This is a genomic window from Mesorhizobium sp. M0306, assembly GCF_040321655.1.
Lineage (GTDB): Bacteria > Pseudomonadota > Alphaproteobacteria > Rhizobiales > Rhizobiaceae > Mesorhizobium.
Map to the genome: position 1 here is coordinate 1 of NZ_JAMYRY010000038.1, position 54,968 is coordinate 54,968.

The 54,968-nt window shown below is 62.7% G+C and carries 42 protein-coding genes, 1 tRNA gene and 3 pseudogenes; 15 read left to right on the forward strand and 31 right to left on the reverse strand.

Annotated features, from left to right (window positions below; translation table 11 throughout):
* Positions 1-81 precede the first annotated feature (81 nt).
* Positions 82-1,353 (reverse strand): O-antigen ligase family protein, encoded by a 1,272-nt coding sequence (locus NKI95_RS30420; RefSeq protein WP_352721495.1) that lies wholly within the window; start codon positions 1,351-1,353, stop codon positions 82-84.
* A gap of 317 nt (positions 1,354-1,670) precedes the next feature.
* On the opposite strand from NKI95_RS30420, the gene NKI95_RS30425 reads away from it, so the two are divergent.
* Positions 1,671-2,423: an SDR family NAD(P)-dependent oxidoreductase gene (locus tag NKI95_RS30425; RefSeq protein ID WP_352721497.1), complete on the forward strand. Its 753-nt coding sequence runs from the start codon at positions 1,671-1,673 to the stop codon at positions 2,421-2,423.
* 40 nt (positions 2,424-2,463) lie between these two features.
* Here NKI95_RS30425 and NKI95_RS30430 read toward each other — a convergent pair whose 3' ends face one another.
* Complete coding sequence (locus tag NKI95_RS30430; RefSeq protein ID WP_352721499.1) at positions 2,464-3,045, reverse strand: DUF1349 domain-containing protein; 582 nt, start codon at positions 3,043-3,045, stop codon at positions 2,464-2,466.
* A gap of 38 nt (positions 3,046-3,083) precedes the next feature.
* On the reverse strand, positions 3,084-4,520 hold the full coding sequence (locus tag NKI95_RS30435) for an aldehyde dehydrogenase family protein (protein WP_352721553.1): 1,437 nt from the start codon (positions 4,518-4,520) through the stop codon (positions 3,084-3,086).
* Between the two features lie 176 nt (positions 4,521-4,696).
* Between NKI95_RS30435 and NKI95_RS30440 the strand changes: the two genes are divergently transcribed.
* Entirely contained in the window at positions 4,697-5,728 is a 1,032-nt protein-coding gene (locus tag NKI95_RS30440) for a hydroxyacid dehydrogenase (protein ID WP_352721500.1), read from the forward strand.
* A 25-nt stretch (positions 5,729-5,753) separates the two neighbouring features.
* On the opposite strand, the gene NKI95_RS30445 is transcribed toward NKI95_RS30440, so the two are convergent.
* The 11 genes from NKI95_RS30445 to NKI95_RS30495 all read right to left on the reverse strand — a co-directional run bounded on the left by NKI95_RS30445 (position 5,754) and on the right by NKI95_RS30495 (position 19,186).
* Complete coding sequence (locus NKI95_RS30445; RefSeq protein ID WP_352721501.1) at positions 5,754-6,239, reverse strand: hypothetical protein; 486 nt, start codon at positions 6,237-6,239, stop codon at positions 5,754-5,756.
* Positions 6,240-6,343: 104 nt separating this feature from the next.
* Entirely contained in the window at positions 6,344-9,175 is a 2,832-nt protein-coding gene (locus NKI95_RS30450) for a nitrate reductase (protein WP_352721502.1), read from the reverse strand.
* Positions 9,176-9,178: 3 nt separating this feature from the next.
* Positions 9,179-9,508 (reverse strand): nitrite reductase small subunit NirD, encoded by a 330-nt coding sequence (gene nirD, locus NKI95_RS30455; protein WP_352721503.1) that lies wholly within the window; start codon positions 9,506-9,508, stop codon positions 9,179-9,181.
* A gap of 63 nt (positions 9,509-9,571) precedes the next feature.
* Positions 9,572-12,022 (reverse strand): nitrite reductase large subunit NirB, encoded by a 2,451-nt coding sequence (nirB, locus tag NKI95_RS30460; protein ID WP_352721505.1) that lies wholly within the window; start codon positions 12,020-12,022, stop codon positions 9,572-9,574.
* A 19-nt stretch (positions 12,023-12,041) separates the two neighbouring features.
* Positions 12,042-13,343: an MFS transporter gene (locus NKI95_RS30465; RefSeq protein WP_352721506.1), complete on the reverse strand. Its 1,302-nt coding sequence runs from the start codon at positions 13,341-13,343 to the stop codon at positions 12,042-12,044.
* Between the two features lie 58 nt (positions 13,344-13,401).
* Positions 13,402-13,638 (reverse strand): hypothetical protein, encoded by a 237-nt coding sequence (locus NKI95_RS30470; RefSeq protein WP_352721508.1) that lies wholly within the window; start codon positions 13,636-13,638, stop codon positions 13,402-13,404.
* A 250-nt stretch (positions 13,639-13,888) separates the two neighbouring features.
* Positions 13,889-14,686 (reverse strand): ABC transporter ATP-binding protein, encoded by a 798-nt coding sequence (locus NKI95_RS30475; RefSeq protein WP_352721510.1) that lies wholly within the window; start codon positions 14,684-14,686, stop codon positions 13,889-13,891.
* Between the two features lie 11 nt (positions 14,687-14,697).
* Positions 14,698-15,594, reverse strand: coding sequence for a nitrate ABC transporter permease (ntrB, locus tag NKI95_RS30480; protein WP_352721512.1), 897 nt, complete (start codon positions 15,592-15,594; stop codon positions 14,698-14,700).
* A gap of 75 nt (positions 15,595-15,669) precedes the next feature.
* Positions 15,670-16,986, reverse strand: a complete 1,317-nt coding sequence (locus tag NKI95_RS30485) for a CmpA/NrtA family ABC transporter substrate-binding protein (RefSeq protein WP_352721514.1) — start codon at positions 16,984-16,986, stop codon at positions 15,670-15,672.
* Positions 16,987-17,345: 359 nt separating this feature from the next.
* Positions 17,346-18,584, reverse strand: a complete 1,239-nt coding sequence (locus NKI95_RS30490; RefSeq protein WP_352721516.1) for a CmpA/NrtA family ABC transporter substrate-binding protein — start codon at positions 18,582-18,584, stop codon at positions 17,346-17,348.
* 2 nt (positions 18,585-18,586) lie between these two features.
* Positions 18,587-19,186: an ANTAR domain-containing response regulator gene (locus NKI95_RS30495; protein WP_352464414.1), complete on the reverse strand. Its 600-nt coding sequence runs from the start codon at positions 19,184-19,186 to the stop codon at positions 18,587-18,589.
* A gap of 109 nt (positions 19,187-19,295) precedes the next feature.
* Between NKI95_RS30495 and NKI95_RS30500 the strand changes: the two are divergent.
* A pseudogene (locus tag NKI95_RS30500) lies at positions 19,296-19,645 on the forward strand (ABC transporter permease); the annotation flags it as partial.
* 220 nt (positions 19,646-19,865) lie between these two features.
* Here NKI95_RS30500 and NKI95_RS30505 read toward each other — a convergent pair.
* The 3 genes and pseudogenes from NKI95_RS30505 to NKI95_RS30515 all read right to left on the reverse strand — a co-directional run bounded on the left by NKI95_RS30505 (position 19,866) and on the right by NKI95_RS30515 (position 23,620).
* Entirely contained in the window at positions 19,866-21,584 is a 1,719-nt protein-coding gene (locus NKI95_RS30505; RefSeq protein WP_352721518.1) for an adenylate/guanylate cyclase domain-containing protein, read from the reverse strand.
* 498 nt (positions 21,585-22,082) lie between these two features.
* A pseudogene (locus NKI95_RS30510) lies at positions 22,083-23,224 on the reverse strand (ATP-binding protein); the annotation flags it as partial.
* A 261-nt stretch (positions 23,225-23,485) separates the two neighbouring features.
* The gene (locus tag NKI95_RS30515) at positions 23,486-23,620 is read right to left on the reverse strand and encodes a hypothetical protein (protein WP_352721520.1); all 135 of its coding nucleotides are present in this window, start codon (positions 23,618-23,620) and stop codon (positions 23,486-23,488) included.
* Between the two features lie 279 nt (positions 23,621-23,899).
* On the opposite strand from NKI95_RS30515, the gene NKI95_RS30520 reads away from it, so the two are divergent.
* The gene (locus tag NKI95_RS30520) at positions 23,900-25,486 is read left to right on the forward strand and encodes a serine hydrolase (protein ID WP_352721522.1); all 1,587 of its coding nucleotides are present in this window, start codon (positions 23,900-23,902) and stop codon (positions 25,484-25,486) included.
* A 121-nt stretch (positions 25,487-25,607) separates the two neighbouring features.
* Here NKI95_RS30520 and NKI95_RS30525 read toward each other — a convergent pair whose 3' ends face one another.
* The 4 genes from NKI95_RS30525 to NKI95_RS30540 form a co-directional block, all read right to left on the reverse strand.
* Positions 25,608-27,107: a helicase HerA domain-containing protein gene (locus tag NKI95_RS30525; RefSeq protein WP_352721524.1), complete on the reverse strand. Its 1,500-nt coding sequence runs from the start codon at positions 27,105-27,107 to the stop codon at positions 25,608-25,610.
* Positions 27,108-27,306: 199 nt separating this feature from the next.
* Entirely contained in the window at positions 27,307-28,194 is an 888-nt protein-coding gene (locus tag NKI95_RS30530) for an alpha/beta fold hydrolase (protein WP_352721525.1), read from the reverse strand.
* Positions 28,195-28,250: 56 nt separating this feature from the next.
* Positions 28,251-30,314 carry a PAS domain-containing hybrid sensor histidine kinase/response regulator gene (locus tag NKI95_RS30535; protein WP_352721527.1) on the reverse strand — a complete coding sequence of 688 codons (2,064 nt, stop codon included), beginning with the start codon at positions 30,312-30,314 and terminating at the stop codon, positions 28,251-28,253.
* Between the two features lie 52 nt (positions 30,315-30,366).
* Positions 30,367-36,078 (reverse strand): HAMP domain-containing protein, encoded by a 5,712-nt coding sequence (locus tag NKI95_RS30540; protein WP_352721555.1) that lies wholly within the window; start codon positions 36,076-36,078, stop codon positions 30,367-30,369.
* A gap of 282 nt (positions 36,079-36,360) precedes the next feature.
* On the opposite strand from NKI95_RS30540, the gene NKI95_RS30545 reads away from it, so the two are divergent.
* A complete protein-coding gene (locus tag NKI95_RS30545; RefSeq protein WP_352721529.1) occupies positions 36,361-36,672 on the forward strand; it encodes a hypothetical protein in 312 nt (103 codons plus the stop codon).
* A 388-nt stretch (positions 36,673-37,060) separates the two neighbouring features.
* On the opposite strand, the gene NKI95_RS30550 is transcribed toward NKI95_RS30545, so the two are convergent.
* Together NKI95_RS30550 and NKI95_RS30555 are read right to left on the reverse strand one after the other, a co-directional pair.
* Complete coding sequence (locus tag NKI95_RS30550) at positions 37,061-37,309, reverse strand: DUF6894 family protein (RefSeq protein WP_352464438.1); 249 nt, start codon at positions 37,307-37,309, stop codon at positions 37,061-37,063.
* Positions 37,310-37,366: 57 nt separating this feature from the next.
* Positions 37,367-37,540, reverse strand: coding sequence for a hypothetical protein (locus NKI95_RS30555; protein ID WP_352516943.1), 174 nt, complete (start codon positions 37,538-37,540; stop codon positions 37,367-37,369).
* A 1,333-nt stretch (positions 37,541-38,873) separates the two neighbouring features.
* Here NKI95_RS30555 and NKI95_RS30560 point away from each other — a divergent pair.
* A complete protein-coding gene (locus NKI95_RS30560) occupies positions 38,874-39,098 on the forward strand; it encodes a hypothetical protein (RefSeq protein ID WP_352464442.1) in 225 nt (74 codons plus the stop codon).
* Positions 39,099-39,160: 62 nt separating this feature from the next.
* Here NKI95_RS30560 and NKI95_RS30565 read toward each other — a convergent pair whose 3' ends face one another.
* The gene (locus tag NKI95_RS30565; RefSeq protein ID WP_352721532.1) at positions 39,161-39,358 is read right to left on the reverse strand and encodes a hypothetical protein; all 198 of its coding nucleotides are present in this window, start codon (positions 39,356-39,358) and stop codon (positions 39,161-39,163) included.
* A gap of 101 nt (positions 39,359-39,459) precedes the next feature.
* Positions 39,460-39,705 carry a hypothetical protein gene (locus NKI95_RS30570; protein ID WP_352721534.1) on the reverse strand — a complete coding sequence of 82 codons (246 nt, stop codon included), beginning with the start codon at positions 39,703-39,705 and terminating at the stop codon, positions 39,460-39,462.
* 1,016 nt (positions 39,706-40,721) lie between these two features.
* Here NKI95_RS30570 and NKI95_RS30575 point away from each other — a divergent pair.
* Positions 40,722-41,312: a DUF922 domain-containing protein gene (locus tag NKI95_RS30575; RefSeq protein ID WP_352721536.1), complete on the forward strand. Its 591-nt coding sequence runs from the start codon at positions 40,722-40,724 to the stop codon at positions 41,310-41,312.
* Positions 41,313-41,501: pseudogene (locus tag NKI95_RS30580) on the forward strand (SOS response-associated peptidase); the annotation flags it as partial. It abuts the gene before it with no gap.
* Positions 41,502-42,320: 819 nt separating this feature from the next.
* On the opposite strand, the gene NKI95_RS30585 reads toward NKI95_RS30580, so the two are convergent.
* From NKI95_RS30585 to NKI95_RS30595, 3 genes are all read right to left on the reverse strand, one after another.
* Complete coding sequence (locus NKI95_RS30585) at positions 42,321-43,250, reverse strand: ATP-binding protein (RefSeq protein WP_352721557.1); 930 nt, start codon at positions 43,248-43,250, stop codon at positions 42,321-42,323.
* 237 nt (positions 43,251-43,487) lie between these two features.
* Positions 43,488-43,563 (reverse strand) — tRNA-Ala (locus tag NKI95_RS30590).
* Between the two features lie 162 nt (positions 43,564-43,725).
* Positions 43,726-44,115: a TIGR02300 family protein gene (locus NKI95_RS30595; protein ID WP_352721538.1), complete on the reverse strand. Its 390-nt coding sequence runs from the start codon at positions 44,113-44,115 to the stop codon at positions 43,726-43,728.
* A gap of 195 nt (positions 44,116-44,310) precedes the next feature.
* Here NKI95_RS30595 and aroA point away from each other — a divergent pair, with 195 nt between their 5' ends.
* The 3 genes from aroA (at position 44,311) to rpsA (ending at position 48,495) form a co-directional block, all read left to right on the forward strand.
* Positions 44,311-45,669 (forward strand): 3-phosphoshikimate 1-carboxyvinyltransferase, encoded by a 1,359-nt coding sequence (aroA, locus tag NKI95_RS30600; protein ID WP_352721539.1) that lies wholly within the window; start codon positions 44,311-44,313, stop codon positions 45,667-45,669.
* Between the two features lie 273 nt (positions 45,670-45,942).
* Positions 45,943-46,593 (forward strand): (d)CMP kinase, encoded by a 651-nt coding sequence (gene cmk / locus NKI95_RS30605; protein ID WP_352721541.1) that lies wholly within the window; start codon positions 45,943-45,945, stop codon positions 46,591-46,593.
* A gap of 204 nt (positions 46,594-46,797) precedes the next feature.
* Positions 46,798-48,495, forward strand: coding sequence for a 30S ribosomal protein S1 (gene rpsA / locus NKI95_RS30610; protein ID WP_023676278.1), 1,698 nt, complete (start codon positions 46,798-46,800; stop codon positions 48,493-48,495).
* Between the two features lie 105 nt (positions 48,496-48,600).
* Here rpsA and NKI95_RS30615 read toward each other — a convergent pair whose 3' ends face one another.
* Genes NKI95_RS30615 through NKI95_RS30625 form a run of 3 tightly spaced genes read right to left on the reverse strand, consistent with a single transcriptional unit; the run spans position 48,601 to position 51,791 of the window.
* Positions 48,601-49,308, reverse strand: coding sequence for an SDR family NAD(P)-dependent oxidoreductase (locus NKI95_RS30615; protein ID WP_352721542.1), 708 nt, complete (start codon positions 49,306-49,308; stop codon positions 48,601-48,603).
* A 57-nt stretch (positions 49,309-49,365) separates the two neighbouring features.
* Complete coding sequence (locus tag NKI95_RS30620) at positions 49,366-50,946, reverse strand: 5-guanidino-2-oxopentanoate decarboxylase (protein WP_352721544.1); 1,581 nt, start codon at positions 50,944-50,946, stop codon at positions 49,366-49,368.
* The gene (locus NKI95_RS30625; protein ID WP_352721559.1) at positions 50,943-51,791 is read right to left on the reverse strand and encodes a dimethylarginine dimethylaminohydrolase family protein; all 849 of its coding nucleotides are present in this window, start codon (positions 51,789-51,791) and stop codon (positions 50,943-50,945) included. Before NKI95_RS30625 ends, NKI95_RS30620 begins: the two co-directional genes overlap by 4 nt.
* Before the next feature lie 217 nt (positions 51,792-52,008).
* Here NKI95_RS30625 and NKI95_RS30630 point away from each other — a divergent pair, with 217 nt between their 5' ends.
* The 4 genes from NKI95_RS30630 to NKI95_RS30645 all read left to right on the forward strand — a co-directional run.
* The gene (locus NKI95_RS30630) at positions 52,009-52,818 is read left to right on the forward strand and encodes an ABC transporter ATP-binding protein (RefSeq protein ID WP_352721545.1); all 810 of its coding nucleotides are present in this window, start codon (positions 52,009-52,011) and stop codon (positions 52,816-52,818) included.
* Positions 52,819-52,873: 55 nt separating this feature from the next.
* Positions 52,874-53,668, forward strand: coding sequence for a transporter substrate-binding domain-containing protein (locus tag NKI95_RS30635; RefSeq protein ID WP_352721547.1), 795 nt, complete (start codon positions 52,874-52,876; stop codon positions 53,666-53,668).
* A gap of 125 nt (positions 53,669-53,793) precedes the next feature.
* Complete coding sequence (locus NKI95_RS30640) at positions 53,794-54,525, forward strand: ABC transporter permease (RefSeq protein WP_352721549.1); 732 nt, start codon at positions 53,794-53,796, stop codon at positions 54,523-54,525.
* Positions 54,525-54,968: ABC transporter permease subunit (locus NKI95_RS30645; RefSeq protein WP_352721551.1), on the forward strand; the 444-nt coding region annotated here is incomplete at its 3' end. The genes NKI95_RS30640 and NKI95_RS30645, both read left to right, overlap by 1 nt.

Genomic DNA, 54,968 nt, shown 5'->3' on the forward strand with positions numbered 1-54,968 from the left:
CTCGTTGCGACGATCGAACCCGGCGAATGCAAAAACTACTTCACAAACGCCGGATACGCTTCCGTCAAAACGTGAAAGACTCTAGCCTCGCACGGCGTCCGGTTCCTCGAGATGGTTCACGGCGCTCCACCGGGAAGGAGCAACGGCCGGCACCCTCACCAGCTTGAAGTAGCTGTAATACAGCAGGAACGATCCCATGATGTAGGGGTTGAGGGTCTCGACCTCGACGAAGGAGCGGATGAACAGAAGCACCATGACGCCGGCAAGAATCACCGAGTCGGCTTGCCATGTCCTGAATATCAGCGCCGAGACGTGACCCCAGAGCGTGCGCAGGATGATCAGCGAAAGCAGTGTCGCACCGACGAAGCCGAGTTCCACCAAGGTCTCGATGTAGGTGTTGTGGAAGTGGAAGCCGCTTCGCGCGGCGATGTAGAATTCGTTCCACAGCCGCTCGGCCTCGGAGAAGCCCTGCACCCAATAGGCCGCGTAGCCGACGCCGAGGATGGGCGCTTGCTGCGCGGCATTCCAGCCCTGCTGCCAGAGGTAGGTTCGTCCGGTGAGCGTCGAATCCTTGCCGAAAAGGCCAAGGACAAAATCCATCAGCCCGAGATTCAGCGCAATCACGGTGCAGGCGACCAGCGCGCCCGCACCGATCATGAAAATCACCCGGCGATGTCGGAGCGAAAGCAGCTTGCCGATGGAAAGCAGGGCGACCAGAGCCAGAACCCCTGGGGTCGATGCCATCGAAGTGGCCGAATGCGACACGACCAGCAGATAGCCCGACAGAAGGACAATCGGTACGATCAACAAAAAGCTTATCCTGCCGCGCCTGAGAAAGGCGAGGTAGACAACGCAGAAATAGATGCCAAGCGATGCGACAAAGCCAATCTGGTTCTTGGAGCTGAACGCGCCGACGAAATTATACGTGCCATCGAGAACGTCATAGGAATAACTCGCGACCTTGAGCGAGTAGAGCAGGACGACGAAAATCCCGATCAGGGCGCCTATGGTCAAGGTCCGGACGCTGACGGTGCGCGCGGCAATATAGGCGCAGGCGATGTGGGAGCAATATTGGACGGCTGTCCTTGCCGTGGTGCCGGGAGCTGCCGACCAGAACACCGAGAAGCAGACATAGGTCGCAAAGGCCAGCGGAAGCCAGGCGCTGGAAGCGTGCCTTAATATCTTCCGGTAGTCGACCAGGATGAGCGGCAGCCAGACTGCATAGTAGGCCAGGATCATAGCCTGGCCGAAAATGGTCGAGTAGGAGAACGCCCAGATAGAGACGGCAACGGCAAAGCTGCCATAGACCGTGTTCTTGTCCGGATCGATCAACAGAGATTTTGGAATCTTCATCTCGGTAGCGGTTTTCCGTCCTTGCAGCTCAATGCCGATTTCATGGGCCGATTCATCGGATCGATGGGAGGCTCGCCTGCAGGCGCTCGCATTGTGCAGTGCAATATAACCCATCCGGCGCCGCCTGTCACCCGGATGCCAACCGGGCGCGTCGTTCCTGCAGTTCTCTCAGTACGGGACGAGACGATTTGGGCAGGAGGCAGTCCCGTCCAATTGCCCGGTGCTGGCCCATCACAAGCTGTTCTGAGGTTGCAAGTCCGCGCTTGAACTTGTCGGCCGTTGACTTCACATTCGCCGCCAATTGGGAGGAAGACCACATGCCGATGAGTTTCGCGGGACGATTTGCCGGACGATCTGCTGTTATCACCGGCGGCGCCTCAGGCATCGGCCTGGCGGTCGCGCAAAGGATCACTGACGAAGGCGGGCGTGTTTCGGTCTGGGATCGCGATGCCGCCCAGATCGAGCAGGCCAAGGCCAGTGTTCCAGGCCTGCACAGCGTGACCCTCGACGTCGCCGACCCCCTAGCGGTCGAAGCCGCCGCCGGAGAGACGATCAAAGCGCTTGGCGCAGTCGATGTGCTTGTCACCAGCGCTGCCATCACCGGACCGAACATGACGGCCTGGGAGTATTCGGTGGAGGATTGGCGCCGGGTCATCGACATCAACATCAACGGCGTCTTCTTCTGCAACAAAGCGCTGGTCCCGCATATGCTCGAACGCAATTACGGCAGGATCGTCAACATCGCCTCGATTGCCGGCAAGGAAGGTAACCCGAACGCCTCGGCCTACAGCACCTCCAAGGCGGCGGTGATCGGCATGACCAAGTCGCTCGGCAAGGAGTTGGCCAAGACCAAGGTGACGGTGAACTGCGTCACGCCGGCGGCCGTGCGCACCGCAATCTTCCAGCAGATGAGCCAGCAGCACATCGACTTCATGCTGTCCAAAATACCGATGGCGCGGTTCGGCGAGGTCGAGGAGGTGGCGGCGCTGATTTGCTGGATCGCGTCCGAGGAATGCTCGTTCACGACGGCTGCCGTCTTCGACGTCTCCGGCGGCCGAGCGACCTACTGAGGCAGGCCGGACGCAAACCGCCCGACCGCATCGCGGCGCCTCAGTCGTGAAGCTCCCGCGAGATCGGCGGGCCGATCGAAAAATCGCTGAATGTCACTTCGAAGCCCTCGCGCTGCGGCGAACAGCACATCATGCCGACATCGACCGTTTTCGACGGCGGGAAATAGGCAAGCCGCACCGGTTTCCAGTGCTTGTCGGTCGCGTCCAGATACTGGACACGGATCGTCTCGGCATGGCGGGTCAGGCGGATCCTGACCCCGTCCGGATCGGCCGAAATGCTGGCCAGCGACCAGTCGGAGGCATCGTTGGTGACGACGACGGAAAAATACATCAGCCCGTCGGTGTATTCGATGCCGGCCTTGATCCAATGGGTCTGGCTCAGGCGGACCATAAGCCCGGCCTGATCGTAAAGCACCTCATAGTGCCCCTTGACCGTGACTTCGGCGCTGAAATCGCCCTCGACCTCACGATAGAGGAAATGGCCATTATCACGCCAGAAGCCGTAGAACGTCTCTCGCCAGAAGTCGGTCTCCTTGCCGGTCCGCACATGCACCGTATTGTTGCCGAAGGCATGGTGCGGCGGCGGATTGAGCCAGGTCAGGTCGGTATTCTCAGATGTCATCGACTTGCTCGCCTGCCTGGCTGGTCTGCCGCCTTTTCTTAGCCGGCAAACGTGTAAGCGGTCTTCACCGTGGTGTAGAACTCTGCGGCATAGCGGCCCTGCTCGCGCGGGCCGTAGCTCGATCCCTTGCGCCCGCCGAAAGGCACGTGGAAGTCGACGCCGGCAGTCGGCAGGTTGACCATGACCATGCCGGCTTCCGAATTGCGCTTGAAATGCGTGGCATGCTTGAGGCTCGAGGTGCAGATGCCGGACGTCAGCCCGAACGGCGTGTCGTTGGCCACAGTCAGCGCCTCATCATAATCCTTGACGCGGATGACGTTGGCGACCGGTCCGAAAATCTCCTCGCGCGAGATGCGCATGGCGTTGGTGGTTTCGGTGAACAGCGCCGGTTGCAAATAGAAGCCGCGGGTTTCACGATCGAGCCGCTCGCCGCCGAATGCAAGGTCCGCGCCTTCCTGACGGCCGATGGCGATATAGTCTTCGTCCTGTTTCAACTGGCTCTGGTCGACAACCGGTCCGATCTGGGTCTTGGCATCGAGAGCGTCGCCGACGACCAGCTTGGCCATGCGGTCCTTGAGCGCCTCGACGAAGCGGTCGTGGATGCCGTCCGTCACCACCAGGCGGGACGACGCCGTGCAGCGCTGGCCGGTCGAGAAGTAGGCACCGTTGATGGCGCAGTCGACCGCGACGGCAAGGTCGGCATCGTCGAGCACGACAAGCGGGTTCTTGCCGCCCATTTCGAGCTGGAACTTGCGCATGTGCTCGACGCTGGCGGCGGCGACACGCTTGCCGGTGCCGACAGAGCCGGTGAAGGTAATGGCGTTGAGGTCAGGGCTGTCGAGCATAGCCTGGCCAACCACCGAACCTTTGCCCATCACCAGGTTGAGCACGCCCTTGGGCAGTCCGGCGCGGTGCAGGATGTCGACAATGGTCCAGGCGCTCTCCGGAACGAGTTCCGCCGGCTTGAAGACGATGGTGTTGCCGTAGGCCAGCGCCGGAGCGATTTTCCAAGCCGGGATGGCGATCGGGAAATTCCACGGCGTGATGATGCCGACGACGCCGACCGCTTCGCGGGTGATCTCGACGCCGACGCCGGGCCGCACGCTTGGCGCCAGCTCGCCCGACAGGCGCAGCGTCTCGCCGGCGAAGAAGTCGAATATCTGGGCGGCACGGACAGTCTCGCCGATGCCCTCGACCAGCGTCTTGCCTTCCTCGCGCGCCAAGGCCCGGCCGATTTCATCTTTCCGCGCGGTGATCTCGTCCGACGCCTTCCTCAGCACCGCGTGGCGTGCCAGCAGGCCCGATCGCGACCATGCCGGAAATGCCGCCTTCGCCGCCGCGATGGCCTGCCGGGCGTGCTCGGCGCCTCCCGATGCATATTCGCCGACCACGTCGTCGAGATTGGACGGGTTGATGTTGCGGGAGCCGGCATCGCCCACCCACTCGCCATCGATGAGGTTCTTTCGAAACGGGATCATGTCGCTGTCTTCCTTGTCGTCCTTCGATCGCCGTCTATCTGGACCACCGACCGCCGCACCGCAAGGCCGAAGGCAGGCAAACTTCTCCTCCTCGACAGGCATGTGATAGGTGTCGGGGCGGGAAAGACGATTCTAGTGTGGTGCGACGCGGATCGCACGGGAGGAAAGGTATCATGTCCGACAGCGCCTTGCCGCTGGTGATCAGCGCACCCGAACCGCGCACGCTCGACCTGATCTTCACGCCGGCTGCGCTGGCGAAATTTCGATCGAAATACCGCATCGTCGAAACATCGCCCGAAGGCGTCGCGGCGCTGCCGGCCGATGTGCTTGCCGAGACCCGCTACATCGTCGGCCAGCCACCTATCGCGCCGGAGACGCTGGAAAAAATGAAGGCGCTGCGCTGCATCTTCAATGTCGAGAGCAACCTCATCAACAACATGCCCTACGAGACGCTGTTTTCGCGCGGCATCCATGTCGTCACCACCGGGCTGGTCTTTGCCGAACCGGTGGCCGAGCTCGGCCTTGCCATGGCGCTCAACCTTGCCCGCGGCATCGTCGATGCCGACCTCGCTTTTCGTCAGGGCAAGGAGCTGTGGGGCGGCGACGGCAACCGGACGGCGCGGCTTCTTTCCGGTGCGGATGTCGGCATCATCGGCTTCGGCGATCTTGGCCGTGCGCTCAACCGGCTACTGTCGGGCTTTCGCACGCAGATAAAAGTCTTCGACCCGTGGCTGCCGCCGTCGATCCTGATCGAAAACGGCGTCGAGCCGGCCTCTCTCGACGACGTTCTGTCGAACAGCGATTTCATCTTCGTCGTCGCTTCGGTGACCAGCGAAAACCAGGGTTTCCTTGGTGCCGAGGCGTTTGCCAGGATGCACAAGGGAGCCGCTTTCATCCTGCTCAGCCGAGCCGGAGTGGTCGATTTTCCGGCACTGATGGACGCCGTCCGCAGCGGCCATATCGTCGCCGCCAGCGATGTTTTTCCTGAGGAGCCTCTGGCCCAGGATCACCCGGTCCGCACATTGCCGGGATTCCTGCGCTCCGCCCACCGGGCCGGCGCGCTCGACATCGCCTTCAAGCGGATGGGCGACATGGTGCTGGAAGACATGGACCTGATCGACCGCGGCCTGCCGCCGATGCGTTCGAAGCGGGCCGAGCGTGAGACCGTTTCGCGAATGCGTTCAAAACCGGTCGACAAGAATTAAGCCGTCTGCCGACGGTCGCACATGCTCAGACGGTGAAGGACCAAAACAGGCAGGCCAGTGTCGCTGCGGCAAAGACGACGAAGAACAGGCTTCTCAACAGGATGTTGTGGCGCAGCTCGTTGATGAAGAGATGGCATCCGACGACGGCTGCGACAAACAGGAACCGCCAGTTCAGCAGCGCCGAGAGCACATCGCGCTGACCGAAAGCAAATCTCGCGGCGAGACATCCAACGATGACCGCAAACAACACGATGACCGTCCAGAAGATCGCATCGGCGGCATGTGTCAGGACGATGCCAGCGAGCCTGATCGGCAGAACCATCATCAGCAGTGCGCTGAAAAAATAGATCGCCGCGAGCGGAATGAACGTCCCCGCATCGGCGACGTCGCTCAAGCGCTTGGCGCCGATCGCGCCATAGGGATAGCCATGCCTGGCCACCGTCAGGCTGAGCGCCATCAGCAAGGCCGCCAGCACGGCGGCAAGCGCGAATGAGGTCAGGGCTTTGCTCATGGGGTTCCCGTTCCGAACGAATCGAAGTCAGAACGTTGGTAGCCCATGGTTTGTAAATTGCTAGTAAGCATCATGCAGCGGCGCGGCAGAGTTCCTCGGCACATTCACTCCGCAGCTTGAAGACGCCGACCGTCGATAATGGTCTTGATCTCGGCGCGGCAAGAGCCGCAATTGGTGCCGGCGTGAAGCGCGGCGCCGATTGCCGCGACGCTGGTGCAGCCGCCGCGCACCGCTTCCGCGATCTGGTTGGCACCGACCCCGAAACAGGCGCAGACGATGGCACCGCGGTCGACGCTCTTGCCGCCCGGCCGCCCGGCGACAATCGCCAGCCGCGCCTGCCGATCGGCATGGTCGGCACCCAGTTGTTCGACCGCCCAGCCGCGCGACACCGCTACCGGGGTCGGCGCAAGATAGAGCGCGCCGACCAGCCGACTGCCCGCGAAACGAGCGAAGCGATGGTGCCCGCCGGCGATGTCGTGATAGGCGAGCGTCTCGCCTTCCATGCCTAACAGGGAGGCGGCAAACCCGGTCCAGTCGCGGCCGGACCGCAGCGCAATTTCGAGGCGCCAGCCGGCGGGGCTGCGAGCGAGGCTCCAGTAATCGGCGTCGATGGATGCGGGCCGTTCGGCAAGCACGGCGAATCCGAAGGCCGTGGCGGCGAACCGCTCGATGCGGGCGGCAACGTTCTTCGAGGCCGGCTGGCCTGAAATCGCATCGGTCGTCGGCGCGACCAGTGCATCGATACGCGCGCGGCCGGAGAACTGATCGGTCCAGTGCATCGGCACGAAAACCGAGCCTCGGCGTTGGCGCACCGTCACCAGCGCGCGGACTAGCACCTCGCCATAAGCCGTGGAGACGCGGACGATGTCGGCATCGCCGATGCCATAGTGCTGCGCATCCGCCGGGTGGATTTCGACGAACGGTTCGGCCATGTGCTGCGACAAGCGCGGGCTCTTGCCGGTCCGCGTCATGGTGTGCCAGTGGTCGCGAACTCGCCCGGTGTTGAGCACCAACGGGTAGTCCGGGTTGGTGCGGGTTTGTGCGGCTGGGCGGATGGCAATGAAGCGTGCCTTGCCGTCGGGCGTGTAGAAGCCGCCGTTGGCGAAGAAGCGGGTGCTTTTGCCCTCCGGCTGGCGCCAGGCACCCCCCTCTGGCCTGCCGGCCATCTCCCCCTCAAGGGGGGAGATTGGCAGTTTTGCCGGTACCGCCTTTTCAGCAATGGTAACGATTGGCGAAACCTGTGGCGACATCCAATCTCCCCCCTTGAGGGGGAGATGGCCGGCAGGCCAGAGGGGGGTGCCTTGGCTCGGCGCTGGCCATTGGAACGGCAGAAGATCCTCATAGGTCTCTGCACCGATATCGCCATACGCGCCTATATCAAAATCGCGCGCCCCGTCATTCTCGAATGTCGACAACGCGGCATGCTCGGCGAAGATGTCGGCCGGCGACACATGCGAAAACGCCTCGCCAAAGCCCATCCGCTTGGCGACTTCAGCGATGATCCACCAATCTGGCCTTGCCTCGCCGGGCCTGGCCAAGAAAGCCCGCTGGCGCGAGATGCGGCGCTCCGAATTGGTGACGGTGCCGTCCTTCTCGCCCCATGCCGCCGCCGGCAGCCGGACATGAGCATGGCGGACCGTGTCGGTCTCGCCCAGCACGTCCGACACCACGACAAACGGGCAGGCCTTGATCGCCGCTTCGACCGCATCGGCATCCGGCATCGAATCGACCGGATTGGTCGCCATGATCCACAGCGCCTTGATGCGTCCGTCGGCCACCGCTTGGAACATCTCGACCGCTTTCAGGCCGGGTTTTTCGGCGACGGTTGGGGCATTCCAGAAGCGCTGCACGCGGTTGCGGTGCTCGGGGTTTTCGATCTCCATGTGGGCGGCCAGCATGTTGGCCATGCCGCCGACCTCGCGGCCGCCCATAGCATTGGGCTGGCCGGTCACCGAAAACGGCCCGGCGCCGGGCTTGCCGATGCGGCCGGTGGCTAGATGGCAGTTGATGATGGCGTTGACCTTGTCGGTGCCCGAAGACGACTGGTTCACGCCCTGGCTGTAGACGGTCACCGTCTTCGCCGTCGCGGCAAACAGGCTGTAGAAGCGGGCCAGTTCGTCCTCACTGAGACCCGTGGCAGCCGCGATGCCGGCAAGATCGAGCGCCGAGGCGGCGAAAAGCGCTTGCCCGAAGCCGGTCGTGTGCGCCGTGATATAGGTGCGGTCCAGTGCGTTGTGCTGGCCGAGATAGGCGAGCAGCCCTGTGAACAAAGCGACATCGCCATCGGGCGCGATCGCCAGATGCATGTCCGCGATATCTGAGGTCATGGTGCGGCGTGGGTCGATCAGCACCACCTTCATCTCGGGCCGCTTTTCCCGGGCGGCGGCAATGCGCTGGTAGAGCACTGGATGGCACCAGGCGAGATTGGAGCCGACCAGCACGATCAGGTCGGCAAGTTCCAGATCCTCGTAATTTCCCGGAACGGTGTCCGAGCCAAAGGCGCGGCGGTGGCCGGCGACCGACGAGGCCATGCACAGGCGCGAATTGGTGTCGATATTGGCCGAGCCGATGAAGCCCTTCATCAGCTTGTTGGCGACGTAATAGTCCTCGGTCAGCAACTGGCCGGAGACGTAGAAGGCGACCGCGTCAGGGCCGTGCTCGGCAATGGTTTGCGAGAAGGTCGAAGCGACAAGGTCGAGCGCTTCGTCCCAGTCGGTGCGGCGACCGTGGATCTCCGGGTATAGCAACCTGCCGTCGAGGTCGATGGTCTCGGCCAGCGCCGAGCCTTTGGAGCAGAGCCGGCCGAAATTCGCCGGGTGGTCCGGGTCGCCACGAACGGTTATTTCGCCGTCCGCGGCGACCTTCGCCAGCACGCCGCAACCCACCCCGCAATAGGGGCAGGTGGTCCTCACCTCGCGCGCTTCATCAATCTGCATGGTTCACGCCGCGCAGCTGGCCAGCGCTTCCAGCGCTATGAACAGCCGCTCGCCGTCGATCCGGACCGCAATGGTGCGCACCGCGCCCTCGTCGGCGCCGAGCGCCTTGCCTGTCTCCAGCGAGATCACCCAATTGTGCAAGGGACAGGTCACCGCCGTGCCATGGACGATGCCCTGGCTGAGTGGCCCACCCTTGTGCGGGCAATGGTCGTCGATGGCAAAGACCTGATCGTCGGCCGTGCGAAAGACGGCGATCTTGCCTTCGGGCGTGGCTACGCAGCGCGCACCGCGACGCGGAATGTCCGAGAGCGTGCCAATTGATACCCAATTCATGTGGCCATTCCTCTTTTGCGCGTGTTCTTGTCCGAAAACCGCATTCCACTCGGGAACACGCGCCTACTCCGCCGCCTGCGCAAAGCCGACCGAAGCCATCGGCCGGAATTCATGCTTGTCCTTGCCGGAAGCACGTTCCGACCACGGATCGACCTGGGCGAATTTCTGCGAAAAGACGAAGCGGTCGAAATAGGTCTTGCGCTTCTCGCCATCGTCCATGATCTGGCGCTTGATCTCGGCGATGCCGACGCGCTTGGCCCATTTGTAGATACGCTCGAGATAGCGGCCCTGCTCGCGATACATCTGCGTCAACGCCACGATATGCTCCAGCGCCTCGTCCTCGGTCTTGACCAGGCCGAGCACTTCGGTGCCCTTGATGTCGAGGCCAGCGGCGCCGGCGAAATGGATTTCGTAGCCACTGTCGACGCAGATCACGCCGACATCCTTGCAGGTCGCCTCGGCACAGTTTCGCGGACAGCCCGACACCGCCATCTTTACCTTGGCCGGGGTCCACGAGCCCCACATGAATTTTTCGATACGGATGCCCAAGCCGGTCGAATCCTGCGTGCCGAAGCGGCACCAGTCCGAGCCGACGCAGGTCTTCACCGTGCGCAGTCCCTTGGCATAGGCGTGGCCGGAGACGAAGCCAGCCTGGCCGAGATCGGCCCACACCGCCGGCAGGTCCTCCTTGCGGATGCCGAGCATGTCGATGCGCTGGCCGCCGGTGACCTTGACCATCGGGATCTCGAACTTGTCGACGACGTCGGCGATGGCGCGCAATTCGGCGGCGTTGGTGACCCCGCCCCACATGCGCGGCACCACCGAGTAGGTGCCGTCCTTCTGGATGTTGGCGTGGACGCGCTCGTTGATGAAGCGCGACTGGTAATCGTCGGCGTATTCGTCGGGCCAGTCGCAGACGAGATAATAGTTGAGCGCCGGCCGGCACTTGGCGCAGCCGCAGGAGGTCTTCCACTCCAGCTCCTGCATGACGGCGGGAATGGTCTTCAGGCCCTTGGCCTTGATCAGCCGGCGGACCTCGTCATGGCCGAGCGCGGTGCAGCTGCACATCGGCTGGACCGCCGCGGGGTTGTATTTGTCGCCGATGGTCAGCACCATGAGCTTTTCGACCAACCCGGTGCAGGAGCCGCAGGAGGCCGACGCCTTGGTGTGGGCGCGCACGTCATCGAGCGAGGTCAGGCCCTTGGCCGTGATCGCGCCGGTGATCTTTCCCTTGCATACGCCGTTGCAACCGCAGATTTCCGCATCATCCGGCAAGGCTGCAACGGCCGCCATAGGGTCCAGGGGGGCGCCTCCCTGGTAGGACTGGCCGAAGATGAGCGTATCGCGCATCTCGGATATGTCGGTCTGCTTCTTCTTGAGGTCGTTGAACCAGGCGCCGTCCGCCGTCTCGCCATAGAGCACGGTGCCGATGATGCGGTCGTCCTTGAGCACCAGGCGTTTGTAGACGCCGGCCGCAGCATCGCGCAGCACGATCTCCTGGCGGTCATCGCCCTCGGCGAAGTCACCGAGCGAGAACAGCTCGATGCCGGTGACCTTTAGCTTGGTCGGCGTGTCCATGTGGACGAAAGCCGCCGCCTCATTACCGGCCAGATGGTTGGCGGCGACGCGCGCCATCTCGTAGAGCGGCGCGACCAGTCCGTAGACCTGGCCGTTGACCTCGGCGCATTCGCCGATTGCGTAGATATCGGGATCGTTGCTGCGCATGCCGGCGTCGACGACGATGCCGCGATTGACGGCAATGCCGGCTTCCTTCGCCAGCGCCGCATTCGGCCTGATGCCCACCGCCATGACGACGAGCGTCGCCGGGATGATGGTGCCGTCGGCAAGCTCCACCCGCTCGACCTTGCCGTTGCCGGTGATCGCCTGGGTGTTTGCCTTGGTGATGACCTTGATGCCGCGCTGCTCGACGGCGCGCTGCAGGAGATAGCCGGCGGCCGGATCGAGCTGACGCTCCATCAGCGTCGGCATGACGTGCAGCACGGTGACGTCCATGCCTTGCGCATTCAAGCCCGCGGCTGCCTCGAGCCCGAGCAGGCCGCCGCCAATGACCACGGCCTTGGCCCGCGACTGGGCGGCAAGCATCATCGCCCGGACGTCGTCGAGATCGCGATACGTGAGCACGCCGGGCAGATCATGGCCTGGCACCGGAATGATAAACGGCACTGAGCCGGTGGCGATGACGAGCTTGTCGTAGGGCTCGGTCACGCCATGATCGGAGGTGACGGACTTTGCCTGCCGGTCGATGGCGACGATCTTGTGGCCCTTGTAGAGGGTGATGCCGTGCTTGATGTACCAGCCGTCGCCATGGATGATGATCTCCTCATAGGCCTTTTCGCCCGACAAAACCGGCGACAGCATGATGCGGTCGTAGTTCACGCGCGGCTCGGCGTTGAAGATGGTGACCTGGTAGCGCCCAGGCGCCTTTTCCAGGAGGTGCTCCAGCATGCGCCCAGGGGCCATGCCGTTGCCGATGATAACGAGTTTCTCGGTCATGTCCTGATCCACTCCGGTCTCACTCAGCCGCGTAGGAAAGGCCTGAAGCTTCGTCAGACGCCGTGCGCTCCATCCGCCGGATGGAAAAATGCATCCAGGCAAAGCAGGTGGCGACGATGACGAAGAGCAGCATGAAGCAGCTCGACCAGACGCCGGTGAGGTCGTTGAGCGCGCCGAAGACGATTGGCAGGATAAAGCCGCCGAGCCCGCCAATCATGCCGACAACGCCGCCGACCGCGCCGACACTCTGCGGATAGTAAGCCGGGATGTGCTTGTAGACGGCAGCCTTGCCAAGGCTCATGAAGAAGCCGAGCACACAGGCAACGGCTATGAAGGCGAGCGGGCCGACCTCGAAATGGAAGGCGATCGGCCCGCTGACACCGCGCACGACGTAGTCTGCCGAGGGGAGAGACAGAACGAGAGTCGCGGCGGCACTGACAGCGAAGGTCCAGTAGAGCACGGTGCGGGCGCCGATCCGGTCGGACAGCACGCCGCCATAGGCGCGGAAAATACTTGCCGGAATTGAATAGGCCGCGCCGATCATGCCGGCGGTCGCAAGCCCGAAGCCGTAGACGCCGATCAGGTAGCGGGGCAGCCACAGCGAGAGCGCCACGAATGCACCGAAGGCGAAGAAATAATAGAAGGCGAAACGCCAGACCTGTAGGTTCTTGAGCGGCGCGAATTCCTGCAAGAAGCTTCCCGCGGGTGCAGCCTTGCCGTGGCGGCGCTCGCGAATGACCGGATCGTCGCCGGTCGTGAACCAGAAGACGGCGGCCATGACGACGAGTGCTGCCGCCCAGATCAGCGCGACCGACTGCCAGCCCCAGGAGAGAAGCACAAACGGTGCCAGGAATTTGGTGACCGCGGCGCCGACATTGCCGACACCGAAAATGCCAAGCGCCGTACCCTGCTTGCCGGCCGGGAAGAAGCGCGAGACATACGCGACACCGACGGCGAAGGAACCGCCGGCGAGCCCAACGCCAAGCGCAGCGACCAGCATCTGCCCGTAGGTGTGCGCAAAAGCGAGCAGGAAGGTCGCGACCGCCGCCGCAAGCATGGTCGCGGTGTATACCAGCCGTCCGCCAAAACGGTCGGTCCAGACACCGAGCACCATACGCACGAGCGAGCCGGTGAGGATCGGCGTGCCGACCAGCAGGCCGAACTCCGTCTCGTTCAGCCCCAGCTCCTGCTTTATGCGCACGCCGATGATTGAAAAGATCGTCCACACCGCGAAGCAGACGGTGAAGGCGATGGTGGACATCACAAGCGCCTGCCGGGGAGCACTGTCCTGGCTGGGCGCGGCTGGGAGATTTGCGGTCATTTTCTGGCTCCGATTTGCGGCGTGGGAGGCACCGCCCTTGTCTGTTCGTTCGCGACTGTCAGCGGCGCGGCATCGCCGTCAGCGCGCTGCTGGCCAGAAAATCGCGGCGCGTGACGTCCGCGAGGGACGCCCCAGTTCCGATCCGTTTCATCATCGTCGTCTCCGGTTGGGCGCCGCTTGGGACCAGCGCCGTCGATTGCGTCAAAACAAAAAAGCCGCCGGCCAGGTCTTCGCGTCCGGGGTTCCGGGAGCGCGTGTGGACCTGAGCGGCAGCTTTGCCTGTGGCGCCCGCCATTGGACGCCGTGTCACTTGGCCCTTGCGGACCTACATTTTGAAAAGCAGGAAGCGTGCCAATTCGACAGCGCTCAGAATTATCTAATGAAACCAATGTGAACCGCAGCCGCGCGACTCTTGACCAAGCTCGGCAGCGGATCAAAGATTAGTCAGAATGCCTTGCACAGCAGCATAATGTTTGTGCAATGCGGTAGATTGCCCATTGCCGATGCAGATTGCCAATGATGATGACGAGTTTCCGGTTATTGCCTTACTCCGCGGCTTCGACGAAGCGGTGGCGTTCGTAGAGGAATTTCAGCACCGCCTCGCGGCAGCGCAGGAAGGTGCGGTCGGAGGAAAGCTCGATGCGTCGGCGCGGCCGGGCAAGCGGCACGGGAAGAACCTCGCCGATGGTGGCCGCCGGACCGTTGGTCATCATCACGATGCGGTCGGACAACAGCACCGCCTCGTCAACGTCATGGGTGATCATGATCGTCGTCGAGCCGAGCCTCGAATGGATATCCATCACCGCGTCCTGAAGATGGGCGCGCGTCAGCGCGTCGAGCGCGCCGAAGGGCTCGTCGAGCAGCAGGATCTTCGGCTCCATGGCCAGCGCCCGGGCGATGCCGACGCGCTGCTTCATGCCGCCCGATATCTCGGCCGGACGTTTGTCCTTGGCATGCGCCATCTGCACGAGATCGAGATTGCGCATGATCCAGTCATGCCGCTCGGCCCGGCTCCTGCTCCGGCCAAAGACCTTCGTGACTGCCAAATTGATGTTTTCGTAGACGGTGAGCCATGGCAGCAGGCTGTGGTTCTGGAACACCACGGCGCGTTCCGGGCCAGGGCTGTCGACTTCCTTGTCCTCGAGCAGGACGGCGCCGGCGGAGACCTTGGTCAGGCCGGCGATCAGGTTGAGCAAGGTCGATTTGCCGCAGCCAGAATGGCCGATAATCGAGACGAATTCACCCTTGTCGATGGTCAGCCGGATATCCTTCAGGACGTCGCTGACCTGGCTGCCGCGGGCGAAGGATTTGTCGATATGGTCGAGCTTCAGATAGGCCGTCATCGTCCCTCTGCTCACTTTGCCGTTGTGCCGCGGGTGACGAAGACGCCGACTGCCGCGACCAGGCGGTCGAGGCAGAAGCCGGTGACGCCGATATAGGCGAGCGCGACGATGATGTCGGGCAGGCGGGACGAGTTCCACGCGTCCCAGATGAAGAAGCCGATGCCGACGCCGCCGGTCAGCATTTCGGCGGCGACGATGGCCAGCCACGACAGGCCGATGCCGATCCGCAATCCGGTGAAGATGTAAGGCGCGGCCGCCGGCACCATGATCTTCACGAAGAACTCGAGCTGGTTGAGCCGGAGGATACGGGCGACGTTGCGGTAGTCCTCGGGGATGTTGCGGACACCGACCGCAGTGTTGATGATGATTGGCCAGATCGAGGTGATGAAGATGACGAAGATCGCTGACGGGCTGGAATCGCGGAACGCCGCCAGCGACAGCGGCAGCCAGGCGAGCGGCGGCACCGTGCGCAGGATCTGGAAGACCGGATCGAGGCCCCGCATCGCCCAGATCGACTGGCCGACGAGCGCGCCGAGCGCGACGCCGACGATTGCCGCCAGGCCGAAGCCCATGGCGACGCGCTGCAGCGACATCAGCACCCGCCAGGCGAGTCCGATGTCCTGCGGGCCATTGTCGAAGAACGGGTGGGCGATCAGGTCATAGGCCTCGTTCCACACCTGGCTTGGCGGTGGCAGGCTGGCTGTGGGCGACGAACAGGCGACCTGCCAGACGACGAGCATGATGGTGATAACAATGACCGGCGGCACCAGCGTGCTTGCCAGCTTGCCGGCGATCGCGGCCGGGTCGAAGCGACGCCGCGCCCTGGCGGTGAAAGCGATGACCTCGGCGGGCTTGGCCGGTGCGGGGAACGGCTTCACCTCGCTGTCCTCGATGGCTTGGATAGACATTGTTTCGAAAAACTCTTTGGCGGCACGTGAAAGGCAGGCGGCGCTGCCACCGCCTGCCGCGCGTCTATGTCAGGCTCAGGCCGACACCTTGATCTTCAGGCTGTCGAGATAGGCCGACGGGTTCTCCGGATCGAAGATCTTGCCGTCGAAGAAGGTTTCGGGGCCGCGCGACGTAGACGCCGGAATATCGGCCGCGGCGACACCAAGGTCCTTGGCCGCCTCGCGCCACAGATCCTCACGGTTGACTTGGCCGACCAGTGCCTTGATGTCGGTGGTCGGCGCGAACTTGCCCCAGCGAATGTTCTCGGCGAGGAACCAGCTGTCGTGGCTCTTGAAGGGATAGGACACGCCGCCCTGCCAGAACTTCATATAGAGGTCGGTGCCGTTGGCGACGCGGCCATTGCCGTAATTGATGTCGCCCTTGAGGCGGCCGATGATGTCGGCGGTCGGCACGTTCATCCACTGCCGCTTGCCGATGATAGCGGCCATCTCGTCCTTGTTTTCTTTTGCTTCGCACCATTGCTGGGCTTCCATGACAGCCATCAGGATCGCCTTGGTGGCGTTCGGGTACTTGTCTATGAAGGCGGCGCGCAGGCCGAGCGCCTTTTCCGGATGGCCCTTCCACAGTTCGCCGGTGGTGGCGGCGGTGAAGCCGACGCCCTGATGGACGAGCTGCTCGTTCCACGGCTCGCCGACGCAGAACACGTCCATGTTGCCGACCTTCATGTTGGCGACCATCTGCGGCGGCGGCACGACGATGGTCGAGACGTCCTTGTCGGGATCGATGCCGCCGGCGGCCAGCCAGTAGCGCAGCCAGAGGTCGTGCGTGCCGCCCGGGAAGGTCATGGCGGCCTTCACCTCCTTGCCTGCGGCCTTCTTGGCAGCGAAGGCTTCCTTCAGCTTTGAGGCGTCGAGGCCGACGCCGGTGCCGGCATATTCCTGGGCGACGGAAATGCCCTGGCAGTCGTAGTTGAGCCGTGCCACGATCGCCATCGGCAGCGGCTGCTTGTTCTGCGTCACCTTGCCCGTGTGCATCAAATAGGGCATCGGCGTCAGGATATGGGCGCCGTCAATGCCGTTGGCTTCGCCGCCGAGCACCAGATTGTCGCGCGTTGCCCCCCACGACGCCTGCTTGAGCACTTCGACATCGGGCATGCCGAATTTTTCGAACAGGCCTTTTTCCTTGGCAATCATCAGCGGTGCCGCATCGGTCAGCGCGATGAAGCCGAGCTTGGCGCCGGTGACTTCCGGCGCGGCCGCCGCGGCATAGGCGCCGGAGGGCAGCAGCGCACGCGCCGCCGCCAGCGTTGCCGCGGTGGCCGCGCTGATCCTCAGGAAATCCCGGCGGCTGATCGCCGTTTGGGCGGAATGGCTCTTGATGCGTTTCGTCATCGTCATCTCCGGTTGGGCGCGGCTTGGGATCGGCGCCGTCGATTGCGTGTTCGACCAAACAAAAAAGCCGCCGGCCAGGCCTCGCGCGTCCGTCCATCCGGGATCGCGTGTTGACCTGAGCGGCAGCTTTGCCTGTAGCGCCCGCCATTGGACGCGCATTCCGTGACTCCGAGAAGAGTCTGCCTATTACAAAGCAGGAACCGTGCCAGTTTCGGAATGGACGACAAACATCAATGAGATCAACGGCATGCCAAAATCGTCGGCGCGCCGGCCCGCTGGGCGAGCAAAGCCAAAGATTGTTCATTAGCGCATTTGCACGCACATTTTTTGTGCAGCGCACAAGAATGCCGCGGAAATGATCAGGCTTCGGCGCGCGCCAATTTCTGGCCGGCAATGTAGGCGTCGATCTCGTCGGGATCGAATATCTGGCCATCGAAGAAACCGTCGGGACCGAGCACCAGGCTTGCCCCCGCCGAACCAACTGGAGTCGCGGCCTTCAGCGCGCCCTCGACCTTGGCATTGGCACCGGGAAGCGCCACGCCAAGCGGCTTCAACGCCGAGCGGTAGAGATCGGGGCGGTAGCAGTCGCGGGCAACAGCGAGGTTTTCCGGCGTATGCGCGACATGCCCCCAGCGTACCATCTGCGTGTAGAACCACAGCGCATGGCTCTTCCATGGGAAGTTCGCCGCCTTGTCGAAGGGCAGAAAGAAGTCGCCGACGCTGAGTTCGGCGCCGCCGCCGAGCGCAAGATGGCCGCTGAGGATCGGCATCTGCAGCGCCGGCGCCAGACCAAGGAAGGCCGGTTGCGCCATCAAGGCCGCGAGTTCGTCGCGGTTTGCCGGATCCTGGCACCAGCGCGCCGCATGATGCAGCGCGCGCAGCAGGGCCGAAAGCGCGTCCGGCTGTTTTTCCGCCCAGGCCTTGCGCACGCCGACGACTTTCTCCGGGCTGGTCTTCCAGATGGCCGCCTTGACCGTGGCGATATGGCCGGTGCCGGCGACGACAGAGGCGCTGTTCCAGGGTTCGCCGACGCAGTAGCCGTCGATCCTGCCGGCCGCGAGCGCGTCGGCCATGAAGGGGGGCGGCACGATGACGATTTCGATCTCATGCGACGGGTCGATGCCGCAGGCGGCGAGCCAGTAGCGCAGTTCGTAATTGTGCCCGGAGTGCGGATGGACGACGGCAAAGCGAAGCGGATCGCCGCCGGCATTCGCCCGTTCGCGGATCAGCGCCCCCAACGCCTTGCCGGCCCGCGCCGGATCGAGGTCGGGTCGGGCGTCGTGCGCGGCCATGCCCGCCCAGACGGCGTTCGAAACCGTGACGCAATTGCCGCCAAGGCCGAGCGAAAACGGCACGACCGTGTCGGAGGCGAGCGGCGTCAGCCCCAGGTTGCAGGCGATCGGCATCGGCCCCAGCATATGCGCCAGATCGAAATGGCCGATGGCGATGCGGTCGCGGATGTTGGCCCAGGACGTTTCCCGGTTGAGCGTCAGATCGATGCCTTCACGCAAGGCGAAGCCGATTTCCTTCGCTGCGACAAGGACAGCGCTGTCGAAGAGCGGCATGAAGCCAGCATTGATCCGGTGCTCGGCCGCCATTCTCAACTCTCCTCGGGATCCAGAAGGCCTGCCGCCGTCACCAGGCTCTGGGCGATTTCGGCGATCTTGCGGTTCTGGTTCATGGCGGTCTTGCGCAGCAGCGTATAGGCCGCGTCCTCCGACAGGCCGCGCGACTTCATCAATATGCCCTTGGCGCGATCGATCACCTTGCGGCTTTCCAATTCGCTGCGGGCTTCTTCCAGTTCGCGCGCCATGCGCGAAAACGCGTTGAAGCGGCTGATCGCCATATCGAGGATCGGCTTGACGCGCTCCTGGCGCAGGCCGTCGACGACATAGGCCGACACCCCGGCTTCCACCGCGGCTTCGATCGACGCCTGGTCCGAGCGATCGACGAACATGGCGATCGGCCGCTTCACCACGCGCGAGAGCTGGAACATGTTTTCGAGCATGTCGCGGTTGGGATTTTCGAGGTCGATGACGATCACGTCGGGTTCGATCTCGGCGATCCGCCGCGCTATGCCGGTGACGTCGTGGATGACCGTGACCTGCTGATGGCCGGCCTCCCGCAGTCCTGCTTCGATTATCGAAGCGCGGATGTGGTTTTCATCGATCACCAGGACAGTGAGGGATTTGCGGATCATGCCGCATTTTGCGCAGGCGAGGCGATTGTGCAATGCGGCATGGCGAGATTCACGCAAACAAAGCCGGGCGCCGCCTGAGCATTGGATGCGACGGCCAGCGTCGCGGGCGGCCGTCGGCGACTACGAATGGGCAACGCGCCTGTCCGGCGTCCGCTACTGGCGGGTGATCACGGCACTCTACGTCATCTCGAGCGTACTCGCCGGCACTGCTCTACATCGCCTGATCAAGGCGCTGTCGCTCGTCGAACCGCTGGTGCTGCCTTCGGTGGCCGCGGCGGCTACACCGGCACCATCATTGGGGCGCTGATCCTCACCGTGCTGACGACGCTGCTGACCATCCTGCAGATGCCGGAAGGAGCGCGGCGGATTTTGTTTGGGCTGATCATGCTGTTTGTCACGGCGGCTTATTTGCGGATTATTGAGGATCGGCAGGGGGCTGACGCGAGCAGCTGCTTTTGACCCGAAGCAGACTCTCGCAAACGGAGCCGTGCATGACAGCTTGCGCCGCACGGCAGTCATTCCTACGGTCCCGTCGATTCACCAAGAGCGGACATCGCTAAGGCAGCTTTGCGCTATCAACGGTCATTGATCGATGGAACCCACTGGCATCGCCCTCATAGCCAAAAGACGAGCGTATGTCCTGACGAGAGCAAGTCGGCGATCCAAAGCGATGCGCTCCTTAGTCGGGAAGGCCAGCCTTGCGGTAACCTTCGACGAAGCGCTGGAGCACTTCTTCGTCGTCGAATGGCTGCGATGTTGCCCAGTGCCTGATGCTGAAATAGGGATCGCTCATCAGGAAGAATTCCGCCTCTTGACGGGCTTCGTCAAGGCGCCCGAGCTGCGCGAGGGCTGCCGCTAGGATGCGCCGCGACGTGGTGCGGTAGGTTTCCGGCTTGCGTAAGGCATCGACCGCAGATTGATAGTCGCCGAGCGCATAATAGGCTTGGCCCGCCATCCAATAGTACCACCCTGGAGGGTGCGGATTGAGCCGCAACGCCCGCTTCACGAATTCGACGCCCTTGACCGCGTCGCCCCTTAAGGTGATGAGATCCGAGCGCATCGCCCAGGCATCGGCATGATTGGGATCGAGCTTGAAGGTCGCCTCGAACTCGGCATCCGATTCCCGGAAGCGCCGTTCGTGACCAAGTATGATGCCCAGCAACCAGCGGTTCCCGGCATCGTTAGGGTCGAGCGCCACTGCCCGCTGCGCTTCCGCGAGCGCGCGAGGCTGGTTGGTTTCCTTCGGCTCGTTCCAGAACAGCCAGCCGAGCCAAAGATTGAGGGCCAGCAAGCTATGTGCTTCGGCATAGTCGGGATCGAGTCCGATCGCCTTTTCCAGGAGCATGCGCGCTTCCCGCGCGCCTAACCCGGTCTGAAAACTGACGCCGCGGGCTCGGACGCAGAGGTCATAGGCTTCGAGACTCGTCGGCCGTTTGCGCGCCGGCTGTCCGGCCAATCGGCCGACAAGGGCTTCGACGATCTTGGCCGTGACCTCGTCCTGCACTGCAAAGATATCCTCGAGGCTGCTGTCGTAGCGCTCGGCCCAGATATGATCGCCGCCGACCGCGTCGATCAGCTGCGCATTGATGCGCACGCGCCCCGCGGCGCGCCGGGCGCTGCCTTCAACCACATAGCGCACCCCAAGATCACGTGCGGCCAAACGCACATCGACCGGCCGTCCCTTGTAGGCAAAGGTCGAGTTGCGCGCGATTACGAAGAGGCCAGCGCAGCGAGAGAGATCGGTGATCAGGTCTTCGGTCAAGCCGTCGACAAAGGTTTCCTGCTCCGGATCGTTGCTCATGTTGGTAAAAGGCAAGACCGCGATCGAGGGCCTGTCGGGCAATTCCAGCGATGTCAGTCGGCCGGCCGGAGCGGCTCTCGGAAGCTGCAGGTTCACACGATAGCAGTATATCGGCTCGGCTATATTCTTTACCCGCTGCTCGCCCATGGGCTCGAACGCAAACGCCAACTTCTGCCTGACCTCCTTGGACACCTTCTCTGAAACGCAGATGCCACCGGGCTCGGCGAGTTGTTGGAGGCGCGACGCCACGTTCACGCCCTCGCCATAGCGATCGTCCCCTTCGACGATCACTTCTCCAAGGTTGATTCCGATCCGGACTTCGAAGCGCTGGTCTTCGGCGACGCTCGCGTTACGCTCTGCCATTCCGCGCTGAAGCGTGACCGCGCATTCGACCGCATCCACGACGCTGCCGAACTCCGCCAGCAGGCCGTCCCCCATTAGCTTGAAGATTCGCCCATGTCGCGTCGCGATCTCCGGCTCGAACAGCTCTTTGCGGCCACGTTTTAGCCGGTCGAAGGTGCCGGCCTCATCCGCCTCCATGAGCGCCGAGTATCCGACGACATCGATGGCAAGGATGGCAGCGAGCTTCCGCTCCATGTGAGCCTCAGTGAAGGTTCGCGACACGCAGGCCGCACGCCAGAGGCAAGTAGGGCCGGCGCTTCCGGCGTGCCCTCACCGGCCTCTATACCACAGATCACGCCTCTTGAGACTATGGCTCGCGCGACGCCTTGGCTCACCTGCCGCGGCGCCCCTGACGAGCGAGTCCCACCTATCCCGCCGTTTGTTCGCGGCAGTTGCCTCGCGACCGGACTGTGACCCCTTTGGCTCAAACGTTTCCCTTAGGCCGTGCTCGTTTGAAGGCCTGAAAAGGGGTCGATACATGACAGTCCCAACGGCGTTCGCGGAGGTCGCGATACGGCGCAAAGCGGTCCGCACTAAGACACGAAGGTCGGCTCTTTAGCCCAATCATCCCGAAAGCGGATCTTCCGATGTCGGCCCAAACGCGACATCTGAGTAGTGGTTCGGCGATGACCGCTCTTGGCGCTTTGCTGATCTTGAGCGACGTCAGCTTTCGCCCAAACCGCCCCGCCCCCATCACACAGCCAAACTCCCCTGCTCCGCCTCCGCGGCACCGGGATCGCCCGGCGCCGTCGCCCAGGCCAGTTCCACAAGCGTCACCGTCCGCCGTCCGACCCCGTCGAGCTGGCACACGATCAGCCCCTCTCCTCGATATAGGTCAGCAGGCGCCGGGCGCGGCGTAGCGAGTGCGAGCCATAGGCGCGGGCGATCGCCGCGTCGCTCGGGCAGGGCCAACCTTCCTTGGCCGCGCGGGCGATCATCATGAACACGCCCTGCATATCCTCGGGCAGCAGCGAGGCGCGCGCCGAGACGTCCTGCCATGCGTCACCGCCGGCCATGTCGGAGCCGAGGCCGGCGCGGGCGCGCGTCAGCATGCGGCGGAACTCCGGCAGGTCCGGCACGACCGAGGCGAGGCCCTCGATGCGGCAGCGGACCACGAACTCCTGATAGAGCACGCCGATGACACGGAAGCCGGCATCGGGTTGCGCCAGCACGGCGCGCAGCACCCGGTCGACGCGCTCGCGCCGCTCCGCCAGATCCTCAGCGCTGATCGGCGGCTCCACCGGTTCGGGGCGGATTTCCAGCGCCGCCGATTTCGCCGCCATCAGCTGATCGAGCAGGTCCGGCGACGACCGGCGCTGCGGCCGGACGGTTTCCGGCGGCGGCGCCGCCAGGATGATGGCGCGGGCATCCTCCAGTGCCGATTCCGGCAACGGCATCAGGCGCGGGGTCGCGTTGCGCGGACTTGTATCGGTCGGGCCGATGCGCAGGCCGAGCGGACGGCGCGACAGCGCCGGGCCGAGCGCCATGAATTGCCCGCGCTCGAGGTCGCGGAAAGCCTCAGCCTGGCGCCGCTCCATGCCGAGTAGGTCGGCGGCGCGCGCCATGTCGATATCAAGAAAGGTCCGGCCCATGAGGAAATTGGAAGCCTCGGCGGCGACGTTCTTGGCGAGCTTGGCCAGCCGCTGGGTGGCGATGATACCGGCAAGCCCGCGTTTGCGGCCACGGCACATCAGATTGGTCATGGCGCCGAGCGAGAGCTTGCGCGCCTCGTCTGAAACCTCGCCGGCAACCGCCGGCGCGAACAGCTGCGCCTCGTCGACCACCACCAGCATCGGGTACCAGTGGTCGCGGGCGACCTCAATCATCCCGCCTAGTGCGAGCACGTTCTCAAATCTGTGCACAACTTGTACAATTGGTCGAGCGCTGCGAAGCTTGGTATCGACGGCTTAATCCTGCGGAGGCCGAGGGCGAGGTGAAAGCGGCTAACTTTGCCCGCCTCAGCTACAAGGAGAATCTAGAACTCATCGTGGCAATGGGACAACGCACAAAACCTTATGCGGGCACGGTCAGATCTCTGATTAAGCAAGAAGTAGCAGCAGGGCGGGAGTGGCTTGGTGCAATAGTTTGGATCTGAATCAGGCGTTCGTCCCGAAAGCGGAAGGGCAGCTTTCGGCCCACTTGCCGCAAGCAAGATCGGTCAAGACGAAGCGTCCCGGCCCCTTGACCATCAGGACCCCATGCAGCAGGCCGTAGACCTCGCGATGGGCCATGTAATTGGCTTTCGATGACTTTCTGGTTGGCCGCCAGCCCGTTGGCGAACAACTCCTGATTGGATGCCGCCCGGGCTTGGAATGTTGACGTTCTCCCGCCGTCCAATTGCCGCCCGCGTAGGTAACGCGGATACTTCACCAGGTCCCGAAATCACATGACGCGCAGCCGCCGTCTCTGTCTGATCTTTGGAACTTAAACATATCGGTAGAAAATAGCCGTAACCATCTTTCATCTTGCCGCGTATGGTCCGATCATCGGTGCAAGTTTGAGGACATGCAATGAAGAAAGTCGCTGCTCTCCTGGTACTTTCTCTCGTTACCATGCTGCCCGCCATGGCAGCCGCGCAGTCCAACGTGCCGGAGCTTGGGCCATCGCCGCCGCAGGATGCTATGCAGCTGTATCCCGACGGCGTCGAGAAGGCGGTGGCCGCCCTGCCGGACATCGTCAAGAAAGTCGCGGACGCATCCAACGTTCCCGGCTTCGCCGTGGCGGTGGTGCATGGCGGCAAGATGATCTTTGACGAAGGCTATGGCCTTCGCGACAACCGGGACGACACCTCTAAGGTCAGCAGCACCACCATCTTCCAGGTCGCCTCGGTGTCGAAGTCGATCTCGGCCACGGTGGCCGCCATCGCCATGACGAAGGACCACAGCTTCGACTGGGATACCCCGGTCGGCAAGATCTGGGATGGCTTCCGCCTCAATCTCGACTATGTCTCGGGCAACGCCACCATCGGCGATTTCTTCGCCCATCGCTCGGGCTTGCCGATGGCGGCGGGCGACGAGCTCGAGGATCTCGGCTTCCAACGCAAGCAGATCGTCGGCAGCCTATGGATGGTGCCGCTCGATCTCTTCCGCATCTCCTATCACTACGCCAACTTCGGCACGACGATCGGCGCCGAGGCGGTGGCCCATGCCGAGAAACAGCCTTGGGAGCCGCTGGCCAAGAGCCTGCTGTTCGATCCACTAGGCATGCGTTCGAGCAGCTACCTGCACAAGGACTTCATTGCCGCCGGCAACGACCGCGCCCTGTTGCATGCGCGCGTCGCGGACAATGTCTTCAAGCCGCTCTACGACCGCGATCCCGACCAGCAGGCGCCGGCGGGCGGCGTCTCCTCCAGCGCCCAGGATCTTGCCAAGTGGATGATCCTGCTGCTTGCCGACGGCGCGTATAACGGCCAGCCCATGATCGACCCGAAGATCCTGCAGCCGGCCATCACACCGCAGATCGTGACCTACCGCGGCGAGACGCCCGATACGCGGGCCAGCTCCTATGGCTATGGCTTCAATGTGGGGGTGAACGCCAATGGCCGCACAACCATGGGCCATTCCGGCGCCTTCCTGCTCGGCGCCGGCACCACCTTCCAGGTCTTGCCCTCGGCCGATGTCGGTATCGTCGTGCTCACCAACGGCTCCCCCGTCGGCGCCGCCGAGGCGGTCGCCGCCAGCTTTATGGACATCGTGCAATATGGCCAGGTGACCCGCGACTGGTATCCCTACATCAAGCCGCGGTTCATGGGCTACTACAAGCCAGTGGGCGACCTCGCCGGCAAGGACAAGCCGACGAACCCCGCCAAGGCGCGCAGTCCATCCTTCTACGCCGGCGAATATACGAGCAACTATTTCGACACCGCCAACGTGCTGGCTGATGGCGAAAAGCTGGTGCTCGAACTCGGCCCGAAGCCCATGCGATTCACGCTCGAACACTGGGACGGCGACACCTATGCCCTCACCCCCCGCGGCGAGAACGCGCCGATCGGCTCGCTGTCATCGGTGACGTTCGTCGGTTCCCCCGGCAGCATTCACGCGCGGGTGATGACGGTGGACTATCTGAATGAGAACGGGTTGGGGCATTTTCAGAGGTAGGGGTGGAGGCGTCGGGTGCTCAGCTCAAAACGCGACGTCTGAGTAGTGGTTCGGCAATGAGCGCTCTTGGCGCTTTGGTGATGTTGAGCGACGTCAGCTTTCGCTTAAACCGCAGCAGCCATCACCCCGCCAGCCTCCCCTGCTCCGCCTCCTCGGCATTGGGATCCCCCGGCGCCGTCGCCCAGGCCAGCTCCACCAGCGTCACCGTCCGCCGGCCAACCCCGTCGAGCTGACACACGATCAGCCCCTGCTCCTCGATGTAAGTCAGCAGGCGCCGGGCGCGGCGTAGCGAGTGCGAGCCGTAGGCGCGGGCGATCGCCGCGTCGCTCGGGCAGGGCCAGCCTTCCTTCGCCGCGCGGGCGATCATCATGAACACGCCCTGCATATCCTCGGGCAGCAGCGAGGCGCGCGCCGAGACGTCCTGCCATGCGTCACCGCCGGCCATGTCGGAGCCGAGGCCGGCGCGGGCGCGCGTCAGCATGCGGCGGAACTCCGGCAGGTCCGGCACGACCGAGGCGAGGCCCTCGATGCGGCAGCGGACCACGAACTCCTGATAGAGCACGCCGATGACACGGAAGCCGGCATCGGGTTGCGCCAGCACGGCGCGCAGCACCCGGTCGACGCGCTCGCGCCGCTCCGCCAGATCCTCAGCGCTGATCGGCGGCTCCACCGGTTCGGGGCGGATTTCCAGCGCCGCCGATTTCGCCGCCATCAGCTGATCGAGCAGGTCCGGCGACGACCGGCGCTGCGGCCGGACGGTTTCCGGCGGCGGCGCCGCCAGGATGATGGCGCGGGCATCCTCCAGTGCCGATTCCGGCAACGGCATCAGGCGCGGGGTCGCGTTGCGCGGACTTGTATCGGTCGGGCCGATGCGCAGGCCGAGCGGACGGCGCGACAGCGCCGGGCCGAGCGCCATGAATTGCCCGCGCTCGAGGTCGCGGAAAGCCTCAGCCTGGCGCCGCTCCATGCCGAGTAGGTCGGCGGCGCGCGCCATGTCGATATCAAGAAAGGTCCGGCCCATGAGGAAATTGGAAGCCTCGGCGGCGACGTTCTTGGCGAGCTTGGCCAGCCGCTGGGTGGCGATGATACCGGCAAGCCCGCGTTTGCGGCCACGGCACATCAGATTGGTCATGGCGCCGAGCGAGAGCTTGCGCGCCTCGTCCGAAACCTCACCGGCAACCGCCGGCGCGAACAGTTGCGCCTCGTCGACCACCACCAGCATCGGGTACCAGTGGTCGCGGGCGACCTCGAACAGCCCGCCGAGAAAGGCGGCGGCGCGCCGCATCTGGTTCTCGGCGTCGAGCCCTTCGAGATTGAGCACCGTGGAGACGCGGTGGATGCGCGCCCGCTCGCCGGCGCTCTGCAGGCCGCGCGCGGTATGCTCCTCGGCATCGATCACCAGATGGCCGAAACGGTCGCCGAGCGTCACGAAGTCGCCCTCGGGGTCGATAATGGTCTGCTGCACCCAGGGCGCGCTCTGCTCCAAGAGCCGGCGCAGCAGATGGGATTTGCCGGAGCCCGAATTCCCCTGCACCAGAAGCCGCGTCGCCAGCAGTTCCTCAAGATCCAGCGCCGCCGGGGCGCCTGCGCTCGTCTGGCCCATCTCGATCGCAACGGTCATATCTCGACTCTCCTTGCGGAGAGGGCTTATCAACCGCATCACAGCCCGTCGAGCGCGCCATGGCCGGCGCTCGGTGTTGCGCACAGGCTGGATGCTGCCAGGTAAACGATACGAAACGTACCGTTTCGATTCAAGACTGCCACTAAGGAGTGGATTCTTGTCCATGGCATCGGCTACCGGATAGAGGCGCCCGACGCGGTCATTGACGCGGTGGAGATCGAGCGGCCGAAGCCGATTTTTTGCGGGCATTTGCCCGCTCCTCCAGGTCTCGCCAGAAGCCAAGCACTGTCGCCACGATCGCTTCCGGCGCGTCCTCCTGCATAAGATGCTTCGCGTTCGGCACGACGTGGAAGGAAGCGCTCGAAATGCGGCGCGCGAGCTCGCGACCGTCGGCGATGGGAATCCACTGGTCGTCCTCGCCCCACAGGATGGCAACGGGGCAACGAATCTCACCGTATCGCCACTCGACCTCTTGCGAGTATTTGTCATCCATCTGAGCGACCTGGCGCCAGAAGGCTTTTTGGCCTTCGGCTCCCAGCCACGGCGCGAGGTAAAGCGCCATCTCTTCCTCGCGTAGCGCATTCGCTACGGCGCCGCCGATGTAGGCGCGCAGGATCGCTTCGTGAATGTAGTGCGGGAGGCCGGAAAAGACCGTCTCGTGTTTCTTGGCGGCCTGAACAAGTGGTGAGCCTTGCGGGCTGATTGCGACCGGATCGATCAGCACCAGCGACCGGTAGTCGAGCCCGTTGAGCAAATGACCGCGCAACGCTGTTGAGCCGCCGAGATCATGCGCAACGATATCGGGGTCACGCAGGCCCCAATGATCGTAAAGGGCCGCGAAAAGCTCGTTCTGCATGCCACGGGACACGTCGCTGTCGGGTTTGTCGGATCGACCATAGCCGAGCATGTCAAAGCAATAGATTCGCCTCTGTTGGCCGAGCAAAGGCGCAATTCTACGCCATGCCGACGATGAGAAAGGCGTGCCATGCAGCAATACCGCGGGTGAGCCCTCGCCCATCGCGCCCCAGGCGATCGAGTTCCCTTGAAAGGTGAAGCGTTCAGGAAGAGGCCAGTCCGCTGTCGCCATCAGTCTTTCCTCCGATCCTAACGCAGCCAGCGACCTATCCAACGACAACCTGTACGTCAGGTTCCAATGGTCCGCTTCTTCACCGGCTGGGCCTGCTTGGCCCTCTGCGAGCCGGTGCGCGCAGCCGCCGCAAGAATGCTCTCCATCAGGTCCTTTTCGCGCAGTGGTTTGCCGAGCAGCGGCACGTCGGGGGGCCGGTCGGCGATCGCGTCGGCGTCGGCATATCCGGTTATCATCACCGCCGGCCAATCGGCCCGCAGATTGCGGGCGAACCGAATGACCTCCAGGCCCGAGACGAGCGGCATGGCAAAATCGGTGACGATGACGTCGAAGTCGTACGGCGCCCGCTCGATCATCGCCAACGCTTCCGCGCCACCCCCGGCGCAGGTAACCGCAAAGCCGTGTTGGCGAAGCGATTGCGCCGTCAGTTCCCGCAGTACATTGCTGTCGTCGATCAGCAGGACCGATGGATAGTCCTCGCCGGCATTCACGACGGTGTCGTCGGCATCGGACGTCTCGGCGATTTCGACCGGGCGCTCGATTGAACGCGGCAGCCAGAGCTGGACGGCTGTTCCACTGCCGACGGTGCTTTCAATGCGGAGCGTGCCGCCCGATTGCTTGACGAAGCCATGCACCGTGCTCAGACCGAGGCCAGTGCCTTTGCCGACCGGTTTTGTCGTGAAGAACGGTTCGACGACCTTGGCGAGAATGTCGGCCGGTATGCCCGACCCCGTGTCCTTGACGGTGACCACGACATAGTCGCCCGCCGAAATATCCTCGGCTGCACGGCCTAGCGTTCGATTTTGCGCCTCCACGATTATCGTGCCGCCGGACGGCATGGCATCGCGCGCGTTGAAGACCAGGTTCATCAGCGCCAGCTCCAGCTGGCTGGCATCGACATGCGCCGGCCACACAGTGTCGTCGACAAGCCAATCGAAACGGATCAGGCCTCCCAGGACCGGGGCCACCAACCCGTTCATTGTATCGCCGAGCGCGGCAAGGCGCACGGCCTGCGGCCTCAGTGTCTGGCGGCGCGAGAAGGCAAGCATGCGGTTGACGAGTTCGGCGCCCTGTTTTGCCGACCGGCGTGTCAGTTCCAGAACCTGCCTGGCCTGTCCATCGAACTCGGCGTGGCGCTCGAGCAATCCCAATCCGCTGAGAATTGCGGCAAGCAGATTGTTGAAATCATGCGCCAGTCCGCCGGTAAGCTTGCCGATCGCGTCGATGCGCTGCGATTGCAGCAGCTGGTTCTCAAGCTCGCGCCGCTCGGTAATGTCCAGCAATGTGCCGAGGATCTCTGGCTTTTGGCTGTCGGAGCCGTTCGACAGGACGCCCTGGTCGAGAAAAATCCGGTAATTGCCGTCGGCGCATTGCCAGCGGAATTCGCAGGTGTAGGAGCCGGTGGCCTTGGCTGCGAGCAGGGCTTGCCTCACTCTCGGCAGATCGTCGGGATGAACGCGGCTCAGGCCGAAGCCTGGATCGGAGGTCAGCCGTTCGGCAGGAAAGCCGGTCAAGCGTTCGACCCCTTCGGTGACAAAGCTGGCGCCGAACGGCGGCTCCGCCGCCCGCGCGTGGAAGCAGACCGGAAGAGAGCTCAAAATGGCATGCTGCCGCTCCTGGGCGCTGCGCAGCGCCTGCTCGGCCTCGAGCTTTTCCTTCTGCGCCTGCAGTGCCTGGGCCAGCAGCCCTTGCTCGGCAGCCGCCTTTTGCTGGATTTCCAGCGTCTTCTCATGAAGCTCGACGAACACGGCGACCTTGGAACGCAGCATGGCCGGGTCGAAAGGCTTGAACACGTAATCCACCGCGCCGGCGTCATAGCCGCGCAGCATGTGGGCGTCTTCCTTGTTGATGGCGGTGAGAAAAATTATCGGCGTTCGCCTGGATTGCTCGCGCTGGCGGATCAAGCCCGCCGTCTCGTAGCCGTCCAGCCGCGGCATCAGCACATCCAGCAGGATGACGGCGAAATCCTCCTTCAGCAGAGCGCGCAACGCCTCTTCGCCCGACTGCACGCAGACGACATCACCGATAGGGGCCAGAACCTCGCCGATCGCCAGCAGATTGCGCTCGTCGTCATCCACGGCCAGGATGCGCGCCTTTGCCGGCCCCGCTGCCGGCGCCATGACCCCCAGCTTTCTTGCTCCGTGCCTCGACAGTTTCTGCATCGAGCGGCCGTCAGTTCACTGCCATGAGCGTCTTTTCCGGACCATGGACACGGGATCGCGAGCGGCCGATCCAGACACGCAGCAATGCCAGCAGCAGATCGAGGTCGACAGGCTTGGCGATGTAGTCGGAGGCGCCGGCGTCGAGGCACTTCTGCCGGTCGCCCTTCATTGCCTTGGCGGTAACCGAGATCAACGGGATATGGGCAATCGCCGGCATGCCGCGGATCTGCCGCATCGTCTCGTAGCCATCCATTTCCGGCATCATGATATCGATCAGTGCGGCGTCGATGTCCGGGCTCTGCTCCAGAAGCGCGATACCTTCCCGGCCGCGCTCCGCATGCAGCACCTGGATGTCATAGGTCTCGAGAACGCTGGTAAGCGAATAGATGTTGCGGATGTCGTCGTCGACGATGAGGACCTTTGCGCCGGCGAGAACTACATTGTCCGGCTGTTCGGCTGTGGCATCATCGTTTTCATGTCCACGCCCGGGGAGAGTTGCCGACATCACGAGAGCCAGCTGAGCGAAATTCTCCGCCCGCGGAACATCCGCCAATGCCGGATGCAAGGCGAGCGACTGTTGCAGCGCTTCCGGATGAGGCGCAAAGAACAGCAGTAGCGACACCGACTGCCCGAACAGAACGGCAATCTCATCCAGCATCTGGGCGTTGTCCCTGGCCGAGCGGCCAAAGCCGAGCACAACGGCATCATAGTTGGCGATGCCGATATCGTCCGCATTCGCCGCGACGCGGCCGATCGCGGTGACCGAGGTGACGCCGTCGCGGATCGCGTCGATCAGCGAAAGGCGGCGCTCGGGATCGGTATCGGCAATCAGGACGCGGCGCTGGACGCGGAGCTTTCTGGAGTGAATGTCCTGGAAGACCTTCATCAGTTCGTCCGACGATACGGGCTTGGTTGAAATGCTGGATGCACCCCTGCGGGCAAGCACCTCGATATCCTCGGCGCCCGAAATGACATGGACGGGAATGTCCTTGGTTTTCGGGTCGTGGCGAAGCAGATCGAACAACACCCAGCCGTCGATATCCGACAGTCCGAGATCGAGCGTGATAGCATCGGGAACCAGCTTGCGCGCCAAAGCCAGCGTGCCGGAGCCCGCGGTCGACAGGACGCCTTTCAGCCCGGCCGAACGTGCGAGGCCGAGCAGCAGACCGCCGAAGGTCGGGTCGTCCTCGACGATCAGCACGACCCGATCTTCCGGTGAGATCGTGTCGCGGTCATCGAGCAATTCGGAGGACGGCGGGCTCGGCTGCGCTGTCGTTGCGGCCACCTCCATCGCCGGCAGCAGCGCCGCTTGCGGGGCCAACGCCATCCGGGGTCCATCGAATGGAATGACCAGCGTGAACGTCGAACCCTTGCCCGGCGTGCTCTCGACCCGCAATTCGCCGCCGAGCAGCCGGGCAATCTCCCGGCTGATCGAGAGCCCAAGCCCAGTGCCGCCATATTTGCGGCTTGTGGTGCCGTCGGCCTGCTGGAAGGCTTCGAAGATCAGCTTCTGCTTGTCCTGCGGAATACCGATGCCGGTATCGCTGACCACGATCGCGAGCGCCTCCATCGGTTGCGCCGAACCGTTGTGACGGCCCGTCTTTTCGGCCCGGAAATTCAAGCGGACCTCGCCTTGCGAGGTGAATTTGAACGCGTTCGACAAAAGGTTGAGCACAATTTGCTGCAATCGCTTCTCGTCGGTGCGAACGGTCTCCGGAAGCTCGGGGTCGACATTGATGGTGAAGCCAAGTCCCTTGTCGGTCGCCAGCTGCCGGAAGGTTCGCTCCATATGCTGGCGAAGATGCACCACCGGCATGTCGTTGATGTCGATCGAGACGGTGCCCGATTCGATCTTCGACAGATCGAGGATGTCGTTGATGAGGCTCAAAAGATCGGTGCCGGCCGAATTGATGGTGCGCGCGAACTCGACCTGCTTGTCGTTGAGATTGCCTTGCTGGTTGGTTGCGAGCAGGTTTGAAAGGATGAGCAGCGAGTTCAGCGGCGTGCGCAGTTCGTGGCTCATATTGGCGAGGAATTCCGACTTGTATTTCGAGGTAAGCGCCAGCTGCTCGGCCTTCTCCTCCAGCGCCCGTCGCGCCATCTCGATTTCGAGGTTCTTGTTCTCCACCTGCTTCTTTTCGTTCTCGAGCAGCTGCGCTTTTTCCTGCAGCTCCTCATTGGTGGCGTGCAGCTCCTCCTGCTTCTTGGTCAGCTCGGTCTGACGCGCCTGCAACTCCGACGTCAGCAGCTGCGACTGCTTGAGGAGGCCTTCGGTGCGCATGGTGGCGGCGATGGTGTTGAGAACGATGCCGACGGATTCCATCAGCTGGTTGAGGAACGACTGGTGCGTGTCGCGGAATTCGCTGAACGAGGCGAGTTCGATGACGGCCTTCACCTCGTCTTCGAACAGAGCCGGAAGAATGATCACGTTCGCCGGCGCGGCATTGCCAAGGCCGGAGGTGACGCGCAGGAAATTCGGCGGCACATTGTCCAGCATGATGGCGCGCTTGTCGGCGGCACTTTGCCCGACAAGGCCTTCGCGCAGATCGAGGCGTTGCTTGATCTCCGCCTTGCTTTCGGCGCCATAGGAGGCGGCGAGCTCCAGATAGAATTCATCCTCGTCGCGGTTGGTCACGTAGAACACGCCATATTGCGCATTCACCAGCGGGGCGAGTTCGGACATGATCAGACGCGAGACCGTGGCCAGGTCGCGCTCGCCCTGCAGCATGCGCGAGAACCGGGCGAGATTGGTCTTCAGCCAGTCCTGCTCGGCATTCTTCAGCGTCTGGTCCTTCAGATTGCGGATCATCTCGTTGATGTTGTCTTTCAGGGCCGCCACCTCACCGGAGGCCTGGACGCTGATCGAGCGGGTCAGATCGCCCTTGGTCACCGCAGTCGACACCTCGGCGATGGCGCGCACCTGGGTGGTCAGGTTGGCGGCGAGCTGATTGACGTTGTCGGTCAGGTCGCGCCAAAGGCCGGCAGCGCCGGGCACCCGGGCCTGACCGCCGAGCTTGCCTTCGATGCCCACCTCGCGGGCGACGTTGGTCACCTGGTCGGCGAAGGTCGCCAGCGTCTCGATCATGCCGTTGATGGTGTCGGCGAGCGAGGCGATCTCGCCTTTGGCATCGACCGTCAGCTTGCGCTTGAGATTGCCTTGCGCGACCGCGGTCACGACCTCGGCGATGCCGCGCACCTGGTTGGTCAGGTTCGTCGCCATCAGGTTGACGTTGTCGGTCAGGTCCTTCCAGGTACCGGCGACGCCCTCGACCCGCGCCTGGCCGCCGAGCTTGCCCTCGGTGCCGACCTCGCGGGCGACACGCGTCACTTCGCCGGCAAAGGAGTTCAGCTGGTCGACCATGGTGTTGATCGTCGATTTCAGCTCCAAGATCTCGCCCTTGACGTCGACGGTGATCTTCTTCGACAGGTCGCCGCGCGCCACAGCCGTCGTCACCTCGGCGATGTTGCGGACCTGGCCGGTCAGGTTCTCGGCCATCGAATTCACATTGTCGGTCAGATCCTTCCAGGTGCCGGCAACGCCGCGCACCTGCGCCTGGCCGCCGAGCTTGCCTTCGGTGCCGACCTCGCGCGCCACACGCGTCACTTCGGAGGCAAAGGAATTCAGCTGGTCGACCATCGTATTGATGGTGTCCTTGAGCTCGAGGATCTCGCCGCGCACATCGACCGTGATCTTCTTCGACAGGTCGCCCAGCGCCACTGCCGTCGTCACCTCGGCGATGTTGCGCACCTGGCCGGTCAGGTTGGCGGCCATCGCATTGACGTTGTCGGTCAGGTCTTTCCAGGTACCGGCAACACCGCGCACCTGTGCCTGGCCGCCGAGCTTGCCGTCGGAACCGACCTCGCGCGCCACGCGCGTCACCTCGGAGGCGAAGGAATTCAGCTGGTCGACCATCGTGTTGATGACGTCCTTGATCTGCAGGATCTCGCCCAGCGCATCGACCGTGATCTTCTGGGTCAGGTCGCCGGTCGCAATTGCCGTCGCCACCTTGGAGACGTCGCGCAATTGCACGGTCAGATTGCCGGCCATGGCGTTGACGTTGTCGGTCAGGTCCTTCCAGGTGCCGCCGACGCCCTCGACATGCGCCTGGCCGCCGAGCTTGCCTTCCGAACCCACTTCGCGCGCCACACGCGTCACTTCCGAGGCGAAGGAGTTCAGCTGGTCGACCATCGTGTTGACGGTGTCCTTGAGCTCCAGGATTTCGCCCTTGACGTCGACGGTGATCTTCTTTGACAGGTCGCCGCGCGCCACTGCGGTGGTGACCTCGGCGATGTTGCGCACCTGGCCGGTCAGGTTGGCGGCCATCAGGTTGACGTTATCGGTCAGGTCCTTCCAGGTGCCGCCGACCCCCTTCACCTCGGCCTGGCCGCCGAGCTTGCCTTCGGTGCCGACCTCGCGCGCCACGCGCGTCACTTCGGACGCGAAGGAGTTCAATTGATCGACCATCGTGTTGATGGTGTCCTTGAGCTCGAGGATTTCGCCTTGCACGGCGACGGTGATCTTCTTCGACAAGTCGCCGGAAGCGACGGCGGTCGTCACCTCGGCGATGTTGCGGACCTGGCCGGTCAGGTTCTCGGCCATCGAATTGACGTTGTCGGTCAAGTCCTTCCAGGTGCCGGCAACGCCGCGCACCTGAGCCTGGCCGCCAAGCTTGCCCTCGGTGCCGACTTCGCGGGCGACGCGCGTCACTTCGCCGGCAAAGGAGTTCAGCTGGTCGACCATGGTGTTGATCGTCGATTTCAGCTCGAGGATCTCGCCCTTGACGTCGACCGTGATCTTCTTCGACAGGTCGCCAAGCGCCACAGCCGTAGTCACCTCGGCGATGTTGCGCACCTGGCCGGTCAGGTTTTCGGCCATCAGGTTCACGTTGTCGGTCAAGTCCTTCCAGGTGCCGCCGACACCTTCGACGCGCGCCTGGCCGCCGAGCTTGCCTTCTGTACCGACCTCGCGCGCAACGCGTGTCACTTCCGAGGCAAAGGAATTCAGCTGGTCGACCATCGTATTGATGGTGTTCTTGAGCTCGAGGATTTCGCCCTTCACATCGACGGTGATCTTCTTCGACAGGTCGCCGGAAGCGACGGCGGTCGTCACCTCGGCGATGTTGCGCACCTGTCCGGTCAGGTTCGTCGCCATCGCGTTGACGTTGTCGGTCAGGTCCTTCCAGGTCCCGGCCACACCCTTCACGCGCGCCTGGCCGCCGAGCTTGCCTTCGGTGCCGACCTCGCGCGCCACGCGCGTCACCTCCGAGGCGAAGGAGGCCAGTTGCCCGACCATGGTGTTGACGATCTTGCCGATGCGCAGGAATTCGCCGCGCAACGGCCGGCCGTCGATTTCGACCATCATCGTCTGCGACAGGTCGCCCTTGGCGACCGCGCCGATGACGCGCGCCACTTCGGCCGTCGGCTGAACCATGTCCTCGATCAGATCGTTGACGGAACGGACGCTCGATTCCCAGCTGCCGGTGGCGTTGCGGACACGGCCGCGTTCGCCGATCCGGCCATCCTTGCCGACGACCTTGCTGAGGCGTTCGAACTCGCGCGTGACCTGATCGTTGAGCTCTACGATTTCGTTGAAGGTATCGGCGATCTCGGAATCGAGGCCGGCGTAGACATTGTCGATGCGAACGGAGAAATCACCGCTCCGAAAAGCCTTCAGTGCGTTCAGTATTTGACGGCGATCCAATTGCCTTGTGGATGCAAGCACGCTCACAGCGCCCTCCCAGCTCACGGATTTCTTGAATGTCCTGGTATCCCCTGCGGCCCGACACAACTCCCCGCAAGCGCAACAACGCGGCATGCTCGATTTGGTTCCAGACGAAATTGCCGCTATGCGGCAGGAATTTCGGCGTCGCATTCATGAAACGACGAGCAACAAAGGTCCATAGTGATTGTATCGATCACTATTTCTGTCCAACGGAACATCTCGAAAAAACTCTCGTTGGGTATAGATCGCGATAGCGCGATGCAACTCGATGGAGACACTAAGATGATCAAAATTCTCTCTGCATCCCTACTTGCTATCGGTCTGGCTACATCTGCCATGGCACAATCGATGGGCTCCGGGACCGGCGGAACGGGTAACGGCCCCAATACCGGCGTCAACACAGGCACTTCCGGCGGCAACACCGGGACTGGCAGCGCAACTACCCCGAACACGATCGATCCGAACGCAACGAATGCCACCACGCCGCAGACAAACGGTATGGAGGACCGCTGCAAGGATACGGCGGGCAACGATGCCGACAACAACACCCCCAGCGGGGCTATGACGTCGGATATGCAGAACTGCAACAAGTAACGGAGTTTTGCTCAGCGGTCATTTCAGCCCGCTGCCTGGTCGAGTCCCGGTGCTCGCGGTTCAAACTACAGGCAGAAACGTGCACTGACCGGGCACGGGTGCGCCATTTTTGGATGAAGGGCGAGCCCAGGCCGGGCGGCCGATTACACTAGTCTCAGCTAGGTTCCGCGATAGGCGGCGGCCAGTCCGGGACGGGTGGCCGTTCTTCTTGATCAGTTATCAGGGGGCCGGTCCTCTTTGGCGGCTAGCTGGGCCAGCAACTGGCGCGATGCTTCGATTGTCCGACGCGTCTCTTCGATAGTCGAATGAAGGTCGTCCACATGACGCCACGCCCGCGCTTGGCATAACCGGGCACCTTCAAGGTGAAGACGATCAGGTTCCCATCGATTCATTGTCTGATGGGCGCTATGCGGTTCAGTTCGAATTTGACCACGATCTGGACTAGCTGGTTGCCTGCTTCGTCGCGGACTTGAATGCCAGCCTCGTGGTAGGTGCCATCGGACAGCTTTTCTCTTGCGATTTCAAGCAGCGTTTTTGCTGCCTCGTCCTCCGCAGATTCCAGGCTCGGAAGCTCTGAACCTTCAGGGTCTGGGAAGGTCTCTCCATTGCTGGACAAGTCGAAGAAATAGCGCGGCATCCATCCTAACTAGGATTGCCGGAAAATGTTCAATGTCTGTTTTTTACATACAAAGAGCTAATTCAGCATGTCCCGCAGGGGCTTTTTGCGCTTCGGCGCCCTGTACTTCTCGACCAGCCTGACCTGGTCGATATCAATCGTCATAAGCGTTCCAAGGTCGATTGTCACCTTGCCGCCTTCCTCGGCCATGCGCGTGAGCCGTTCCTTAGTTTCTTCAACAAAGGCTTTCACACGAGATGCCGTCACTGGCACGAGTTGCTGGCCACAGCGATCCGGGATGACCGATCTGTCGGTAGCCGAATTTCTTCCACCGACGGTTGGTGGACGCATTGCAGATGATGGGCCTAAAGTTCCGGACGGTCCCCGTGCACCGGGCAAGCCCAACCCCCGCATCCCCCCAGCCTGGTGCAAGCCACTTGATCGGATCCCGCCGTCCTGGCATGTGCGGCGGGACTTTTTATCCAATTCGCGGAATACCGAGGCGGCTTCGACCTCTGTCACCTATCCGTCGCGAACGGCTCATGCTCGGGAAGGTGATGATGCAGCACTTCGACAAGGTTTCGCTTGTCGAATGTCTGGCCGCAAATTGGGCAGAACTCCAAATGCCCCGGTTCGTCGTTGTCCGGCGACCCGTGGATTTTGCCCTTCATAGTTGGCGGATTGTGCTTATCCCGTCTCACGTCGTCACCCATCATAACCTGATAGCGCGACGGCAGTTGGAGGGGCGATTTGGCCGCTGGGCGTACCGGCTGAGAGCGTTCGCCCCCAGCTGGAGCGGATTATACGCCCGTTCATGCATCATTGCTAATTTAATAAAATGATCATGGTACGCCACGCTTCGCTGCTGGCCTTCGACGACGAGGATCAGGACCACTAAAAGAAGGTAGTGTCACCCGAGACACTGCCTAAAACGAAGGCCACTGGCTAAAATCGGCGCGAGAACGTACTATGAAAGATCGCCAGCTACGCACCATGGGCGCTGACGCTTGGGAGCGACCATCGCACTCCTGCCCCAACCGGAGGCATTGGTGTGATGGCCGAAAAAAGAATCAAGGCCGGCAGGCCTGACGGACGAAAATCTACGCGCGCTTGCACGGGAGTCCGGTGCCACTGAGCAGCAAATACGTGACATCGCATCTCTGATCGGGCTCGATCGTGCCTCGATCCTAAGAGAAGCGCGTCTGTTGACCCTCGATCTGCGGCCGAAGCTTTAGGGCTTGGTCACTGACTTGGTCTCGGCACCGGGTCAGTCGGTCGACGGTTTCGATGATGGCCTTTGCAAGCGCCTCGCCCTCATGCACCGGCAACGGTCCATAGAGCAAGTTGACTGCCCCTCGCTCGGCAGCACGCCGGCCGGGCAGGTCAGCTCGATCGCCAGGCTCACGAGCTGCAGGCCGGTTCAGCCCACGCCGCATCCGCTTCGCATGAGCCAGACCTATCGCTCTGCCGCTAGATCGCTGTGCGGCTATCGGCCAATAGGCTCAAACCTTGTGAGCTGCTCCGTGCGGCCAGGCTGGCCAGGCTCGATCTTCGTCAACCGCAATCTCGCCTCGGCCACGCGTCGTTGCGCAGCCCGGATCCTGCTGCACAGCGCGATATTGATGCCGACACCGCAGCCTTCATCCAGCATTTCATTTGCACGTTCGAGGGAGCGCTCGGCCCGGTTAAGCCGCTGTCGGGCTCTCGCCAGTTCCATATCCAAAAATTCCATTATTCCGAATCCATTGCGGTCCCTTCGATTGGTAAACCGCTTGTGGTCGCCGTTGGTTCCGGCTTGTTCGCACGGTGATGACGCCGGTGGCCTGGGCGCCGGTGGCCTGAAGGTCGCGACGAATGAAACGCCAGCCCAGGTCAACCCGCGCGGCGTCCTTCAACGCTGGCGGGATCGATCTCCACCAAGCGGTCTGCGGCCTCGACCGCAGTTCGTATCCTGCTGCACAGCGCAAGATTCTCGGCCAGCATTTCTTCAGTGCGTTGAAGCGCGAGCTCGGTCCGGTGGATGCGCTGCCTGGCATTGGCAACTTCCGATGTCAAAATATCGGCCGCCATCCCGTGGCCCTGGGGTTCCATAGTGTCCATGGATTTCTAACACATGGGGGCCGATATCGTTCCCATCCATCGCCAGGATACTGGCGCTGGGCTGTCGATCGTCAAGGCCGGCCGAAGCGCATCATGGCGCGCGCAATGACGAGTTGCGCCTCGACTCTTGGCATTTTTCCTTCTGCATCATGTTGTCGGCAGCGATGAGCCTCTTGAGCGACCGCATGACCTCCCCGGGCGCCCAGCCCGCATCGATCATGCAGGTCGACGATCGCCTGAAAGCCCGGCTCCATTGCCTCCTGGCAATCGATTTCGCGATCGGCATATTCGCCCTGTCGTCTTGGCGGGCTGATCATTTTCGACGTGCCCCTTAAGATACGCTTCTCCGTCGGCACGGTGTTCAAAACAGAACCAATGCGATGGCTGCCTCGGCCTGGCGAACCCCCATCCGGCATCCTTGGGCCCGGAACCAGAGCATCCGCTCAAAAGGATAATCGCGGCCCCCGCCGCCGCGAAGGTGTGGTGTTTGCGCAATGTGATATCCCCCTACTCACACGCAACGTCAAAAGCTTCGCCCTCGCAAGGGCGCGATTGACGATAGCAGGAGGAAGTGGCTACGACCTGACCCGCTAACCGCGCGGTTTAGCCTTCGGTTGAGGGGTGCTTTCTGACGGGTTTGCAACCAATATTGCAGATCGCCGATCTCTGAGCCAAAGGGACTTTCTTGATGCGACTAGCTCGGCACGGTCGTCCTCAGCGGTCGCTCGACTATGCATAGCAGCGATGGCAAAGTCGGCTCTGTTCGTTCGGTAGTCTTCCTTTTGCACGGCCATTGTTTTCTCCCTGTTCGTGGCCCCTCTTTGCCCTGACAGGAGATTAAACTGCCGGTGCATTACGCGAGTCAAATCAAACTAAGCACTCCGCAGTCGCGCCTACATTTCGTTGTTTTCAATGATGCCCGCCATCGACCTGCTGGAGGCACCGGCCGCTTAGGAGCCCGATGAAGACGAGGAAGATGATCCGAATATCCTGATGCTCAAGGGCAGACATTTTCGTCTGTGATGGAAGGGGCGGCGAGATCTTAGGGCGCTTATCCAAATTTTCGGCCGCTGATCGGTGATGCTGTCCGCTTGGCTGGGTAACGCAGCGTGGAATTAGGGGTATTTGCTGCCTGCAAGCTGTCTGGCGCGGCCTCGGCAGTTGGCGATTTGCGCGTGAGCGGGGTACACCTGACCACCAGTTGTCCTGTACGAGTAACATATTCCAACGGCCGCTTCTGCAACGGAAGCATCAAGGACTCGGGTACGGGCGGCAAGTTTAGCTGCCGGGACAAGTCGGTGGCCAATTTTTGGTAAACGTTAGTGGGGGCTATATGCGAGCAGCATCGGCAGCATCCAACTTGTTCGCCGCTTTGGCGATGGCTGGAACATTGATTTGTGCTTCAGTTGCGCAGGCCGGTGTCAAAGTCATCCCAAAGGATACCCCCTACGGAATTACGGGAATCTCCAGCAAGGAAATCGGCCGACAGTTGACCCGACGTGGGGGAGCCAAGCTGACGGCAACCATAAGACGCGAGATTGAGTTTGCCCATTCGGAGCCATCCACTTGCTATGTCAGGGAGGCGGATTATACGCTGTATCTTATTACGACCTATCCGCGGCTAGAGGGCAAGGTGTCGCCGAAATTGCGAAAGCGTTGGAACGCGTTCCTATCCACAGTGGTCGCTAGTGACGCGAAAACGCGACAGTGGGCCATTCAAACGACTAACGCCATGGATGAGTTAACGGCTAACCTGTCGATGAAGAACGACCGCAGTTGTAATCGTCTCAGGAGCTTTGTTGCTCAGCGGTTGCATTCCATCGATCAAAAATTCAAAAAAGTGAACCAGCAATACGTTGACGAGCAAAACGGACCCAACGGTGCGGTTGGAAAAGCCACGACAGAATTTTATCGAGAACCATAGTTGAGCAATCTCTACAACATCACCACGTCGCACGAAGCGATCCGCCAATGGACCCGCGCCTTGCGCGATGTCGTAGGCAACCTTGAACCCTCCATTGACATCTATCCCAACCAATTCGGGCCTGTAGTCCGCAATGCGCAGGACCGCGCGCGCGAGCTTGCCAATCTCCACTGGGGAATGCCGTGGCCTGAGAACAGCGGTTACGATAATAGAGATCATCGACAGGATGAAGCGAGAAGCGCCGTGAGGGAGCGGTTCGTTACCGGATTCTCAAAACGGACTGGCACACCCGGTTGAGTCGGATGCTCAGAACAGCGTCGGAACAGCATGCTACTCGTCAGAGTGGGTGAGCGCCTCAGGCCACCCATTTTTTCACTCGCTATCGGGCAAGGTGGCGAGTGCCGGTGCATGCCGGCCAGCTCCTGAGGGCGTCAAGAAGCGACCTGCGACGCAGTGCCGGCCTGCTTGGTGAAGTCATGGCGACGCGCGCGAACATGTGCCAGCAAATTCACTTCATTGACGACCCCGATTGAAAGAGAGACAGTGTGGTCGACGCGAGAATCTGGCTGTCTATCGAGGTGCTGTACGATTTGGCGTCGGCGGCTATCTGGTCGACAACCCGCTGGCAGATCGCTCGATCTTTAGGTCTAAGGAACTGACTTTTCGGTGCTCGTGGCATCTCGACGCCTTTAAAGGGGAAGTTACTGTGTCCCCCACGCGACGGATGCGTGGGCCTCCGCGAATGGACCCTAAACGCATTCAGACAGATAATTGCCATTCGTTTGAGTGGTGCCGCCAAGGGCTTGAGCCGAATTTAATTCGGGGATTCCGGATTAACCGCTGCAATTGAAAACAGTTGGGGAACGGTTAGCACGCTCGCTGAAAACAGCGGCGGAACAGCGTCCGGCGGCCGTTCCCCACTGAGAACAGTGGAGGAGCAGTGAGCCGCGCCAACGGGGATTCATGCTTGAAAACAGCGGGCAAACAGTCCCTTCAGAGCACCCCGCCTCATGGTGGGCTCATCTTTATGTTGCCTGGTTTCAATAGGCGGGCCCCACGATCGAAATCAGCAGGACCCAAGACTAAAGTTCCTTGTTTCGGGCGCATGTTTTCGGCGCTGAGTGAATACCGCGAAAGAAAGGTCGCGGCGTCGATTGGCATTCCGCCTGCCTTGAAAACCGGCCCTTCGAAGTTGAACTGGATTGCGAAATGCTCGAAGATTTGCGTATCACCAGGGTTCACCACGAAACCCTCTGGGCCGATTAGGCGAAGACTCTCTCCGAATTGTTGAACCTTGGTCAGCGCGGCGCCATATGGGCTGCCATTTTTTGTCCTAACCCCCGACCGCTCAATAACGGTCAGCGAAACATGCTTAGCTGTCGCTAGGCCCTCGTTCTTTATCGCTAAGCTGATTGAGGCGTTCACCAGCGGTCCGGAGGTCATGTTCTCCGTGAAGTCATATACAAGATCCAGGTCCGGAGAGCCGTTTCTGCGAAAAGCGTCTTCGATATCGAAATGCTCCATCGCATAGCTGCTCGAAGCAGATCGCTTAAAATACTGCTTCGCCATGTTGCACATGTGCGGACGTCGTTCCGAACGAGGGACGTCGATTAATAGGTAACCAACGGAATTATCATTCATAGACGGAAATCCGGCCACTCGAATGCCACCGTTCTTCGGCTGTAGTAGGTCTCCAACGGCCGAGCTTACCGCGCTCAAGGCCGTCTCCCAGACTGGTACAGGATCGAGCGCTTGAGCGACGTCCGCCCCCTCCCCAATCGATCTGCAATCCACGCCGATTAACACCACCCCGCCAGCCGAGTTGCTAAACGCCGAAAGCACTTTTCCGATAGCTCGCCGCCCGTCCTTTGTCAGCTTGCCGTCGTTGAACAGTGCGCCGGGCTTCCCGGCAGCCGAACCTCTAAAGTCGAGCTGCAGAGTTTCTTACGCAGCTTGCTGGATTGCTTCGGCCAGTCGGACCTCGCCACCAGAAATCCACTCATCGAAAGTCATTGTGTATCACCCCCGGCGAGGAGCAGTGTAAATAATAACGCCCCCAGCGGGGCAAACTCTTTTCTAGGTCGAAAAGGAGTCTGGCGGTGCCCCAAGGGATTTTTAGCAGAATGGCCCGAAACCGGACATCAACTAAGTTGTTGATTTCCTTGTAGGAAGAACTGGTGGAGCCAATCGGAATCGAACCGACGACCTCTTGAATGCCATTCAAGCGCTCTCCCAACTGAGCTATGGCCCCACTCCGGCAGTTCGCCGGCGCCGTTTCCGGCGAAGAGATCCGGCGCGGGTTGAGACCGCGCCGTTAGTGCAGGCGGCTTCTAACCCCGCCTTCAGTCAATATCAAGCCTTCAAGAACCGCTTTTTCTAGGCGGCGCGGCGAAAGCCGGCGAATGCGGTTCGCTCAGACTTCGTCGTCGTCTTCGCCGACGCCGATCATGTCGGCAACGTCATCATCTTCTTCCTCCTCGTCGGCGAGGAATGTGTCATCCTCGTCATCGCCAAGGTCAACGTCGTCCTCGTCATCGCCGAGATCGGGAAGCTCGTCGGCCTTCGCGTCCTCGTCCGCCTCTTCGAGCGAGACGACCTCGACGCCCTCTTCCTCCTCGGTGTCTACTTCCTTCTCGGCAACTTCCTCTTCCTCCTCGAGGGCGGCGATCTTGCCTTCTTCGAAATAGGAGCGCGGATAGCTCTTGCCCGTGTAAGGCGAGACGATCGGGTCCTTGTTCAAGTCATAGAATTTTCGACCCGTCTCCGGGTCGATGCGTTTGGTGCCAAGTTCGGGTTTTGCCACAGCAAGCCTCGTCGATGAAAGTTTGGTCCCCTTAACCAGAGTTTACGGCGCTGTCAAAGCGAAAAGCCGGCGTCCCAAAAAGCTTGAATTCGAAGGCCTTCATACCAAGGGGATGACCATTTCGGTCCGCCATGATAGGAGACCGCGCAAACCAGACGAAAATGGCCGGCCGCCGGCGTTTCCCAGGAAAGAACCATGTCGCACACTGCCGCCCCGAAGCAGGCCACCGCCCGCAAATCATCTGGCCTTTCAGGCGCGGCACGGGTGCCGGGCGACAAGTCGATCTCGCACCGCTCGTTCATGTTCGGTGGCCTGGCCTCCGGCGAAACCCGCATCACCGGGCTGCTGGAAGGCGAGGACGTAATGCGTACGGGCGCTGCCATGAAGGCCATGGGCGCTCATATCGAGAAGCATGGCGCTGAGTGGGTGATCCGCGGTACCGGCAACGGCGCGCTGCTGCAGCCGGAAGGCCCGCTCGATTTCGGCAATGCCGGCACGGGCTCACGCCTCACCATGGGCCTGGTCGGCACCTATGACATGGAAACCACCTTCATCGGCGACGCCTCACTGTCGGGCCGGCCGATGGGCCGCGTGCTCGAACCGCTCCGCCAGATGGGCGTGCAGGTGCTGAAGGCGACGCCTGGCGACCGCATGCCGATCACGCTGCACGGGCCCAAGCACGCCGCGCCGATCACCTACCGCGTGCCGATGGCCTCGGCACAAGTCAAGTCGGCGGTGCTGCTGGCCGGGTTGAACACGCCGGGTATTACGACCGTCATCGAGCCGGTGATGACGCGCGACCACACCGAAAAGATGCTCAAGGGGTTCGGCGCCAATCTGTCGGTCGAGACCGACGAGCGCGGCGTGCGCCACATTTTCATCGAAGGCCAGGGCAAGCTCATGGGGCAGACGATCGCGGTGCCTGGCGACCCCTCCTCGGCCGGCTTTCCGCTGGTGGCGGCGCTGATCGTGCCGGGCTCGGACATCACCATCGAAAACGTGCTGATGAACCCGACCCGCACAGGTCTTCTGCTGACGCTGCAGGAAATGGGCGCCCGGATCGACATTCTCGACCGCCGCAATGAAGGCGGCGAAGACGTCGCCGACCTGCGCGTGCGTTACTCCGAGCTGAAAGGCGTCACCGTACCGCCCGAACGGGCGCCGACCATGATCGACGAATATCCGGTGCTTGCCGTGGCGGCCAGCTTCGCCGAGGGCGCAACGCTGATGCTTGGCCTGGAAGAGCTGCGCGTGAAGGAATCCGACCGGCTGTCGGCAGTGGCCGAAGGGCTGAAGCTCAACGGCGTGGACTGCAGCGAAGGCGAGGCCTCGCTTGTCGTGCGCGGAAAACCCGGCGGCAAGGGCCTCGGCCAGCATCCCAACGGACAGGGCACCATCGTCCAGACCCATCTCGACCACCGCATCGCCATGAGCTTTCTGGTGATGGGGCTGGCGACGGAAAAGCCGGTGACCATCGACGACCAGGCGATGATCGCAACGAGCTTTCCGGAATTCATGGGGCTGATGAAGGGGCTCGGTGCGGAGATCGAGTAGCTTGATGGCAATCACTAGCCTTGGGGGTTGGGGCCAAACTGGAACGTCGGCGGGACAGCGCCCTCCTCTGTCCTGCCGGACATCTCCCCCACAAGGAGGCAGATTGGCAGCTTCGGCGCTCCGCTCAATCCTGCGACGTAGACAATTGGCGAAAGCCGCGATGGCCGCCGATCTCCCCCCAAGTGGGGGAGATGTCCGGCAGGACAGAGGGGGGCGCGAAGGATCGCTACGCCAATCTGGATCATTGCGCTTTTCGATTCCGGTGGGCGGCCAATGACCTCAACCTTCACCATTGCCATCGACGGTCCCGCCGGCGCCGGCAAGGGCACTCTTGCCCGGCGGCTGGCCGATCACTACCGGCTGAACCTGCTCGACACCGGCCTTACTTATCGCGCGGTGGCGCATTCGCTGCTCCGGCTCGGCCTGCCGCTCGACAATGTCTCTGCCGCTGAAACCGCGGCTCGTCAGGTCGATCTGGCAAAGCTCGACCGCGCCGTGCTTTCGGCACACGCGATCGGCGAGGCGGCTTCGAAAGTGGCTGTCATCCCGTCGGTCCGGCGCATATTGGTCGACAAGCAGCGTGCCTTCGCAAAAACCCCGCCGGGTGCGGTGCTCGACGGCCGCGACATCGGCACTGTCGTCTGTCCCGATGCCGACGTAAAACTCTATGTCACGGCCAGCGCCGAGGTGCGGGCAAAGCGGCGGCTGGACGAAATCGAGAGCATCGGCGGCACTGCCAATTTCGATGAAATCCTTGCCGATATCGTGCGCCGCGACGAGCGCGACATGGGCCGCATGGACTCGCCCTTGAAGCCGGCCGCCGATGCGCACTTGCTCGACACGTCGGAAATGGCTATAGAGGCCGCGTTTCTGGCAGCTCAGGCGATCATCGACGACGTCCTGGCTAAGAGAAACGAAGCCTGAGCCGGGTTTTCCTGCCGCCGCCGATTGCCGGCGACAAAAGAATTCCCATATTGGGCGTGAACCAGCCTGCCAGCATTCTTCATGCGCCGGAATTGCCGCTCAAGGGCGGCCAGGGGCTTTTTGCCCCGGAACGCCGGCAGGCCAACGCAACGCTAACCCACGGCGCCGCCCCGCGACAGATTGCGGGGCATTCCAGGAGAAACTATGTCAGTTGCAAATCCCACTCGCGACGATTTCGCGAGCCTGCTCGAAGAATCATTTTCCGCCGGCCATTCCGGCGAAGGCCAGGTCGTCAAGGGCATCATCACTGCCATTGAGAAGGACATGGCCATCATCGACGTCGGCCTCAAGGTCGAAGGCCGCGTGCCGCTGAAGGAATTCGGCGTCAAGGGCAAGGACACGACGCTCAAGGTCGGCGACACGGTCGAGGTCTATGTCGAGCGTATCGAGAACGCGCTTGGCGAAGCCATGCTGTCGCGCGAAAAGGCTCGCCGCGAAGAGAGCTGGGTCCGTCTCGAAGAGAAGTTCACCAAGGGCGAACGCGTCGAAGGCGTCATCTTCAACCAGGTCAAGGGCGGCTTCACCGTCGACCTCGACGGTGCGGTGGCTTTCCTGCCGCGCAGCCAGGTCGATATCCGCCCGATCCGCGACGTCTCGCCGCTGATGCACAACCCGCAGCCCTTCGAGATCCTCAAGATGGATCGCCGCCGCGGCAACATCGTGGTGTCGCGCCGCACCGTGCTTGAGGAAAGCCGCGCCGAACAGCGTTCGGAAATCGTGCAGAACCTCGAAGAAGGCCAGGTGGTCGAAGGCGTCGTCAAGAACATCACCGACTATGGTGCGTTCGTCGACCTCGGCGGCATCGACGGCCTGCTGCACGTCACCGACATGGCATGGCGCCGCGTCAACCATCCGACCGAAATCCTCAATATCGGCCAGACGGTCAAGGTGCAGATCATCCGCATCAACCAGGAAACCCACCGCATCTCGCTCGGCATGAAGCAGCTCGAGAGCGATCCGTGGTCCGAGATCGGCACCAAGTTCCCGATCGGCAAGAAGATCAAGGGTACCGTTACCAACATCACCGACTACGGCGCGTTCGTCGAGCTGGAGCCGGGTATCGAAGGCCTCATCCACGTTTCGGAAATGTCGTGGACCAAGAAGAACGTGCATCCTGGCAAGATCCTGTCGACAACGCAGGAAGTCGACGTGGTGGTGCTCGAAGTCGATCCGGCCAAGCGCCGTATCTCGCTCGGCCTCAAGCAGACGCTGGAGAACCCGTGGGAGGCCTTCGCGCGCAGCCATCCGGTCGGCAGCCAGGTCGAGGGCGAGGTCAAGAACAAGACCGAGTTCGGCCTGTTCATCGGCCTCGAAGGCGACGTCGACGGCATGGTCCACCTTTCCGACCTCGACTGGACCCGTCCGGGCGAGCAGGTGATCGAGGAGTACAATCGCGGCGACATGGTCAAGGCGCAGGTGCTCGACGTCGACATCGACAAGGAGCGCATCTCGCTCGGCATCAAGCAGCTGGCCAAGGACACGGTCGGCGAAGCCGCGACGTCAGGCGAACTGCGCAAGAACGCGGTCGTGACCTGCGAGGTTATCGGCGTGAAGGATGGCGGTCTGGAAGTGCGGCTGGTCGACAGCGGCATCGAGACCTTCATCAAGCGCTCCGACCTCAGCCGTGACCGCGACGAGCAGCGCCCCGAGCGCTTCACCGTCGGCCAGAAGGTCGACGCCCGCGTCATCGCCTTCGACAAGAAGACCCGCAAGCTGCAGGTCTCGATCAAGGCGCTGGAAATCGCCGAAGAGAAGGAAGCGGTCGCCCAATACGGTTCGACCGACTCCGGCGCTTCGCTGGGCGACATCCTGGGTGCCGCGCTGAAGAAGCAGGGCAGCTAAGCCAACACCGCGCCTCGCGCGGGTTATAAACGAAATAAAAAGCCCCGCCGGAACGATCCGGCGGGGCTTTTGCTTGTGACCTTTTGCTTGTGACGAGCCGCAGGCTTAGGCCCTGCCGTAAAGTGGCACCAGCGTGCCGCTGATGGCCATGTTGGCCGGCGAGGCAAGATAGGCAATGGCTTCGGCCGCCGCTTCAAGGCTGACCCATCTGCTGAAATCTGCGTTCGGCATGTCAGCCCGGTTGGCCGGTGTGTCGAGCGTCGAGGGCGCCACGGCATTGACGAGGATGCCGTTGCCCTTCAGCTCTTCGGCCATCGCCACGGTCATCGCGGCGACCGCCGCCTTGGCGGCAGCGTAGGCCACCTTGCCGGAGCCGCGCCGCGGATCGAGCCCGGCTCGCGCGGTGACATTGACGATGCGGCCCGACACGGAAGATTCCAGCATCGAGCGTATCGCCGCGCGGCAGCACAGGAAGGTGGTGCGGGCGTTGGTGTCCATCATCTCGGCAAAGGAGGCGGGCTCGATCTTCTCGACCGGCGCGGCGGTGAAGCCGCCGGCAAGATGCACCGATGCCCATAAATCTGGAACGCTGGCATAGAAGGCGTCGACCTTGGCAGGGTCGGCAAGGTCGACATTGTGCGCCAGCCTGACGCGGTCATGCGCCGGAAAGGGAAAATGCGCAGGCGCGGCAGCATGGGCATTGGGCACATGGCAGATCGCGCCCTGCTCCAGCAGTTTCCCTACGACCGCGCCGCCAAGCGCACCGGTGCCGCCGGTCACCACGATATGTCTGCCGTCCAGTGTTTCCGTCATATTCGACCGCTCCGTCATTGCGCGCCGCCGATGCGGAAGGTCGCGCCTTTCGCGCGATCACTCAACCGAAATCTCGATGACGTAAGGTCGTCCAGTCGCCCGCGCGCGCCCAAGCGCGTCCGCCAAGCCGCCAGCGCCGGAAATCCGCTCGGCGGCAATGCCATAGGCTTCGGCCAATTTGCAGAAATCCGGCGGTGCCGGGGAGACGCCGACCGGTTCGACGCCGACGTCGAGCATCGAGGTTTCGATCTCGCGGTAGCCACGATTGTTCCAGACGGTGAAGATCACCGGCGCCGCCGCGTCGAGCGCGGCGCCCAGTTCCGGCAGGGTGAACTGGAAGCCGCCATCGCCGGTGAGGCAAACGACCGGCGCCTCAGGCCTGGCAAGGACGGCACCGATCGCCGCCGGCGGGCCATAGCCGAGCGCGCCGAAGCCGGTGGCGGCGTTGAACCAGCCGCCCGGCCGGTCGTGATCGTAGTAGAGGTTGGCGGCGTAGACCGGCTGGGTCGAATCGCCGACGATGATCGCGCCAGGCAGTGCATCACGGATCGTCTCGACGGCGCGCAATTGCGCCTGCATAGCCGGGCCAATCTCGGCAAAGGCCGCTTGCCGCGTCGCGGCGGCGCGAGCGGCGCCGTCGCCCGATTGCGCCTCGCCCGTGCCGAGTTCGGCATGCAGCGCGTCGAGCGCCGCTCCGCAATCGGCCTGGATCGAAATCCGCGCAGGCCGGCGGGCAAGCTGGTCGGCGCCGATGTCGATGCGGATCAGATTGGCGGGCAGGACAAAACCGCCGTCGCCATAGCCATCATAGTCGGTCGGACCGAATTCGGTGCCGGCGGCAATGACCAGGTCGGCATCGGCCATTAGCGCACGCACCGCCTTCAGGCTGGGGCTGGCCGGCACGCCAAGCGGATGGCGATAGAGCAGGCCGCGCGCATTGGCGGTCTGGACGACCGGCGCTCCCAACCTCTCGGCCAGGCGCTGCAACGGCGCTTCGGCAGCTTTGGCGCCGCCGCCGGCCAGGATAAGCGGCCGGCGGGCAGACGCGCATAGCCTTGCCGCCTCTGCAATCGCCGCCACATCCGGCTCGGGCGGCGCTGAATTCCGCAGCAGCGGCACGATGCCGTTGGCAGGCAGGCTCATGACATCGGTCGGGATCTCGATGTGCACCGGACCCGGACGCGAGGATGAAAACAGCGCAAAGGCACGGGCGAGCACGCCGGGCAGTTCGCCGGCCTCGGTGACACGGTGCGAAAACAGCGCCACCTTCTCCATCATGCCGCGCTGGTCCGGCAGTTCATGCAGATGGCCAAGGCCTTTGCCCAGCGTCGGTGTGGCGTTGACGCCCGAGATTACCAGAATCGGCACCGAATCGGCGCGCGCCTGGCCCATGGCGGTGATGGTGTTAGTCAGCCCCGGCCCGGTGATGACGAAGGCGATGCCCGGCTTGCCGCTGGCGCGCGCATAGCCGTCGGCCATGAAGCCGGCGCCCTGCTCGTGGCGCGGCGTGACGTGACGGATCTTCGACCGCGCCAGCCCGCGGTAGAGCTCGACCGTGTGCACGCCGGGAATGCCGAAGACGGTGTCGACGCCGTGCGCTTCGAGCAAGGTGATGAGCGCTTCGCCGATCGTCGTCATTGTCTTAACACCGGGCGTGTGAGGCAGGTCGGGCCGCCCTCGCAGGCAACGCACAGCGCATCGGCCTCGAATGTCGAGACCGTACAGCCAGCGGCCTGCATGGCAGCCGCCGTCTTCGGAAAACCGGCAACGGCGATAACCTGGCGCGGCGCGGTCGGCAGGACGTTCAGGCTGAGCCCATTCGAGGCGAAGAATTCGTCGGCGTCGCCCTCGACCAGCCGAATGCCACGTTCGCGCAGCATCTGATGGAAGGCGACCGGCAGGAGCGGCGCATAGACCAGCGCCAGATCGTCGGCGAGCGGGCTGATCACCGACATCAGGTGCAGGCAGGCCTCCTCGCCCTGCCAGAGCGGCAGGTCGAAGCCGTAGACCTGGATGCCCTTGGGTGAAAGCAGGTTGGAGAGCTGCTGGATGCCGTGCTGATTGGTGCGCACGCCGCGGCCAACGGCCAGCGTGTTTGCATCCACCCACACGCAGTCGCCGCCCTCGACCTGGCCGGGAGCCTCGATACGGCCGAGGACGGGGATGCCCATGCGCCCGTAGGCTGCCTCGTGCAGGCCGGGCTCGGGCCGGCGCAGCGCCTTGCCCATGGCAAGGATGACCGCGCCATGATCGGTCATCAGCGAGGGATCGTGGGTAAAGACAGAATCGGCAAGCCCGTCATCGGCGTCGCTCAGCCATTCGATCTCGGCGCCTGAGGCCGAAATCAGCCTGGCCAACGCTTCGTGCTGGGCCGCCGCCTTTTGCGGATCGAAGCCCGGGCCATAGTGCCAATCCAGTGCTTTGGCTCGATGCATGGCGCTGGCGGCGGAGCGCATCAGCACACGCTGCAGCGGCCCGGCCATCGACTGAGACCCGTATGCTTTGCCCACTAAATTCTCCTGAAACGCGCCCGCCCTGCCAATAGCCACTCGGCTGGCCGTGATCAATGGTCCAAAAACTGCGGTTGACGGAGGCAAGCGGAACGGTCCATCTTGAGAATCGGAACGCTGTCCAGTGACGGGTAATGGGTAAAAAATTCCAGCAAGGACTGCCTCGGCTGCTCCGCGGGGCACCGCGACGATGACAGCGCCGGCCACCGCCCTGAAGCATACGGCGCAGAACGGCGCTGCCGAAGCCATCCACGTCGAGAACCTGCACAAGAATTTCGGCAAACTGCATGTATTGAAGGGCGTTTCGCTGTCGGCGCGCGATGGCGAGGTGATCGCCATCATCGGCGGCAGCGGCTCGGGCAAGTCGACGCTGCTGCGCTGCATCAACTGCCTGGAGAACCCGACCAGCGGCATCATCCGGGTCAATGGCGAAGAGATAAAGCTGAAGGCCGACAGCTACGGCCACACCGTGCCCGCCGACCGCAAGCAGATCGAACGCATCCGCTCCAAACTCGGCATGGTCTTCCAGAACTTCAATCTGTGGAGTCACATGACGTTGATCGAGAACGTCATCGAGGTTCCCGTGCATGTGCTCGGCGTCAAGCGCGATGTGGCGATCGGCGAGGCGGAGAAATTGCTCGCCCGCGTCGGCCTGGCCGAAAAACGCGACGTCTATCCCGCCTATCTGTCGGGCGGCCAACAGCAGCGCGCCGCGATCGCCAGGGCGCTGGCCATCAATCCGCGCGTCATGCTGTTCGATGAGCCGACCTCGGCGCTCGACCCGGAGCTGGTCGGCGAGGTGCTGAAGGTGATCGGCGACCTGGCGCGCGAAGGCCGCACCATGGTGCTGGTCACCCATGAGATGAAGTTTGCCCGCGAGGTCGCGACGCATGTCGTCTACCTCCATAACGGGCTGGTCGAGGAAGAAGGGCCGCCGGAACAGATCTTCGGCGCACCCAAATCCGAAAGGCTGAAGCAGTTTCTGCGCAATGTTGGATGACTTGCGAGAAAAGCAGACGGGAACGTCAAAACCAAAAAACGGGAGAACTGAAAAAATGAAACCTTTTCTCAAAACGGCGCTCGCGGCCACGCTGATCGCATTGTCGAGCGCATTTTCGGCAAGCGCCGAACAGATCAAGGTGGGTTTTTCGCCTGAAGCCTATCCGCCGTTTTACTCGCAGGATGCTTCCGGCAAGTGGGGTGGCTGGGAAGTCGACATCGTCAATGCCATCTGCGGCGAAGCCAAGCTGGATTGCGTATTGACGCCAGTCCCATGGGACGGCCTCATCCCGGCACTTAAGACCAAGAAGATCGATGCGATCATGAATTCGATGTCCATTACCGACGAACGCAAGAAGGAAATCGACTTCTCCGACAAATATTACAACACGCCGACAGCGGTGATCGGCGCCAAGGATCAGAAATTCGATGCGACACCTGAGGGGCTGAAAGCCAAGATAGTCGGCGTTCAGGCATCCACGGTGCACGCCGCCTACGCCAAGAAGCACTTCACCGACGCCGCCGAAATCAAGGAATACCAGACGCAGGACGAGGCAAATCAGGATCTCGGCGCCGGCCGAATCGATGCCACGCAGGCCGATTCGATCGCGCTCGACGCGTTTTTGAAATCGGACCAAGGCAAAGCGTGCTGCGACCTCAAGGGTTATGTCGCGCCCGACCTTGAAGTGCTCGGGCCTGGCGTGGGCGCCGGCATGCGCCAAGGCGACACGGAACTAAAGGACAAGATCAATGCCGCCATCAAGGCCATTCGGGCCAATGGCAAATATGCCGAAATCACCAAGAAGTACTTCGACTTCGACATCTACGGCGGCGAATCACAGTCCAACTGACGGCAACGGCATCAAGCCGGCATGCCTAGCCGCCGTCGTCGCGGTGGGCATGTCCGGCGTGACGCATCATTGGCGCCTCAACCCGCAAGTCCAGGGGACATAAGCTGAGCGACGTTCTCGCCACCATGTTCGGAGCCAGTTCGCTGGAATTGCTGTCCTTCGAACCGCCGAACGGCAGGGGTCTCAGCCTTCTGCATGGGCTGACAAACTCCGTCGGAATTGCTTTCGGTTCCTTTGGGGTTGGTCTTTTGATCGGCGTAGGCGGCGCCTATGGCAAGCTCTATGGCGGGCCGGTGGTCCGTGACCTGCTGGAAGTTTACACCACAGTGGTCCGCGCAGTGCCCGAGCTGGTGCTGATCCTGCTGCTTTATTTCGCTGGTACCGACCTCATCAACCAGTTGCTTACCGCGCTCGGCTATGCCGCGATCGACATCAACGGGGTTGTCGCCGGCATAGGCGTGCTCGGGGTCGTGCAGGGCGCCTACTCCACCGAAGTCTTGCGCGGCGCGATCCGCGCCATTCCGCAGGGCCAGATCGAAGCCGCGCGGGCGTATGGAATGCCTCCCGGCCTGCTTCTCAGGCGCATAACGCTGCCGGCGATGCTGCCCTTCGCCATTCCGGGGCTGGCAAATCTGTGGCTGATCGCCACCAAGGACACCGCGCTTCTCGCGATCGTCGGCGTTAATGAACTGACCCAAACCACACGGACGGCCGCCGGCGCGACGAAGGCTTATTTCACCTTCTTCATGGCGGCGGGCGCGCTCTATCTCGCTCTGACCCTCGTCTCCAACGTCGTTATCGGGCGCGTTGAGCGCTGGGCGCGACGCGGCATGCCGTCGATAGCTGGATCGCACTGATGGCGGCCGAAATTCCAGTCATTGACGCCGCCGCACGGGCCTCGCTCTGGATGCGGCCGCACCGCATAGCGCTGATCTTGATCGCGCTGGTTGTCGTACTGGCATCGATTTTTCTCATGCGCTGGGATTGGCTACCCACCTATCTGCCGCTGGCTTTGCAAGGCATATGGCGAACCATCTGGCTGCTTGTGGTAACGTCGGCGCTGGGCATCGCGCTCGCCATTCCCCTCGGCCTTGCGCAGGTGATCGGCCCGCCGATTTTGAGCGTGCCGGCCAAGGTGTTCTGCACGATTATTCGCGGCACGCCGCTGCTGCTCCAGCTGTGGCTGCTCTACTACGGACTGGGCTCGCTGTTTCCGCAATTTCCCTGGATACGCGAGTCGTCCCTCTGGCCCATTCTAAGGCAGGCATGGCCCTACGCCGTTCTTTCTCTGACGATCTCG

Coding starts and splice junctions, on each gene's coding strand:
- NKI95_RS30420 (WP_352721495.1), bottom strand. CDS start 1,353: ATGAAGATTCCAAAATCTCTGTTGATCGATCCGGACAAGAACACGGTC.
- NKI95_RS30425 (WP_352721497.1), top strand. CDS start 1,671: ATGCCGATGAGTTTCGCGGGACGATTTGCCGGACGATCTGCTGTTATC.
- NKI95_RS30430 (WP_352721499.1), bottom strand. CDS start 3,045: ATGACATCTGAGAATACCGACCTGACCTGGCTCAATCCGCCGCCGCAC.
- NKI95_RS30440 (WP_352721500.1), top strand. CDS start 4,697: ATGTCCGACAGCGCCTTGCCGCTGGTGATCAGCGCACCCGAACCGCGC.
- NKI95_RS30445 (WP_352721501.1), bottom strand. CDS start 6,239: ATGAGCAAAGCCCTGACCTCATTCGCGCTTGCCGCCGTGCTGGCGGCC.
- NKI95_RS30450 (WP_352721502.1), bottom strand. CDS start 9,175: ATGCAGATTGATGAAGCGCGCGAGGTGAGGACCACCTGCCCCTATTGC.
- nirD (WP_352721503.1), bottom strand. CDS start 9,508: ATGAATTGGGTATCAATTGGCACGCTCTCGGACATTCCGCGTCGCGGT.
- nirB (WP_352721505.1), bottom strand. CDS start 12,022: ATGACCGAGAAACTCGTTATCATCGGCAACGGCATGGCCCCTGGGCGC.
- NKI95_RS30465 (WP_352721506.1), bottom strand. CDS start 13,343: ATGACCGCAAATCTCCCAGCCGCGCCCAGCCAGGACAGTGCTCCCCGG.
- NKI95_RS30470 (WP_352721508.1), bottom strand. CDS start 13,638: ATGGCGGGCGCCACAGGCAAAGCTGCCGCTCAGGTCCACACGCGCTCC.
- NKI95_RS30475 (WP_352721510.1), bottom strand. CDS start 14,686: ATGACGGCCTATCTGAAGCTCGACCATATCGACAAATCCTTCGCCCGC.
- ntrB (WP_352721512.1), bottom strand. CDS start 15,594: ATGTCTATCCAAGCCATCGAGGACAGCGAGGTGAAGCCGTTCCCCGCA.
- NKI95_RS30485 (WP_352721514.1), bottom strand. CDS start 16,986: ATGACGAAACGCATCAAGAGCCATTCCGCCCAAACGGCGATCAGCCGC.
- NKI95_RS30490 (WP_352721516.1), bottom strand. CDS start 18,584: ATGGCGGCCGAGCACCGGATCAATGCTGGCTTCATGCCGCTCTTCGAC.
- NKI95_RS30495 (WP_352464414.1), bottom strand. CDS start 19,186: ATGATCCGCAAATCCCTCACTGTCCTGGTGATCGATGAAAACCACATC.
- NKI95_RS30505 (WP_352721518.1), bottom strand. CDS start 21,584: ATGGAGCGGAAGCTCGCTGCCATCCTTGCCATCGATGTCGTCGGATAC.
- NKI95_RS30515 (WP_352721520.1), bottom strand. CDS start 23,620: ATGGCCCATCGCGAGGTCTACGGCCTGCTGCATGGGGTCCTGATGGTC.
- NKI95_RS30520 (WP_352721522.1), top strand. CDS start 23,900: ATGAAGAAAGTCGCTGCTCTCCTGGTACTTTCTCTCGTTACCATGCTG.
- NKI95_RS30525 (WP_352721524.1), bottom strand. CDS start 27,107: ATGACCGTTGCGATCGAGATGGGCCAGACGAGCGCAGGCGCCCCGGCG.
- NKI95_RS30530 (WP_352721525.1), bottom strand. CDS start 28,194: ATGGCGACAGCGGACTGGCCTCTTCCTGAACGCTTCACCTTTCAAGGG.
- NKI95_RS30535 (WP_352721527.1), bottom strand. CDS start 30,314: ATGGCGCCGGCAGCGGGGCCGGCAAAGGCGCGCATCCTGGCCGTGGAT.
- NKI95_RS30545 (WP_352721529.1), top strand. CDS start 36,361: ATGATCAAAATTCTCTCTGCATCCCTACTTGCTATCGGTCTGGCTACA.
- NKI95_RS30550 (WP_352464438.1), bottom strand. CDS start 37,309: ATGCCGCGCTATTTCTTCGACTTGTCCAGCAATGGAGAGACCTTCCCA.
- NKI95_RS30565 (WP_352721532.1), bottom strand. CDS start 39,358: ATGGCGGCCGATATTTTGACATCGGAAGTTGCCAATGCCAGGCAGCGC.
- NKI95_RS30570 (WP_352721534.1), bottom strand. CDS start 39,705: ATGATCAGCCCGCCAAGACGACAGGGCGAATATGCCGATCGCGAAATC.
- NKI95_RS30575 (WP_352721536.1), top strand. CDS start 40,722: ATGCGAGCAGCATCGGCAGCATCCAACTTGTTCGCCGCTTTGGCGATG.
- aroA (WP_352721539.1), top strand. CDS start 44,311: ATGTCGCACACTGCCGCCCCGAAGCAGGCCACCGCCCGCAAATCATCT.
- cmk (WP_352721541.1), top strand. CDS start 45,943: ATGACCTCAACCTTCACCATTGCCATCGACGGTCCCGCCGGCGCCGGC.
- rpsA (WP_023676278.1), top strand. CDS start 46,798: ATGTCAGTTGCAAATCCCACTCGCGACGATTTCGCGAGCCTGCTCGAA.
- NKI95_RS30615 (WP_352721542.1), bottom strand. CDS start 49,308: ATGACGGAAACACTGGACGGCAGACATATCGTGGTGACCGGCGGCACC.
- NKI95_RS30620 (WP_352721544.1), bottom strand. CDS start 50,946: ATGACGACGATCGGCGAAGCGCTCATCACCTTGCTCGAAGCGCACGGC.
- NKI95_RS30625 (WP_352721559.1), bottom strand. CDS start 51,791: ATGGCCGGGCCGCTGCAGCGTGTGCTGATGCGCTCCGCCGCCAGCGCC.
- NKI95_RS30630 (WP_352721545.1), top strand. CDS start 52,009: ATGACAGCGCCGGCCACCGCCCTGAAGCATACGGCGCAGAACGGCGCT.
- NKI95_RS30635 (WP_352721547.1), top strand. CDS start 52,874: ATGAAACCTTTTCTCAAAACGGCGCTCGCGGCCACGCTGATCGCATTG.
- NKI95_RS30640 (WP_352721549.1), top strand. CDS start 53,794: ATGTTCGGAGCCAGTTCGCTGGAATTGCTGTCCTTCGAACCGCCGAAC.